Annotated in this window: 54 protein-coding genes (2 of these 54 running past the window's edge); 39 read left to right on the top strand and 15 right to left on the bottom strand. The window is 72.0% G+C overall.

Annotated elements, in window-relative coordinates; all coding sequences use genetic code 11:
- The 9 genes from dctP to ACQ5SO_RS03290 form a co-directional block, all read left to right on the top strand.
- Positions 1–496 carry the final stretch of a TRAP transporter substrate-binding protein DctP gene (gene dctP / locus ACQ5SO_RS03330; RefSeq protein ID WP_430940152.1) on the top strand. The gene continues 497 nt to the left of window position 1, outside the view, so the window shows 496 of its 993 coding nt (coding positions 498–993); its start codon lies off the left edge, out of view; it ends in the stop codon at positions 494–496.
- 132 nt (positions 497–628) lie between these two features.
- Positions 629–1,132, top strand: a complete 504-nt coding sequence (locus ACQ5SO_RS03325; protein ID WP_430940151.1) for a TRAP transporter small permease — start codon at positions 629–631, stop codon at positions 1,130–1,132.
- Complete coding sequence (locus tag ACQ5SO_RS03320) at positions 1,129–2,403, top strand: TRAP transporter large permease (protein ID WP_430940150.1); 1,275 nt, start codon at positions 1,129–1,131, stop codon at positions 2,401–2,403. Before ACQ5SO_RS03325 ends, ACQ5SO_RS03320 begins: the two co-directional genes overlap by 4 nt.
- 12 nt (positions 2,404–2,415) lie before the next feature.
- On the top strand, positions 2,416–3,288 hold the full coding sequence (locus ACQ5SO_RS03315; RefSeq protein WP_430940149.1) for an isocitrate lyase/PEP mutase family protein: 873 nt from the start codon (positions 2,416–2,418) through the stop codon (positions 3,286–3,288).
- 151 nt (positions 3,289–3,439) lie between these two features.
- Positions 3,440–5,305, top strand: a complete 1,866-nt coding sequence (ilvD, locus tag ACQ5SO_RS03310; protein WP_430940148.1) for a dihydroxy-acid dehydratase — start codon at positions 3,440–3,442, stop codon at positions 5,303–5,305.
- Positions 5,306–5,736: 431 nt separating this feature from the next.
- The gene (locus ACQ5SO_RS03305; RefSeq protein ID WP_430940147.1) at positions 5,737–6,726 is read left to right on the top strand and encodes a VOC family protein; all 990 of its coding nucleotides are present in this window, start codon (positions 5,737–5,739) and stop codon (positions 6,724–6,726) included.
- The gene (locus ACQ5SO_RS03300; RefSeq protein WP_430940146.1) at positions 6,723–8,228 is read left to right on the top strand and encodes a bifunctional 3-(3-hydroxy-phenyl)propionate/3-hydroxycinnamic acid hydroxylase; all 1,506 of its coding nucleotides are present in this window, start codon (positions 6,723–6,725) and stop codon (positions 8,226–8,228) included. The genes ACQ5SO_RS03305 and ACQ5SO_RS03300 overlap by 4 nt, the downstream gene beginning before the upstream one ends.
- Before the next feature lies 1 nt (position 8,229).
- A complete protein-coding gene (locus ACQ5SO_RS03295) occupies positions 8,230–9,072 on the top strand; it encodes a fumarylacetoacetate hydrolase family protein (protein ID WP_430940145.1) in 843 nt (280 codons plus the stop codon).
- 35 nt (positions 9,073–9,107) lie between these two features.
- Positions 9,108–9,989 carry a DNA-binding transcriptional regulator gene (locus ACQ5SO_RS03290; RefSeq protein ID WP_430940144.1) on the top strand — a complete coding sequence of 294 codons (882 nt, stop codon included), beginning with the start codon at positions 9,108–9,110 and terminating at the stop codon, positions 9,987–9,989.
- Between the two features lie 112 nt (positions 9,990–10,101).
- Here ACQ5SO_RS03290 and ACQ5SO_RS03285 read toward each other — a convergent pair whose 3' ends face one another.
- The 9 genes from ACQ5SO_RS03285 to ACQ5SO_RS03245 form a co-directional block, all read right to left on the bottom strand.
- Positions 10,102–10,485: a cupin domain-containing protein gene (locus tag ACQ5SO_RS03285; RefSeq protein ID WP_430940143.1), complete on the bottom strand. Its 384-nt coding sequence runs from the start codon at positions 10,483–10,485 to the stop codon at positions 10,102–10,104.
- Positions 10,478–11,092 (bottom strand): cysteine hydrolase family protein, encoded by a 615-nt coding sequence (locus ACQ5SO_RS03280; RefSeq protein ID WP_430940142.1) that lies wholly within the window; start codon positions 11,090–11,092, stop codon positions 10,478–10,480. The genes ACQ5SO_RS03285 and ACQ5SO_RS03280 overlap by 8 nt, the downstream gene beginning before the upstream one ends.
- Positions 11,093–11,154: 62 nt before the next feature.
- Positions 11,155–12,678: an ABC transporter ATP-binding protein gene (locus tag ACQ5SO_RS03275; protein WP_430940141.1), complete on the bottom strand. Its 1,524-nt coding sequence runs from the start codon at positions 12,676–12,678 to the stop codon at positions 11,155–11,157.
- Complete coding sequence (gene biuH / locus ACQ5SO_RS03270; protein ID WP_430940140.1) at positions 12,675–13,370, bottom strand: biuret amidohydrolase; 696 nt, start codon at positions 13,368–13,370, stop codon at positions 12,675–12,677. Before biuH ends, ACQ5SO_RS03275 begins: the two co-directional genes overlap by 4 nt.
- Complete coding sequence (locus ACQ5SO_RS03265; protein WP_430940139.1) at positions 13,367–14,383, bottom strand: formamidase; 1,017 nt, start codon at positions 14,381–14,383, stop codon at positions 13,367–13,369. The genes biuH and ACQ5SO_RS03265 overlap by 4 nt, the downstream gene beginning before the upstream one ends.
- A gap of 25 nt (positions 14,384–14,408) precedes the next feature.
- Positions 14,409–15,344 carry an ABC transporter permease gene (locus tag ACQ5SO_RS03260; RefSeq protein WP_430940138.1) on the bottom strand — a complete coding sequence of 312 codons (936 nt, stop codon included), beginning with the start codon at positions 15,342–15,344 and terminating at the stop codon, positions 14,409–14,411.
- On the bottom strand, positions 15,344–16,453 hold the full coding sequence (locus tag ACQ5SO_RS03255; RefSeq protein WP_430940137.1) for an ABC transporter permease: 1,110 nt from the start codon (positions 16,451–16,453) through the stop codon (positions 15,344–15,346). The genes ACQ5SO_RS03260 and ACQ5SO_RS03255 overlap by 1 nt, the downstream gene beginning before the upstream one ends.
- A 13-nt stretch (positions 16,454–16,466) precedes the next feature.
- Positions 16,467–17,588, bottom strand: a complete 1,122-nt coding sequence (locus ACQ5SO_RS03250) for a BMP family ABC transporter substrate-binding protein (RefSeq protein WP_430940136.1) — start codon at positions 17,586–17,588, stop codon at positions 16,467–16,469.
- Positions 17,589–17,755: 167 nt separating this feature from the next.
- Positions 17,756–18,655, bottom strand: a complete 900-nt coding sequence (locus ACQ5SO_RS03245) for a LysR family transcriptional regulator (RefSeq protein ID WP_430940135.1) — start codon at positions 18,653–18,655, stop codon at positions 17,756–17,758.
- Between the two features lie 147 nt (positions 18,656–18,802).
- On the opposite strand from ACQ5SO_RS03245, the gene ACQ5SO_RS03240 reads away from it, so the two are divergent.
- The 11 genes from ACQ5SO_RS03240 to ACQ5SO_RS03190 all read left to right on the top strand — a co-directional run bounded on the left by ACQ5SO_RS03240 (position 18,803) and on the right by ACQ5SO_RS03190 (position 31,036).
- A complete protein-coding gene (locus ACQ5SO_RS03240; RefSeq protein WP_430940134.1) occupies positions 18,803–20,419 on the top strand; it encodes an ABC transporter substrate-binding protein in 1,617 nt (538 codons plus the stop codon).
- Positions 20,419–21,438 (top strand): ABC transporter permease, encoded by a 1,020-nt coding sequence (locus ACQ5SO_RS03235; protein ID WP_430940133.1) that lies wholly within the window; start codon positions 20,419–20,421, stop codon positions 21,436–21,438. The genes ACQ5SO_RS03240 and ACQ5SO_RS03235 overlap by 1 nt, the downstream gene beginning before the upstream one ends.
- A 14-nt stretch (positions 21,439–21,452) precedes the next feature.
- The gene (locus ACQ5SO_RS03230) at positions 21,453–22,319 is read left to right on the top strand and encodes an ABC transporter permease (protein WP_430940132.1); all 867 of its coding nucleotides are present in this window, start codon (positions 21,453–21,455) and stop codon (positions 22,317–22,319) included.
- 3 nt (positions 22,320–22,322) lie between these two features.
- Positions 22,323–23,951, top strand: a complete 1,629-nt coding sequence (locus tag ACQ5SO_RS03225) for a dipeptide ABC transporter ATP-binding protein (RefSeq protein ID WP_430940131.1) — start codon at positions 22,323–22,325, stop codon at positions 23,949–23,951.
- A 20-nt stretch (positions 23,952–23,971) separates the two neighbouring features.
- A complete protein-coding gene (gene atzF, locus ACQ5SO_RS03220; RefSeq protein WP_430940130.1) occupies positions 23,972–25,777 on the top strand; it encodes an allophanate hydrolase in 1,806 nt (601 codons plus the stop codon).
- A gap of 475 nt (positions 25,778–26,252) precedes the next feature.
- On the top strand, positions 26,253–26,933 hold the full coding sequence (locus ACQ5SO_RS03215) for a DUF4178 domain-containing protein (RefSeq protein WP_430940129.1): 681 nt from the start codon (positions 26,253–26,255) through the stop codon (positions 26,931–26,933).
- Positions 26,930–28,162 (top strand): DUF4178 domain-containing protein, encoded by a 1,233-nt coding sequence (locus ACQ5SO_RS03210; protein WP_430940128.1) that lies wholly within the window; start codon positions 26,930–26,932, stop codon positions 28,160–28,162. Before ACQ5SO_RS03215 ends, ACQ5SO_RS03210 begins: the two co-directional genes overlap by 4 nt.
- Complete coding sequence (locus ACQ5SO_RS03205; RefSeq protein WP_430940127.1) at positions 28,162–28,326, top strand: hypothetical protein; 165 nt, start codon at positions 28,162–28,164, stop codon at positions 28,324–28,326. Before ACQ5SO_RS03210 ends, ACQ5SO_RS03205 begins: the two co-directional genes overlap by 1 nt.
- 180 nt (positions 28,327–28,506) lie before the next feature.
- A complete protein-coding gene (locus ACQ5SO_RS03200) occupies positions 28,507–28,731 on the top strand; it encodes a DUF350 domain-containing protein (protein WP_430940126.1) in 225 nt (74 codons plus the stop codon).
- Positions 28,728–30,380, top strand: a complete 1,653-nt coding sequence (locus tag ACQ5SO_RS03195) for a polyamine aminopropyltransferase (protein WP_430940125.1) — start codon at positions 28,728–28,730, stop codon at positions 30,378–30,380. Before ACQ5SO_RS03200 ends, ACQ5SO_RS03195 begins: the two co-directional genes overlap by 4 nt.
- Before the next feature lie 122 nt (positions 30,381–30,502).
- Positions 30,503–31,036, top strand: coding sequence for a hypothetical protein (locus tag ACQ5SO_RS03190; protein WP_430940124.1), 534 nt, complete (start codon positions 30,503–30,505; stop codon positions 31,034–31,036).
- A 91-nt stretch (positions 31,037–31,127) separates the two neighbouring features.
- On the opposite strand, the gene ACQ5SO_RS03185 is transcribed toward ACQ5SO_RS03190, so the two are convergent.
- Entirely contained in the window at positions 31,128–32,561 is a 1,434-nt protein-coding gene (locus ACQ5SO_RS03185) for an NAD-dependent succinate-semialdehyde dehydrogenase (RefSeq protein ID WP_430940123.1), read from the bottom strand.
- 523 nt (positions 32,562–33,084) lie between these two features.
- On the opposite strand from ACQ5SO_RS03185, the gene hemP reads away from it, so the two are divergent.
- The 5 genes from hemP to ACQ5SO_RS03160 all read left to right on the top strand — a co-directional run bounded on the left by hemP (position 33,085) and on the right by ACQ5SO_RS03160 (position 37,411).
- Positions 33,085–33,279, top strand: a complete 195-nt coding sequence (gene hemP, locus ACQ5SO_RS03180) for a hemin uptake protein HemP (protein WP_430940198.1) — start codon at positions 33,085–33,087, stop codon at positions 33,277–33,279.
- Positions 33,280–33,384: 105 nt separating this feature from the next.
- Positions 33,385–34,716 carry a glycosyltransferase gene (locus ACQ5SO_RS03175; RefSeq protein ID WP_430940122.1) on the top strand — a complete coding sequence of 444 codons (1,332 nt, stop codon included), beginning with the start codon at positions 33,385–33,387 and terminating at the stop codon, positions 34,714–34,716.
- A gap of 84 nt (positions 34,717–34,800) precedes the next feature.
- Positions 34,801–35,361: a sigma-70 family RNA polymerase sigma factor gene (locus tag ACQ5SO_RS03170; protein WP_430940121.1), complete on the top strand. Its 561-nt coding sequence runs from the start codon at positions 34,801–34,803 to the stop codon at positions 35,359–35,361.
- A 35-nt stretch (positions 35,362–35,396) separates the two neighbouring features.
- Positions 35,397–36,185: an anti-sigma factor gene (locus ACQ5SO_RS03165; protein WP_430940120.1), complete on the top strand. Its 789-nt coding sequence runs from the start codon at positions 35,397–35,399 to the stop codon at positions 36,183–36,185.
- Between the two features lie 254 nt (positions 36,186–36,439).
- On the top strand, positions 36,440–37,411 hold the full coding sequence (locus ACQ5SO_RS03160) for a cyclase family protein (protein WP_430940119.1): 972 nt from the start codon (positions 36,440–36,442) through the stop codon (positions 37,409–37,411).
- A gap of 104 nt (positions 37,412–37,515) precedes the next feature.
- On the opposite strand, the gene purU is transcribed toward ACQ5SO_RS03160, so the two are convergent.
- Both purU and ACQ5SO_RS03150 read right to left on the bottom strand, forming a co-directional pair.
- Positions 37,516–38,367: a formyltetrahydrofolate deformylase gene (gene purU / locus ACQ5SO_RS03155; RefSeq protein WP_430940118.1), complete on the bottom strand. Its 852-nt coding sequence runs from the start codon at positions 38,365–38,367 to the stop codon at positions 37,516–37,518.
- 232 nt (positions 38,368–38,599) lie between these two features.
- Complete coding sequence (locus tag ACQ5SO_RS03150; RefSeq protein ID WP_430940117.1) at positions 38,600–39,784, bottom strand: MFS transporter; 1,185 nt, start codon at positions 39,782–39,784, stop codon at positions 38,600–38,602.
- A 262-nt stretch (positions 39,785–40,046) separates the two neighbouring features.
- On the opposite strand from ACQ5SO_RS03150, the gene ACQ5SO_RS03145 reads away from it, so the two are divergent.
- The 14 genes from ACQ5SO_RS03145 (at position 40,047) to ACQ5SO_RS03080 (ending at position 52,517) form a co-directional block, all read left to right on the top strand.
- A complete protein-coding gene (locus tag ACQ5SO_RS03145; RefSeq protein WP_430940116.1) occupies positions 40,047–40,577 on the top strand; it encodes a MarR family winged helix-turn-helix transcriptional regulator in 531 nt (176 codons plus the stop codon).
- A 72-nt stretch (positions 40,578–40,649) separates the two neighbouring features.
- Positions 40,650–41,438: a hydroxypyruvate isomerase family protein gene (locus ACQ5SO_RS03140; RefSeq protein ID WP_430940115.1), complete on the top strand. Its 789-nt coding sequence runs from the start codon at positions 40,650–40,652 to the stop codon at positions 41,436–41,438.
- A gap of 11 nt (positions 41,439–41,449) precedes the next feature.
- Positions 41,450–41,797: an arsenate reductase (glutaredoxin) gene (arsC, locus tag ACQ5SO_RS03135; RefSeq protein WP_430940114.1), complete on the top strand. Its 348-nt coding sequence runs from the start codon at positions 41,450–41,452 to the stop codon at positions 41,795–41,797.
- A gap of 113 nt (positions 41,798–41,910) precedes the next feature.
- On the top strand, positions 41,911–42,771 hold the full coding sequence (locus ACQ5SO_RS03130; protein WP_430940113.1) for a PaaX family transcriptional regulator C-terminal domain-containing protein: 861 nt from the start codon (positions 41,911–41,913) through the stop codon (positions 42,769–42,771).
- A gap of 139 nt (positions 42,772–42,910) precedes the next feature.
- Complete coding sequence (gene paaA, locus ACQ5SO_RS03125; RefSeq protein ID WP_430940112.1) at positions 42,911–43,885, top strand: 1,2-phenylacetyl-CoA epoxidase subunit PaaA; 975 nt, start codon at positions 42,911–42,913, stop codon at positions 43,883–43,885.
- The gene (locus ACQ5SO_RS03120) at positions 43,885–44,241 is read left to right on the top strand and encodes a hypothetical protein (protein ID WP_430940111.1); all 357 of its coding nucleotides are present in this window, start codon (positions 43,885–43,887) and stop codon (positions 44,239–44,241) included. Before paaA ends, ACQ5SO_RS03120 begins: the two co-directional genes overlap by 1 nt.
- A gap of 37 nt (positions 44,242–44,278) precedes the next feature.
- Positions 44,279–44,563 carry a 1,2-phenylacetyl-CoA epoxidase subunit PaaB gene (paaB, locus tag ACQ5SO_RS03115; RefSeq protein ID WP_430940110.1) on the top strand — a complete coding sequence of 95 codons (285 nt, stop codon included), beginning with the start codon at positions 44,279–44,281 and terminating at the stop codon, positions 44,561–44,563.
- The gene (gene paaC, locus ACQ5SO_RS03110; RefSeq protein ID WP_430940109.1) at positions 44,563–45,405 is read left to right on the top strand and encodes a 1,2-phenylacetyl-CoA epoxidase subunit PaaC; all 843 of its coding nucleotides are present in this window, start codon (positions 44,563–44,565) and stop codon (positions 45,403–45,405) included. Before paaB ends, paaC begins: the two co-directional genes overlap by 1 nt.
- 5 nt (positions 45,406–45,410) lie before the next feature.
- Complete coding sequence (gene paaD, locus ACQ5SO_RS03105) at positions 45,411–45,893, top strand: 1,2-phenylacetyl-CoA epoxidase subunit PaaD (protein ID WP_430940197.1); 483 nt, start codon at positions 45,411–45,413, stop codon at positions 45,891–45,893.
- Between the two features lie 10 nt (positions 45,894–45,903).
- Positions 45,904–46,986, top strand: coding sequence for a 2Fe-2S iron-sulfur cluster-binding protein (locus tag ACQ5SO_RS03100; protein ID WP_430940108.1), 1,083 nt, complete (start codon positions 45,904–45,906; stop codon positions 46,984–46,986).
- A gap of 402 nt (positions 46,987–47,388) precedes the next feature.
- Entirely contained in the window at positions 47,389–48,399 is a 1,011-nt protein-coding gene (locus ACQ5SO_RS03095; RefSeq protein ID WP_430940107.1) for a cyclase family protein, read from the top strand.
- A gap of 16 nt (positions 48,400–48,415) precedes the next feature.
- Positions 48,416–49,117: an SDR family oxidoreductase gene (locus tag ACQ5SO_RS03090; protein ID WP_430940106.1), complete on the top strand. Its 702-nt coding sequence runs from the start codon at positions 48,416–48,418 to the stop codon at positions 49,115–49,117.
- Positions 49,118–49,340: 223 nt separating this feature from the next.
- Positions 49,341–50,117 carry an MBL fold metallo-hydrolase gene (locus ACQ5SO_RS03085; RefSeq protein ID WP_430940105.1) on the top strand — a complete coding sequence of 259 codons (777 nt, stop codon included), beginning with the start codon at positions 49,341–49,343 and terminating at the stop codon, positions 50,115–50,117.
- A gap of 405 nt (positions 50,118–50,522) precedes the next feature.
- On the top strand, positions 50,523–52,517 hold the full coding sequence (locus tag ACQ5SO_RS03080; protein WP_430940104.1) for a hypothetical protein: 1,995 nt from the start codon (positions 50,523–50,525) through the stop codon (positions 52,515–52,517).
- Between the two features lie 419 nt (positions 52,518–52,936).
- Here the strand turns inward: ACQ5SO_RS03080 and ACQ5SO_RS03075 are convergent, their stop codons facing one another.
- The 3 genes in view from ACQ5SO_RS03075 to ACQ5SO_RS03065 are tightly spaced (at most 3 nt apart) and all read right to left on the bottom strand, a layout consistent with a single transcriptional unit that may run on beyond the window.
- A complete protein-coding gene (locus ACQ5SO_RS03075; protein WP_430940103.1) occupies positions 52,937–53,665 on the bottom strand; it encodes an ABC transporter ATP-binding protein in 729 nt (242 codons plus the stop codon).
- Between the two features lie 3 nt (positions 53,666–53,668).
- Positions 53,669–54,442, bottom strand: coding sequence for an ABC transporter ATP-binding protein (locus ACQ5SO_RS03070; RefSeq protein ID WP_430940102.1), 774 nt, complete (start codon positions 54,440–54,442; stop codon positions 53,669–53,671).
- A protein-coding gene (locus ACQ5SO_RS03065; RefSeq protein WP_430940101.1) for a branched-chain amino acid ABC transporter permease crosses the window boundary here: on the bottom strand, positions 54,439–54,895 show its final stretch. The gene runs 827 nt beyond the window's last position; only the last 457 of its 1,284 coding nucleotides appear in the window; its start codon lies beyond the right edge, outside the window — the gene reads right to left on this strand; the stop codon is at positions 54,439–54,441. Before ACQ5SO_RS03065 ends, ACQ5SO_RS03070 begins: the two co-directional genes overlap by 4 nt.

The following is a 54,895-nucleotide window of genomic DNA, read 5'->3' as shown; positions in this document are numbered from 1 at the left end:
GGGCAAGAAGGTCCGCGTCTTCGGCAAGACCCTCGGCGACTTCACCGAGGCCGCCGGCGGCGCGCCCACCATCATCTCCGGCTCCGAGCAGTACCTCGCCTACCAGCGCGGCACCGTCGACATCGGCATGACCGGCGTCTCGGGCGTGCGCTCGCGCAGCCTGTGGGAGGTGATGGACACCATCACCGTCACCAACCATGCGGATATCGAGTTCATCGTGGTCGTGAACACCGACTGGTGGAACGGCCTGCCCGCCCAGCACCAGGAGTGGATCAGCGCCGCCGCCGCCAAGGCCGAGGCCTCGGTCCGCGACGAGATGGCGAGCATCGAGGCCCGCGCCTACGACGCCGCCAAGGCCGAGGGGATGAACATCTACACCCCCACCGCCGCGGAACTGGACGCCTGGAAGGCCGTCTCGCAGCCCGTCTATGACGCCTATCTCGCCAAGACCGGCGAGATGGGCGCGAAGATGATGGACGCCGCCAAGGGCTTCTGAGGCCGCTTCGCCCCCACGGGAGGCGCCCCGCGCGCCTTCCCTTTGCGCAGTCCGGCGCGGCCCCGCCTCCGGGCGGGGCCGCGCCCCGTCCGCGCCCCCTTCTCCCGTCATGACCCTTCGAAAGGGCCCGCGATGATCGCCGCGTATCTCGCCGTGGAGCGCCTGCTGGCCTGGGCCTCGGCCCTGCTGCTCGCCGCCACCGGCGTGTTCCTGAGCTGGGAGGTCGTCTCCCGCTATTTCTTCAACGCCCCCACGATCTGGGCGGCGGAGCTGAGCCAGCTCTGCCTGATCTGGGCATGCCCGATGGCGATGGGCTGGGCGCTGTCCGAGCGCCGCCACATCCGCGTCGACGCCGTGACCCGCCTCCTCGGGGACCGCGCCCGGCAGGTCGCGGAACTGGTCGCGCTGCTCGCCGTCGCCATCTTCGCCGCGGTGGTCACGGTCTATGGCTTCGACATCTTCCATGACAGTTTCGAGCGCGGGCGGACCACGGGCACCATGCTCGACCTGCCCGCCTGGATCCCCGAGGCGTCGATCCCCGCGGGGTTCGGCCTGCTCTTCATCTCCGCCCTCGTGAACATGGCCCGCACCTGGAAAGACGGCGCGCCGAAACCGGACGGGGAGATCCACGAATGACCGTCATCCTGATCCTCGCGGCCCTGTTCGGGCTGCTGCTGATCGGCGTGCCCGTGGCCTTCGCGCTGGGCGGGCTGGGGCTGGGGCTGCTGGTGACCGGCGGATTCTCGCCGCTCATGGCGCCGCAGGCCGCGCTCTCGGCGCTCGACGGGTTCATCCTGCTGGCGGTGCCGCTGTTCCTCTTGATGTCCAACATCCTGCTCAAGGGCGGCGTGGGGCGGGACCTCTTCGCCGCGGTGCAGGCCTGGGTCGGGCACCTGCCCGGGGGCGCCGCCGTCGCCACGATCCTGTCCTGCGGGATCTTCGCCGCCATCTCCGGCTCCTCCGTCGCCACCGCGGCCACCATCGGCACCGTGGCGGGGCCCGAGATGATCCGCGCCGGCTACCAGAAGCGTTTCGTCTACGGCCTGCTCGCCGCCGGGGGCACGCTCGGCATCCTGATCCCGCCCTCGATCCCGCTCATCGTCTACGGGTTCGTGACCGAGGAATCCGTCATCGCCCTGTTCATGGCAGGGATCGGCCCGGGGCTGGCGCTCGTCGGCCTGTTCATCGTCTACTCGATCCTCTCGGCCATGTTCCTGCAGGACTACACCCCCGCCCCCAAGGCGACGTGGGAGGAGCGGATGCAGGCCTCGCTCCGCGCCCTGCCGACGGCGGCGCTGGCGGCGGTGATCCTCGGCGGCATCTACACGGGCGTCTTCACCCCGACCGAGGCGGCGGCGGTGGGCTTCGCCTTCGCGCTCCTCATCACCGGGGTCATCCTGCGCTCCCTGACGCTGGCCAAGCTGTGGGAGGCGGTGAAGGAATCCATGTCCACCACCGTCGCCATCCTGCTGATCATCGCGGGGGCCAAGATCTTCGGCAAGGCGATCACCCTGTGGCGCATCCCGCAGGACATCTCGATGCTGATCGCCGAGCATGTCGCCACGCCCCTCGGCCTCATCATCGTCGTCTCGCTGGTGCTGCTGGCCATGGGCCTGGTGTTCGAGGCGCTCTCCATGGTCCTGATCATGACCCCGGTGCTGCTGCCCGCCGCCATGGCGATGCGCTTCGATCCGATCTGGTTCGGCATCTACATGGTGGTGATGGTGGAATGCGCGCTGATCACGCCGCCCGTGGGCCTCAACCTCTATGTCATCCAGTCCGTCACAAAGGCGCGGCTGGGCGAGGTCGCCCGCGGCACGCTGCCGTTCCTCGGGCTGATGCTGCTGATCGTGGCGCTTCTGTATGCCTGGCCCGACCTCGCGCTCTACATTCCCTTCAAGCTCTGAGAGGCGCTCCCCATGACCTCCGCCCCCGACGCGCTGCGCGCGCTGCTCGCCCAGCCCGGCATCCTGCCGATGCCCTGCTGCTTCGACCCGCTCTCGGCCAAGATGATCGAACAGGCGGGCTTCCCGCTGACCTTCATGTCCGGCTTCGCCGCCTCGGCCGCGCGGCTGGGGATGCCCGACACCGGCCTGATGTCCTATGCCGAGGTCGTCGACCAGGGCCGCAACATCTGCGACGCCGTCCGCTTCCCGGTGATCGGCGACGGCGACACCGGGTACGGCAACCCGATGAACGTCGCCCGCACCGTCCGCGGCTTCGCGAAGGCCGGTTTCGGCGCGGTGATGATCGAGGACCAGGTCTCCCCCAAGCGCTGCGGCCATGTCGCGGGCAAAGCCGTGGTGGGGCGCGAGGAAGCCGAGCTGCGCATCCGCGCCGCCGCCGATGCGCGCGCGGAAGAGGGCTCGGACATCCTGATCCTCGCCCGCACCGATGCGCGCCATGAGCACGGGCTGGCCGAGGCCATCCACCGCGCCCAGCGGTTCCGGGAGCTCGGGGCCGACATCCTCTTCGTCGAGGCCCCCCATTCGGTCGAGGAGATGCGCACCATCTGCGCCGAGGTGGACGGCCCGAACATGGCCAACATGGTCGAGGGCGGCGCCACCCCGGTCCTGCCCCCGGCCGAGCTCGGCGATATCGGCTACCGCATCGCCGCCTACCCGCTGACCCTGCTCGCCGCCTCGATGAAGGCCATGGCCGATACGCTCGAGGCGATGAAGACCGGGCTTCCGGCGGAAGACACGCTGATGCCCTTCGCCGACCTCAAGCGCCGCATCGGCTTCGAGGAGTATTTCGAGGCCGAGCGCAAATACGCGGTCGCGCGCGAGTAATCCCCCCGGGGGGCGGGTTTCGCCCCCCGAAAAGCCGCCCTGCGCCCGCGTTCCACGAATCGACGCGCCGCCCGCGGCTTGCTATACGCCCCCCAAAGACACGCACGCTGCGGCCCGCCCGAGTCCCGCCGCCAGCCCGAGGGAGACCCAGATGCCGTATTACCGTTCCCGCACCTCGACCCATGGCCGCAACATGGCCGGCGCCCGCGGCCTGTGGCGCGCCACCGGCATGAAGGACGATGATTTCGGCAAGCCGATCATCGCCATCGTCAACTCCTTCACCCAGTTCGTGCCCGGCCATGTCCACCTCAAGGACCTCGGCCAGATGGTGGCGCGCGAGGTCGAGAAGGCCGGCGGCGTCGCCAAGGAATTCAACACCATCGCGGTCGATGACGGCATCGCCATGGGCCATGACGGGATGCTCTACTCGCTCCCCTCGCGCGAGCTGATCGCCGACAGCACCGAGTACATGGTCAACGCCCACTGCGCCGACGCCATGGTCTGCATCTCGAACTGCGACAAGATCACCCCCGGCATGCTGATGGCCGCCATGCGCCTCAACATCCCCACCGTGTTCGTGTCCGGCGGGCCGATGGAAGCGGGCAAGGTCGTGCTCGACGGCAAGGAGGTCGCCCTCGACCTCGTCGACGCCATGGTCGCCGCCGCCGATGACAGCTACACGGACGAGCAGGTCTCGGCCATCGAGGCCGCCGCCTGCCCGACCTGCGGCTCCTGCTCGGGCATGTTCACCGCCAACTCGATGAACTGCCTGACCGAGGCGCTGGGCCTGTCGCTGCCGGGCAACGGCTCGACCCTCGCGACCCATGCCGACCGCAAGGGCCTGTTCCTGGAAGCGGGCCGCCTGATCGTCGAGATCACCCGGCGCTATTACGAGCAGGACGACGCCTCCGTCCTGCCGCGCTCCATCGCCTCCTTCGACGCGTTCGAGAACGCCATGTCCCTCGACATCGCCATGGGCGGGTCGACCAACACCGTGCTGCACCTGCTCGCCGCGGCGGTGGAGGGCGAGGTCGGCTTCACCATGGACGACATCGACCGGCTGTCCCGCAAGGTGCCCTGCCTGTGCAAGGTCGCGCCCGCCAAGAACGACGTGCACATGGAGGACGTCCACCGCGCCGGCGGCATCATGGCGATCCTCGGGGAACTCGACCGCGCGGGCCTTCTGCACCGCGACAACCCCACCGTCCATTCGCCCACCATCGGCGAGGCGATCGACCGCTGGGACATCCGCACCACCAACGCCCCCGAGGCGCGCGAGCTGTTCTCCGCCGCCCCCGGCGGCGTGCGCACGGAAGTCGCCTTCTCCCAGTCCCGCCGCTGGCAGGAATATGGCAAGGATCTGGACACCGACCGCACCTCCGGCGTGATCCGCGACAAGGAGAACGCGTTCTCCCAGGATGGCGGCCTCGCGGTCCTGTCGGGCAACATCGCCCTCGACGGCTGCATCGTGAAGACCGCGGGCGTGGATGAGAGCATCCTGGTCTTCTCCGGCCCCGCCAAGGTGTACGAGAGCCAGGACGACGCGGTCACCGCGATCCTGACCGGCAAGGTGGTCAAGGGCGACGTGGTCGTCATCCGCTACGAAGGCCCCCGCGGCGGCCCGGGGATGCAGGAGATGCTGTACCCGACGAGCTACCTGAAATCGAAGGGCCTCGGGAAGGACTGCGCGCTGATCACCGACGGGCGGTTCTCGGGCGGCACCTCGGGCCTGTCCATCGGCCATGCCTCGCCGGAAGCGGCCGAGGGCGGGACCATCGGGCTGGTGAAGGATGGCGACATGATCGACATCGACATCCCGGGCCGCACCATCAGCCTGCGCGTGTCGGAAGAGGAGCTTGCGACGCGCCGCGCGGCGGAAGAGGCCCGCGGCGCCGACGCCTGGTCCCCGGCCAAGCCGCGCAAGCGCAAGGTGTCGACGGCGCTGAAGGCCTACGCCGCCTTCGCCACCTCCGCCGCCAAGGGCGCGGTGCGCGACCTCGATGCGCTGAAGAAGTGATCTCGCGCCTTCGGGCGGCCCACGGGCGGCCCGAAGGCGGGATGATGCGGGGCGGAGGGGGAACCCTCCGCCCCGTTTGCATTTCGCGCCTCCGGGTCCCGCCGGGCGCCGCGGCGGCGCAGCCGACGCTCCGGCGGCGAACGGGGGCCTTGGCCCCCCTGAGCCGCCGGACACGCCCCCTCCCGGATCGGCGCCCCGCCCGGGTGCGGGCGGCCTCGGGGAGGGACAAGCCCCCCGCTCGCCCGCCCGCCCGCGCCCCCTCCACCGCCGCGCCCAGCGTCCCCCGCCGCGCCCGGCGCGGGGGGCTCCCCCACCCCGCGTCCGCCAGGCGGACGCCCCCGCCGCCGCGATCCCCCTCCGCCCCCGCCGCCGCTAGGGTGCCCGCGCATCCCCGGGACCGCCCCGGGACCGCAGGCAGGGAGAAACGCACCATGGCGATCACCGCGCTCGGCTATCTCGGGGTCCGCTCCGACAAGCTCTCCGACTGGACCGACTTCGCGGGCGGCCTCCTCGGGATGCAGGCCGTCGACCGCGGCGGCAAGGCCATGGCCTTCCGCATGGACGACCGGATGCAGCGCCTGCTGGTCTCGGACGAGCCCGGCGAAACCCTCGCCTTCATGGGGTGGGAGGTCGAGACCGCCGCCGACCTGCAAACCTTCGCCGCCCGCCTCTCGAACGCCGGCATCCCGGTCCACGAAGGACCCAGATCCCTCTGCGACCGCCGCTTCGTCGAGGCGCTGATCTGGTGCCACGACCCCGCCGGCAACCGGATCGAGCTGGTCCACGCCCCGATGATCGCCGCGGACCCGTTCCGCCCCGGCCGCCCCATCGGCGGCTTCAACACCGGCCCCCTCGGCATGGGCCACGCCGTGCTGCATGTCGAGGACACCGCCCCGATGCTGCCCTTCTACCGCGACCTGCTGGGCTTTCACGTCTCGGATTACGGCCTGACGCCCTATCCGCTCTGGTTCTTCCACGTCAACGGACGCCACCACTCCTTCGCCATGGTCGGCTCCGGCCAGCAGGGCTTCCACCACTTCATGGTCGAATTCTCGGGCCTCGACGATGTGGGCCAGGGCTACGACCTCGCGCTGCAGGAGGAGGGGCGCCTCGCCTACACGCTCGGCCGCCACACCAACGACTGGATGACCAGCTTCTACGCCAACTCCCCCTCCGGCTTCTTCGTCGAGAACGGCTGGGGCGGGCGCGTCATCGACCCGGCGACCTGGGAGCCGCACGAGACCCATGACGGCCCCTCCTTCTGGGGCCATGAACGCCTCTACCTGCCGGACGAGCCCGGCGGCCCGCGCGAAGCCCTGCGCGACATGCGCCTGAGCGCCGCCGCAAAGGGCATGCAGGCCCCGCCGATGGCCGAGTGCCCCTGGCTCTGGTCCGAACTCTCGAAAGGCGCCGCCCGATGAGCACCCCGGACACGCCCCTCCACGACGTCGCCATCATCGGCTACGGCCCCACCGGCGCGGCGCTGGCGCATCTGCTTTCAGCCTGCGGCCTCTCGGTCCTCGTCCTCGAACGCGAGGCCGCCGCCTGGCATCTCCCCCGCGCCGTCCATTTCGACGACGAGACCATGCGCATCCTGCAATGGTGCGGCGCGGCGGAGGAGATGGAGCCCCTCACCCACCGCTCCCCCGGCATGAAATTCGTGGACGGCGCCGGCGCGCTCCTCCTCGACTGGCCCCGCCCCGAGGGCCGCGGCCCGCTCGGCTGGCGCGCCAGCCACCGCTTCCACCAGCCGGATCTCGAGCGCGTCCTGCGCGCCGCCATGAGCGGCCGGAAGACGGTGACCCTCCGCCCCCGCTGCGACGTCTTCATGCTCGAGGACCGCGGCGACCACGTGGAATTGCGGTGGGAGGACACCTCCCGCGGCAAGATCGAGCGCGCCCGCGCCCGCTACGTGGTCGGCTGCGACGGCGCCCGCTCCCTCGTCCGCCGCTTCATCGAGACCGGGATGGAAGACCTCGGCTTCCACGAACGCTGGCTGGTGGTGGACGTGATCCTCAACGAAGACCTGCCGCGCCTCGGCGACCATTCCATCCAGCACTGCACCCCGCCGCGCCCCAGCACCTATGTGCGCTGCCCCGGCAAGCGGCGGCGGTGGGAGATCACGCTGCTCCCGGGCGAGGACCCGGCCGAGATGACCCGCCCCGAAAACGTCTGGCCGTTGATCGCCGACTGGATCACCCCCGGGGACGCCCGGATCGAGCGCGCCGCGGTCTACACCTTCCATTCGCTGGTGGCCCGGGACTGGCGCCGCGGGCGGCTGCTGCTGGCCGGGGATTCCTGCCACCAGACCCCGCCCTTCATGGGCCAGGGCCTCTGCGCCGGGATGCGCGACGCGGCGGACCTCTACTGGAAGCTCGCCACAATCTGCCGCGGCGACGCGCCCGACGCGCTGCTGGGCACCTACACCGCCGACCGGCGGCCCAACGCCGTGGCCTATGTCCAGAAGGCGGTGGACCTCGGCAAGCTCATCAACGCTTCCGACCCCGGCGCGGCCCTGCGCGGCGCCTTCCTCGGCCCGGACGGCGCCCCGAAGATGGAGAGCATCGCGCCCCCCCTCGGCCCCGGCCTTGCGAGCGGTCCCCTCTCCGGGCGCCTGTTCGGCCAGCCGCGCCTCGCCGACGGGCGGCTGATGGATGACGCCTTCGCCCATCGCTGGGTCCTCGTCGCCGATGCCGCGCTGGCGGCGGAGGCCCGCATTCCCCCGGGCCTGGCCCTGCTGACCGCGGCCGAGGCCCCGGACCTGCCCGATCACCTCTCCCGCCTCGGCGCCCGCGCGGCGCTGCTGCGCCCCGACCGCCGCGTGCTCGACACCGCGGAGGACGCTTCAGGGCTGGCGGCGCTCGCCGCCCGCGCCCTGCCTGACCCCATCGGCGCCCCGGCGCCCCTTTCGAAAGCCATCTGACATGAAGCTCTGCTCCTTCGCCCACCAGGGCCGCGCCGCCTGGGGTCTCGTGACCGACGGCGGCATCGTCGACGCCTCCGCCCGCCTGCCGCAGAAGACCCTGCGCGCGTTCCTCGAGGCCGGCGACATGTCCGCCGCCGCCGCGCTGGCCGCACAAACCCCCGACCTCGCCTTCGACGCCGCCGCGCACCTGCCGGTGATCCCCGACCCGGACAAGATCATCTGCGTCGGCCTCAACTATCACGACCACATCCAGGAGACGGGGCGCGAGGAGACGCCGAACCCCGTCCTCTTCGCCCGCTTCGCAGGCTCCCAGGTCGGCCATGGCGCGCCGCTGGTCCGCCCGCCGGAATCCGAGAAATTCGACTACGAGGGCGAGCTGGCGGTGATCATCGGCAAGGGCGGCCGCCGCATCGCCGAGGCCGACGCGCTGGGCCACGTGGCGGGCTACGCCTGCTACAATGACGGCTCGATCCGCGACTGGCAGCGGCACACCCACCAGTTCCTGCCGGGCAAGACCTTCGCCGGGACCGGCGGCTTCGGCCCCTGGATGGTGACGGCGGACGAGATCCCCGATCCCGCCGCCCTGCACCTGTCCACGCGGATCAACGGCGAGGTGGTGCAGGACGCGGACGTGTCGCTGATGATCGCCTCGGTCCCGCGGCTGATCTCCTATTGCTCGACCATCCTGCCGCTTCTGCCCGGCGACGTGATCGTGGCCGGCACCCCCGGCGGCGTCGGCGCCAAGCGCAATCCGCCGCTGTGGATGAAGGCCGGGGACGTGGCCGAGGTGGAGATTTCCGGCATCGGCGTGCTCAGGAACCCTGTGGTGGACGAGGCCTGAATGCGCCAGACTGCGCATATGAGCATGGAACGCGCATGAGCGGGGCGAAGGACGCCCCCGGGATCGCCGCGGCGATGGGACAGGGGCCGGGGCCGGACGACGCGGCCCCCGTCCACACCCCTGCGCCCGCCTCCGCATCCCGCAAACCCGGCTCGGTCCGGGCGCTGACCCGCGGCCTCGCGGTGCTGCGCCATGTCAACGGCGCCGGGGCCGCCCGGCCCGCCGACATCGCCCGCGCGCTGGGCCTGCCGCGGCCCACCGTCCACCGGCTGGTGGATACGCTGGAGGAGGAGGGCTACCTCGCCCGCTCCGCCACCGGGGCGGAAGTCCGCGTCACCCGCCGCGCCGCCGCGCTCGGCGACGGGTTCGCCCGCGACGGCGCGCTGCTGCAATCCGCCGGGCCGGTCTTCGCCCAGTGGGGCGCGCGGCTGGTCTGGCCGCTCGACCTCACGGTCTATGACGACGCGGCGATGGTGGTGCAGGAGACGACCCATGGCCGCTCGCCCCTCTCCATCGACCGGGCGATGAGCGGCTACCGCCTGCCGATGCTGCGCACCTCGGCCGGGCGGGCCTATCTCGCGTTCTGCGACGCGGCCGAGCGGGAGGCGATCCTCGCGCACCTGCGGCGGCTGGGCGACCCGGCGGACGCGCCGTTCCTGGACCCGGCCTGGCTGTCGCGGCTGCTGGCGGACACGCGGGCGCGGGGCCTCGCGCTGCGCGACGCGGGCGAGTTCCGGCCGCAGACGGCCTCCATCGCCGCGCCGGTCCTCTCGCCCCGCGGGGTGCTGGGCTGCGTGTCGATGATCTGGATCCGCCGGGCGATGACGGGGCCGGAGGCGGTGGACCGCCACGGCGCGCAGCTTCGCGACGTCGCCGCGGCGCTGGCGGCGGCGGCCGAGGCGGCGCAGGACGGGTAGGGCGGGCGCCTTCGCCCGCCAGTCTGCGCGGGGGGGCGGCCGTCGTCGGGGGGCCAGGGCCCCCGCTCCTCCGCCCGCGCCACGCGGGGCGTGGCGGGCGCCCGGCCCGCGATCAGAGAAACCGCACCGGCTTCTCCCACTGTATCAGCACCACGCAGCCCGGGTCGGACCACACCGAATGCACCGTCCCGGCGGGGTTCAGCACCAGCGCCCCGGTCTCATAGGTCCCGTTCTCATCCGACTGGGCGCCCGAGAGCACCAGGATCGTCTCCAGCCCCTCGTGCACATGCTTCGGCGCCGCCGCGCCGGGCGCGTAGCGCAAGAGCGCCACGGCGGGGTCGGCGGCGCGGATGCGGTGGATCTCGATCCCCGGCTTGAACGGCTCGAACGGCAGGGCGTCCCAGCCCCCGGCCAGGAGGGCGGGAAGCGCCAGCGGCGCGGTCTCCGCCCCGCCGGGTCCGGCGGCGGCGGGCGCGTCGGTTTCGGGATCAGCCATCGAGGGCCTCCTCGAACTGCGCCGCCGTCGCCGTCCAGCCGACGATCCCGCCCTGGGCGCGGATCATCGCCAGCGCGGCGGCCTTGAACTCGGGGAAATAGCTTTCGGTCGCGTCCTCGATCAGCACGCAGTCGAAGCCGCGGTCATTCGCCTCGCGCATCGTGGTCTGCACGCAGACCTCGGTCGTGACCCCCGCGAACACGAGGAACCGGATGCCGAGCGCATCCAGCACCCCCGCCAGGTCCGTGCCGTAGAACGCGCCCTTGCCCGGCTTGTCGATCACCGTCTCGCCGGGCAGGGGGGCGAGGGCGGGGATGATCTCGGCCCCCGGTTCCCCCGCCACCAGGATGCGCCCCATCGGCCCGGGATCGCCGATCCGAAGGGCGGGCGCCCCGCGATCCCGCTTGGCCGAGGGCAGGTCCGACAGGTCCGGGCGGTGGCATTCGCGGGTGTGGATCACCGGCAGCCCCGCCCTGCGCGCCGCCGCCAGCAGCCGGGCGCAGGGGGCCACGGCGGCCTGCAGCAGCGAGACGTCGTTGCCCAGCGTCTCGCCGAAGCCGCCCGGCTCGATGAAATCGCGCTGCATGTCGATGACGATGACCGCCATGCGCGCCGGATCGAAGGGAAAGGCGAACGGGAGAGCGCCGGGGATTTCCCGCGAGGGCGCCATCACGCGTGACCCCCCATGTGCCGCCCGATCTCGGCCCGGTCGGTCTCCGCCGCGGCGGCCTCGTGCACGATCCGCCCCTCGGACATCACCAGCACCCGGTCGGCCAGCTCCATGATCTCGTCGAGGTCTTCCGACATCAGCAGCACCGCCGCCCCGTCATTGCGCGCCGCCATGATCCGCGCCCGGATCTCGGCCACCGCGGTGAAATCCAGCCCGAAACAGGGGTTCGAGACCACCAGCAGGTCCACGTCCCCCGTCAGCTCCCGCGCCAGCACCGCGCGCTGGACATTGCCCCCCGACAGCGCCGCGATGGGGGTGGAGAGGCTGGCCGTCTTCACCTTGAACGCGGCCACCAGCTCCGCCGCCTTGCCGCGCATCTCCCGCCCCGACAGCCAGAACCGGGTCCCGGCGCCGTTCAGATCGAAGCTGCGGAAGGCGATGTTCTCGGTCACGCTCATCTTCGGGGCGCAGGCGTTTTTCAAAGGCTCTTCAGGCAGGTAGCGGACCTTCAGGTCCCGCGCCTCGGCCCGCTTCGCCCCGTAGGGCGCGCCCTTCACCCGCATCTCCCCGGTCTCCAGCGGGCGCTGACCGGTGAGCATCTCCATCAACTCCATCTGCCCGTTGCCGGAGATCCCCGCGATGCCGACGATCTCCCCCGCCTTCACCTCCAGCGCGTCGATGGAAATGTCCTTGAGGCCCGAGCGATCCCGCGCCCGCGCCCCGGACAGGGACAGCACCGCGGGGCCGGGCACGCCGCTGCGGGGGGCAGGGGCGGCGAGCTCCGCGTCCCCCATCATCATCCGCGCCATGTCCTCGTGGGACAGCTCCGCGACCCGCCCGGTCCCGGCCAGCTTCCCCCGCCGCAGGACCGAGACGTCGTCGGCATAGGCCGTCACCTCGCGGAACTTGTGGGTGATCATCAGCACCGTGATCCGCCCCGCCTTGCACAGCGCCGAGACATGGCCCAGCACCTCGTCCGCCTCGTCCGGGGTCAGCACCGAGGTCGGCTCGTCCAGGATCAGGAACCGGCGGCCAAGATAGAGCTGCTTGAGGATCTCGAGCTTCTGCTTCTCGCCCGCCGCCAGCTGCGCCACGGGGCGATCCAGCGGCACGGCGAAGGGCATCCGGGCCATGAATTCGGCCAGCGCGGCCCGTTCGCGGCGCCAGTCGATGACCTTCGGCGCATCCTCGCGGCTGATCACCAGGTTCTCGGCCGCGGTCAGCGACGGGACCAGGGTGAAATGCTGGTAGACCATCCCGAGGCCGAGCGCATGGGCCGCCCGCGGGTCCGGCACATGCGCCTCCTTCCCGCCGACCAGAAGGTCGCCCTCGGTCGCGTGATAAAAGCCCATCATGCATTTCACGAGGGTCGATTTCCCGGCCCCGTTCTCGCCCAGCAGGGCGTGGAAGCTGCCGGGGCGCACCATGATCGACACGTCGTCGAGGGCGGTGAAGCCGCCGAACCGCATGGTCATGCCCGCGGTTTCGACCCCCAGCGCGCCGGTGGGCAGGGCGCCCTTCATTCCGCCGCCTCGGCGGCCGAGACCGCGGCGATCAGCATGGCGCTGTCGCCCACGGCGCCGAACACGCCCCCTTGCATGGTCACCATCTTCAGCGCCGCGTCGTGGTTGCCCTTGTCGGTCGCCCCGCAGCAATCCTCCAGCACCACGCATTCGAAGCCGCGGTCATTCGCCTCGCGCATCGTGGTCGACACGCACACATCCGTGGTGATGCCGCAGATGGCCAGGTTCTCGATCCCCTTCGTGCGCAGGATCATCTCGAGGTCCGTGGCGCAGAAGCTGCCCTTGCCGGGCTTGTCGATGATGATCTCGCCGGGCTCGGGATAAAGCTCCTCGATGATGTCCCAGCCGGGCTCGCCACGCACCAGGATCTTGCCGCAGGGGCCGGGGTCGCCGATCCCCGCGCCGATCTGGCGGGACCGCCAGCGCTTGTTGGCGGGCAGGTCCGACAGGTCCGGGCGGTGGCCCTCGCGGGTGTGGATGATCGTGGCGCCCCAGGCGCGCATGGCGGCCAGCGTGGCCTTGATCGGCTCGATCGGCGCGCGGGTGAGGCTCAGGTCATAGCCCATCGCGTCCACGTAGCCGCCCTTGCCGCAAAAATCCGTCTGCATGTCGATGACGATCAGCGCGGTGTTTTCCGGGCGCAGGTCGCCGTTCCAGGGCCAGGGATAGGGATTGGAGGGCAGGGTGGTCATTCCGCCGCCTCCTGCGATTTCTCGCCGAACAGGCGCGTGGGGGCCGGGAAGCCCTCGCCCGTGCCGTCGGTGATCTTGACCGTATCCTCCCAGGGCAGGCGGTATTTCCCGGCGGCGAGGTCGGTCATGTAGGTATAGGGGCAGTCCTGCGCGCCGCCCTTCACGGCGACATAGCCGCGGTGGCCGAACTGGTAGGGGTTGTTCTCCACGCCCCAGTTGGCCCGCGCCTCGCGCACCAGGTCGGGGCGGACCTCGGCGGTGATGATCTCGTCGACCCGGCCCGAGGTTCCGTGCGCGATGATCGTGCCGTCGAAATTGACGATCATCCCCTCGCCCATCGAATCGAAGGTGCCGTCCGAGCCGCACATGCACACGTTCGCCGTGACCATCAGGTTGCAGAAGCTGTTGGACTGGTTGGTGAACTGCCAGCTCTGCCGGATCGGCGCGGTGTAGCCCGCGGTGCGGATCATGATCTCGGCGCCCTTGTAGGCCGCCTCGCGCGCCATTTCGGGGAACATGCCGTCATGGCAGATGATCAGCCCCAGCTTGCAGCCGTTCGGGCCGTCGCAGACGGGGATGCCCTGGTCGCCCGGCTCCCACGGCTCCACCGGCACCCAGGGGTGCATCTTGCGGTAATAGAGCTGGATCTCCCCCGCATCGTCGATGATCAGGCCCGAGTTATAGGGCATCCCGCCGGGGTTCAGCTCCATGATGCTGAAACAGCCCCAGATCCTGTTGTCCACGCAGGCCTGCTTGAAGGCCGCGACCTCGGGGCCGTCCAGCGTGCACATGATCTCGGGGTTGGTGTCCATCGACAGCCCGTGCAGCGCGTATTCGGGGAAGACCACCAGGTCCATCGTCCCGAGATTGCGGCGCGCCTTGCCGACCAGCTCCACGATCCGCGCCGTCTGCGCCGCGAGGTCGGCCTTGGTCTTCACGTCGGGAAGCTGCAGCTGCACGCAGCCGATCACCACGCCGTTTTCGGATTTGTTGAGACCGCCCAAACCGTTCATTGGATCACTCCGTTCATCAGATGGCTCACTTGGTGATGGAAAGCTCGCCCGGCGCGCCGGTCATGGCGCGGGTCGGCGAGGAGGTTGCGATCAGCACGCCCAGCGTCAGCACGTAGGGCGCGGCGTAAAACAGGTAGTAGCCCTCGGACACGCCCACCGATTGCAGCGCGGGGCCGAGCGCCCCGGCGCCGCCGAACAGGATCGCCGCGCCGAAGCAGGCGATGGGGTTCCAGCGGGCGAAGATCACGAGGGCGACGGCCATCAGGCCCTGGCCGGAGGAGATGCCCTCGTTCCACGAGCCGGGGTAGTAGAGCGACAGGTACGCCCCCCCGACCCCGGCGAAGGCCCCGCCCGCGGCGGTGGCCAGCGTGCGGATCACGGCCGGGCGCAGGCCCATGGCGCGGGCCGCGTCGGTGGAATCGCCCGCCACCCGGATGGTCAGGCCCACCCTCGTGCTGCGGAACATCCACCACAGCGCCGCCGCCAGCGCGGCGCCGACAAGGAACAGCACGTTGACCCGCAGCGCCGCCTGCACCTGCGGCAGCTCGGACCACCAACCCAGCGGAATCGCCGGAAGATCCGGCGCCACCGGCTGGATGTACGGTTTGCCGAAGAAGAACGCCAAGCCCATCCCCAGCAGCATCAGCGCGATGCCGATGGCGATGTCGTTGACCTTGGGGATCGAACAGATCGCCCCGTGCAGCAGCCCGAACAGTGATCCGGCGATCGCCGCAGCCAGCACGCCGAGCCACGGAGACCCGGTCTCCACCGCCAGCGCGTAGCCGGCCATGGCGCCGAACACCAGCGTGCCCTCGAGGCCCAGATTGATCCGCCCCGAGCGTTCCGTCAGCACCTCGCCCAATGACACGAACAGGAACGGCGTCGACACCCGGATCGCGCCGCCGAGGATGGCGATGGGAATGGCCCAGAGGCCCAGGTCCTGGCCGAGTTCGCTTTCCATCATTTCCCCCAGCGTTCAGGCGCGAAGATCTTGAAGCGGCCGTAAGCCGTGTCGGCGATCAGGATCGCCACGAAGACGAAGCCCTGCAGGACCAGCACCGTCGCGTCCGGCAGGTCCATGCGCCGCTGCACCAGCCCGGAAGAGGCCTCGAACCCCGCCAGCAGGATCGCCACCGGGATGATCGCCAGCGGGTTATGCCGCGCCAGGAACGCGATCAGGATGCCGGTATAGCCATAGCCCGAGGCCAGCGAGCCATTGGCCGAGCCATGCACCGCCGCCACCTCGAACGCCCCCGCAAGACCCGCGAAAGCCCCCCCGAGCGCGCAGAACCCGACGATCAGCCGCCCCACCGGCAGCCCCTGCACCTGCGCCGCGCGCACGTTGCCGCCCGCGACCCGCGCCGCGAAGCCCCAGGTGGTCCGGTCGATCAGAACCCAGGCCAGCACGCAGCCGACCACGCCCGCCGCCAGCCCCCAATGCACGTCCATCCCCGGCAGCGCGCCGATCTTCAGCTGATCCGCCAGCGGCGCGGTGGAGGGCTTGTTGAGGCTCGCGGGGTCGCGCAGCGGCCCCTCGACCAGGTGGTTCATCAAGGCGATGGCGATATAGGCCATCAGCAGGCTCGCGATGGTCTCGTTCACGCCGCGATAGTGGCGCAGCGCGCCCACGGCGCCGATCCAGGCGCCCCCGGCCAGCGCCGCGCCGATCATCATCAGCGGAATGCCCACCGCCCCCGGCGCCCCGGCCAGCGGCCCGGCCAGCGCGCCCGCGGCCACGCCGCCCAGCACGATGGCGCCCTCGCCGCCGATCACCGTCAGCCCCAGCCGCGCCGGCAGCGCGACGCAGAGCGCGGCCAGCAGCAGCGGCGCCGCCCGGCTCAGCGTGTTCTGCCAGCTGAACGCCGTGCCGAACCCCGCCTTGTAGACCAGCGCGTAGAAATCCACCGGGGATTTCCCCAGCGCCAGCAGGAACAGCGAGAACGCCGCCAGCCCCGCCAGCAGCGCGCAAAGCGGGATGACCAGCGCCTCGGACCGGCGGGCGAAGGCGGCGAGAACGCCGTCCTCCGCCGCCAGCCCGCGCGGGGCCCCCGCGGTATCGACCGAGGTCATCCCGCAGCCCCGATCAGGAGGTCGAGCCGATCACGCCCTCGACCAGGTAATCCATGGACTCGAGCGCGATGTCGCTCTCCACGAACTCCTGCCCCGCGGTCGCGATGACATTGCCCTTGTTGTCGTTGAGCGGCCCCTTGATGACCGAGAAGCCGCCCTTCTCGATCACCGCCTTGGCGTCCATGAACTGGGCGCGGGCGGCGCCCGAGACGGCGGGGCCCAGCGGCGACATCTTGATGAACCCGTCGGCGAGACCGCCGCGCACGAAGTTCGGGATCGTCCCGCCCTCCTGCACCGTCTTGACCATGCCGGTATAGACGCCCGCCCAGTTCCACTCGGCGCCCGTCAGGTATTTCTCCGGCGCCAGCGGCGACTGGTTGGCGTGGTAGCCGCAGATGAAGCAGTCGCGGCCCGCCGCCGTCTCCATCACCACCTTCGGGCCGTCCACGTGGCAGGTGATCACGTCGCAGCCCGCATCGGCCAGCGCGTTGGTGGCCTCGGCCTCCTTCACCGCCAGCGACCATTCGCCGGTGAAGATCACCTGGCAGGTGATCTCCGGGTCCACCGCCCGGGCGCCCAGCAGGAACGAGTTGATGTTCAGCAGCACCTGCGGGATCGGCTTGGCCGCGACGAAGCCGATCTTCTTGGTCTTCGTGGCGTGACCCGCGGTGATGCCGTTCAGGTACTGGCCCATGCCGATATACCCGAAGTAGGAGCCGACATTCATCGGGTGCTTGTCCGCCGACCACAGGCCCGCGGCGTGCTGGAAGCGCACGTCGGGGTATTTCGGCGCGACGGTCAGGATATGCGGGTCGAAATAGCCGAACGAGGTCGGGAACAGCAGCTGCGCGCCGTCGAAGTTGATCATCGATTCCATGGACTTCTGCACGTCCACGGTCTCGGCCACGTTCTCTTCCTCGACCACCGTCACGCCCGGCAGCGCCTTCACCGCCGCGGCGCCCTCGGCATGGGCCTGGTTGTAGCCGAAGTCGTCCTTCGGCCCGACATAGATGAAGCCGACGGTCAGGTCCCCGGCGGCCGAAGCGCGGCGGGTCGAGAGGCCGGTGGCGGAGGCGGCGGCAAGGGCGGCGCCGCCCATCAGGACGCCACGGCGGGACAGGGAGGGAAGTTTCATCACGGGTCTCCTCGGCTCGGGCGCCTGCGTGCTGCGGCGCAACCAAAATCGCGAGGAAAAGCGTGGGGGAGCGGAGCGCTATTGTCTTCTGCTCAGTTTTCAGCGGAGCGGTGCATTTTTTGCAACGCTCGCGCCCGGGCCGCCCGGACGGGCCGGGCGCCGCCGCGTCAGCCGCGCAGCCCGGACAGCGCCGCCGCCACCTGCCGCGCAAAGCGGATCGACGCGACCGGCAGCGCCCGGCCGCGCAGCTGCCCCAGCAGCAATTCGCCCTTGGCCACGTCCTTTTCCGACAGCGGCGCGAAGGCGATGTCCGGCTGGCGGGAGATGTCGAGGCCGATGGGGATCTGGAACCCCACCCCCTGCCCGAAAGCGGCGTGATAGCGGATCATCTCGAAGCTCTCGGTCTCCACCGCCGGTTCCAGCACCCGCCCGATCCGCTTGGCCGCGCGGTCCAGCAGGAACCGCACGCCATAGCGCGCCCCCGGCAGGATCAGGTCGTAATCGAGGCAGTCGCGCAGGCGCAGCTCGCGCCGCCCCGCCAGCGGATGCGCCGCCGACATCACCGCGCAGACCGGCTGCGCGGCGGCGTGGATCACCTCGAAATCCACCATGTGCGCCGGTTCGAACACCAGCGCGAGGTCGCTCTCGAAATTCACCAGGTCCTGTTCGGCCTGCACCCGGTCGCGCACCCGCACGTCGAAGGTCACGCCGGGGTGGTCGCGCCGGTAGATCGCGATCTGGCGCGGCAGGAAATAGGGCAGCAGCGCCTGGCTGCACGCGATCGACACGTGCCCCCGCCGCACCCCCGACAGGTCCGCCACCTGGCTGCGCACCCGCGCCATGTCGCTGCGCTGGGCGCGGATATGGTGCAGCAGAAGCTCCCCCGCCGGGTTCAGCCGCATCCCGCGCGGCAGCCGCTCGAAGATCTCGGTCCCGAACTCCTCCTCGAAGCCCTGGATCCGGCGGTTGAGGGCCGAGGCCGTCATGTTGATGTCCTCGGCCGCCTTGCGGATCGAGCCCGCCCGGGTGACCGCCTCGATCATGTCGTAGATCTTCAGGTGTCGCATCTCCGCCCCCGACCGTTCGAATTTTTGCATCGGTTCTGTGAAATCATAGCACTGGATGCGAACGCAAGTCCCGGTCCACGCTCTGCCTCGACCGTTTCGCCCGCCGTCCCGTGCCCGGCAGGCCCCCGCGACAGGAGAGAGACCGCCATGACCCGCCCCACCCGCCGAGACTTCCTGAAAACCGCCGCGGGCGCCGCCGCGGCGCTGCCGTTCCTCAAGGTCCTGCCCGCCGCCGCCGCCTCGGGCGACGTGCTGGTGGTGGTGTCGGGCCAGACCATCAACAGCCTCGACCTGCACCGCACCGGCACCAACCGCCCCTCCTACCAGGTCTCGGTCAACTGCTATGACCGGCTGGTCAGCTTCGGCGCCAAGGAAGCGCCGGGCGGCGGCTTCTCCTACGATTATTCCGAGATCGTCCCCGAGCTGGCCGAAAGCTGGTCCGTCTCCGATGACGGCCTCGTCATCACCTTCAAGCTCAAGCCGGGCGCCACCTTCTGGGACGGCAAGAAGGTGACGGCCGAGGACGTGAAATGGTCCTTCGACCGCGCCGTCTCGGTCGGCGGCTTCCCCACCGTGCAGATGAAGGCGGGCGGGCTGATCCGCCCCGACCAGTTCGCCGCGGTGGACGAGGAGACCTTCACCGTCACCCTCGACAAGCCCTCCAAGCTGTCGATCCCCGACCTCGCCGTCCCCGTCCCCTTCATCATCAACTCCGCCGTCGCCAAGGCCAACGCCACCGCCGAGGATCCCTGGGCGATGGAGTACCTGCACAAGACCCCCGCGGGCTCCGGCGCCTACAAGGTGCTGCGCTGGGACCAGGGCCAGCAGCTGGTCTATGAGCGCAACGATTCCTGGGTCGGCGGCCCCCTCCCGGCCTACAAGCGCGTGGTGGTGCGCGAGGCGCCGTCCCCCGCCACCCGCCGCGCGCTGATCGAGCGCGGCGACGTGCAGATGTCCTTCAACATCCCCAACAAGGACGCGGCCGAGCTCGACGCCAACCCGAAGGTCGACGTCTACTCGACGCCGATCGAGAACTGCATCCACTGCCTCTGCCCGAACTTCAGCTTCGAGCCGTTCCAGGACGCCAATGTCCGCAAGGCGCTGGCCTATGCCATCCCCTACGAGGCGATCTTCCAGACCGCCGCTTACGGCCGCGGCGCCCCGATGTGGGGCCCGGCCGAGGGCTATGACGAGCTGGCCTGGCCGCGCCCCTCGGGCTATGCCGAGGACCTGGAAAAGGCCAAGGAATTCATGGCCATGTCCGGGTACAAGGACGGGTTCGAAGTCCCGCTCTCGATCTCCCTCGGCCTCGCCGACTGGATGGAGCCGACCGCGCTGCTGTGCCAGGAGGCCTTCGCGAAGATCGGCATCAAGACCACCATCGAGAAGATCCCCGGCGCCAACTGGCGCACCGCCGCGCTGGTGGAAAAGCGCCTGCCGCTGCATCTCGAGAATTTCGGCGGCTGGCTGAACACCCCCGATTACTATTTCTTCTGGGCCTACAAGAAGGGGCACCTGTTCAACTCCTCGAACTACTCGGTGCCGGAGATGGAGCAGCTCGTCGACGACACGCTCCACATCCCGATGGACGACCCGGCCTACGCGCCGAACATCAAGCGCATGTTCCAGATGGCGTTCGAGGACCTGCCGCGCATCCCGCTCTGGCAGCCCGCGCTGAACGTCGCCATGACCGGCGCCGAGGGCTACGAGTTCTGGTTCCACCGCCAGCTCGACGTGCGCCCGATCCGGCCGGTGTCGGCCTGATGCCGACGCGCCTGAAACTGGTCCTGGGCCGCCTGGCCCAGGCCGTGCCGGTCGCCTTCGGCGTGGTGCTGATCAGCTTTTTGCTGACCCGCGCCCTGCCGGGCGATCCGGCGGCCTATTTCGCCGGTCCCGCGGCGGATGAGGCCTCCATCGCCGAGATCCGCGCCGCCCTCGGCCTCGACCAGCCGCTGCCGGTGCAGTTCCTGTCCTACCTGTCGGACCTCGCGCGCGGGGACCTCGGGCAATCGCTGTCGACCGGCCAGCCGGTGGCGCAGGACCTCGCCGCGCGCCTGCCCGCGTCGCTGGAACTGACGCTCTGCGCGCTGCTGCTCTCCTGCCTCGTGGCGCTGCCGCTGGGCGTGGCGGCGGCGACGCGGCCGGGCAGCTGGATCGACCATGCCTGCCGGGTGCTGGTGACGGCGGGCGTGTCGCTGCCGACCTTCTTCACCGGGATCGTGCTGGTCTACGTGTTCTACTACCTGCTGGGGATCGCGCCCTCGCCGCTCGGGCGGCTCGACTTCATGCACCTGCCCCCCGATCCGGTCACGGGCTTCTACCTTATCGACGCCGCCGTCGCGGGCGATTGGGCGGCCTGGCGCGGCGCGCTGGCGCAGCTGGCGCTGCCCGCGATCACCCTGGCGCTGTTCACCCTGGCGCCCATCGCGCGGATGACCCGGGCGGCGATGCTCTCGGCCCTGTCATCGGACTTCATCCGCACCGCGCGGGCCGCGGGCCTGACCCGGCGCAAGGTCCTCTGGGGCTACGGGCTGCGCAACGCGCTGCTGCCGGTGGTGACCACGCTGGGCATGGTGTTTTCGTTCAGCCTCGGCGCCAACGTGCTGGTCGAAAAGGTGTTTTCCTGGCCCGGCATCGGCTCTTACGCGGTCGAGGCGCTGGTGGTCTCGGACTACGCCGCCGTGCAGGGCTTCGTGCTGGCGATGGCGCTTCTCTTCGTGGCGCTGAACCTGGTGGTGGATCTCGCCTATGCGCTGATCGACCCGCGGATCGGGCTGAACTGATGGCGGAGATCGCGATGAAACAGACCGCCTCCCCCCGCTCCGGCGCGCTGGCCCACGTGGGTTACGTGCTGCGCTCCAACCCCGTGACGGCGCTGGCCTTCGCGATGCTGGCCTTCTTCCTCGGCTGCGCGATCTTCGGCCCGGCGCTGGCGCCTTACGACCCGCTGGAATCCAACTCCGCGCAGGCGCTCCAGCCCCCCTCGGCCGCCCACTGGTTCGGCACCGACGCGCTGGGGCGGGACGTGTTCTCCCGCGTCCTCGTGGCCACGCGGCTCGACCTGACCATCTCGGTCGCCGCCGTCGCCCTGTCCTTCGTCGCGGGCTCGATCCTCGGCGCCTGGGCGGGCTGGCGCGGGGGCTGGGTGGACGCCGCGCTCAACCGCGTGCTCGACACCATCATGGCCTTCCCGCTCTTCGTCCTCGCCATGGGCATCGTCGCCGCGCTGGGCAACACGGTCGAGAACATCGTCTACGCCACCGCGGTCATCAACACGCCCTTCTACGCCCGCCTGGTGCGGGCCGAGGTGAACATCCGCCGCGACGCGGGCTTCGCCCGGGCGGCGCGGCTGGCGGGGAACTCGGAACTTCGGACGCTGGCCGTCCACGTCTTCCCCAACGCCCTGCCGCCGATGATGGTGCAGGTCTCGCTCAATCTCGGCTGGGCGATCCTCAACGCCGCGGGCCTGTCGTTCATCGGCCTCGGCGTGCGCCCGCCCACCCCCGAATGGGGGATCATGGTGGCCGAGGGCGCCAACTACATCGTCTCGGGCGAATGGTGGCTCGCGCTGTTCCCGGGCCTGTGGCTGATGCTCGCCGTCTTCACCTTCAACCTGCTGGGCGACGGTCTGCGCGACATGGTCGACCCGCGCCGGAGGACCTGAGCCATGCTGAAGATCGAAGGGCTGAGGGTCGCCTTCCAGACCCGCAAGGGCGGGGTCGAGGCGCTGCGGGGCGTCGACCTCTCGGTCGGCGCGGGAGAGATCCTGGGCGTCGTCGGGGAAAGCGGCTCGGGCAAGTCCGTGACCTCCTACGCCCTGATGCGGATCCTCGACGCCGGCGGCAAGATCACCGCCGGAGAGGTGGAATACCGCGGCGTCGACCTGCGCCGGGCGTCCGAGAAGGACATGCAGGCGCTGCGGGGGCGCGAGATCTCGATGATCTTCCAGAACCCCCGCGCCGCGCTCAACCCCATCCGCAAGGTCGGCAAGCAGATCGAGGACGTCCTGCTGCGCCATTCCCGCGCCGACCGCCAGGACGCGAAGCAGAAGGCCATCGAGGCGCTGGAAGCGGTGAAGATCAACGACCCCGAGGCGCGCTATCACGCCTATCCGTTCGAGCTTTCGGGCGGCATGTGCCAGCGCATCGTCATCGCCATAGCCCTCGCCTGCGATCCGCGCCTGCTGATCGCGGATGAGCCGACCACCGGCCTCGACATCACCACCCAGAAGGCGGTGATGGACCTGGTGCGCGACCTGGTCCGCGCGCGCGAGATGTCCTCGATGCTCATCACCCATGACCTCGGGCTGGCCGCCGAATATTGCGACCGGATCGTGGTGATGAAGGACGGCGCGGTGGTGGAGACCGGCGACCCGGCGGCCATCTTCGCTGATCCCCAGCACCCCTATACGCGCCGCCTCGCCGACGCGACCCCGCGCATCGGCGGCGGCCTGCGCGAACTCCTCCCCGCCGAGACCCGCCCCCCGGAAGCCCCGCGCCCGCCGCTTTCGGACGAGGTTCTGCTGAAGGTCGAGGACCTGCGGATGACTTTCCAGGGCAAGTCCGGCCCGGTCCATGCCGTGAAGGGCGTCAGCTTCGACATCAAGGCCGGGGCCTCGGTCGGGCTGGTCGGGGAAAGCGGCTCGGGCAAGTCCACCACCTCCGAGGCCATCGTGCGCCTGACCGACCCGACCGGGGGCCGGATCCTGTTCGGGGGCGAGGACCTCACCGCCACCCCCGCCGCCCGTTTCGCCCGCCACCCGGCCCGCGGCGCCATCCAGATGGTGTTCCAGGATGCGACCGACAGCCTCAACCCCCGCCATTCCGCCGCGCAGTCGATCGCCGAGCCGCTGGCCCGCCTCGGCGGCCTTTCCGGCAAGGCCCGCGCCGCCCGCGTCGAAGAACTGGCGGACCTGGTGGGCCTGCCGCGCCCGCTGCTGACCCGCTTCCCGCACCAGCTCTCGGGCGGCCAGAAGGCCCGCGTCGGCATCGCCCGCGCCGTGGCGCTGGAACCCAAACTGCTGGTGCTGGACGAGCCGACCGCCGCGCTCGACGTCTCGATCCAGGCGGTGGTGCTGAACCTGCTGGCGGACCTGCGCGCGCGGCTTGGCCTGTCGCTCCTGTTCGTGTCCCATGACCTCAATGTCGTCCGGCTTCTGTGCGACGAGGTGCTGGTGATGAAGGGCGGCGAGATCATCGAGCGGGGCCCGGCGGCGCAGGTGATGTCCGCCCCGGCCCATGACTATACCCGCGCGCTTCTCGCCGCGGCCCCCCAGCCGCCTGCAAGAGCGGCCTGAATAGACCGGAGACGACCCCGATGCTTTCACCCGAAGCGATTTGCGAGCTGCCCTTCACCCTTCCGGCCCTGCGCGCGGCCTATGCCGCGGGCGCGACCCCGGCGCAGGTGGTGGAGGAGGTCTACCGGCGCATCGAGGCGGTCGGCGATCCGTGCATTTTCATCCACCTGCGCCCCATCGCGGACGTGCTGGCCGAGGCCGAGGCGCTGGGGCCGTATGACCCGTCCATGCCGCTCTGGGGCGCGCCCTTCGCGGCCAAGGACAATATCGACGCGGCGGGCATTCCCACCACCGCGGCCTGCCCGGCCTGGGAATACATGCCCGAGAAGGACGCTTTCGTGGTGGGCAAGCTGCGCGCGGCGGGGGCGCTGCTGATCGGCAAGACCAATCTCGACCAGTTCGCCACCGGGCTGGTGGGCGTGCGCACGCCTTACGGCGCCCCGAAGAACGCGCTGGACCCCGAGATCGTGCCGGGCGGGTCCTCGGGCGGCTCCGGTGTCGCGGTGGGGCACGGGCTGGTGACGTTCTCGCTCGGGACCGACACGGCGGGCTCGGGGCGGGTTCCGGCGGCGCTGAACGGGATCGTGGGGCTGAAGCCGACGCTGGGGACGCTCTCGGCCTCCGGCATGATCCCCGCCTGCCGGACGCTGGATACCATCTCGATCTTCGCGCTGACGGTGGCCGACGCCTGGGACGCCTATGCGGCGGCCGAGGGCTATGACCCGGCGGATGCGTTCTCGCGCGACATCCCCGTCGCGCCCGCCGCGCTGCCGCCGAAGCTGCGGATCGGCGTGCCGGATGCGGCCACGGCGGAGTTCTTCGGCGATGCGGTGCAGGAAGCGGCGTTCGAGGCGGCGAAGGAGATGCTGGCGGGGCTGGGGGCCGAGATCGTGCCGCTCGATTTCCGCCCGCTCTATGACGTGGCGCACATGCTCTATGAAGGCGCCTGGGTGGCCGAGCGGCACGTGCAGATCGGGGAGTTGATGGCGAAGGACCCCGAGGCGGTGCATCCCACCACCCGCGCGGTGGTCGGAAAGGCCATCGGGCTGACCGCCGACGACGCCTTCCGCGGCATCTACCGGCTGCGCGAGCTGGGGCGCGTGGCGGAGGAGGCGATGGCCGGGCTGGATGCGCTCTGCGTGCCGACCATTCCGACCTTCTACACGGTGGCGGATCTCGAGGCCGACCCGATCACGCCGAACTCCAATCTCGGGACCTACACGAATTTCGTGAACCTGCTGGACATGTGCGGGATCGCGGGGCCGGCGCCGGCGCGCTCGGACGGGCGGCCCGGGTCGGTGACCTTCCTCGGGCGCAAGGGGACCGACGGGCTGTGCGCCGCGCTGGCGCAGGCGATGGAGAGTGCGGCGGGGCGGCCCGCGGGGGCGACGGGGCATGTGCCGCCCGCGCCCGCGGCGGTGGAGCCCGCGGCCGGGGTGGACGAGATCGAGCTGGTGGTCTGCGGCGCGCACATGTCGGGCCTGCCGCTGAATCACGAGCTGACGGATCGCGGCGCGCGGTTCCTGAAGGCGGCGCGGACGGCGCCCTGCTACCGGCTCTATGCGCTGCCGGGCGGCCCGCCCAAGCGCCCGGGGCTTCTGCGGATCGAGCGGGGCGGCGAGATCGAGGTGGAGGTCTGGGCCATGCCGCTGGCCGAGATGGGCGGCTTCATGAAGGGCATTCCCGCGCCCCTGACCATCGGCGCGGTGGCGCTGGAGGGGGGCGGATCGGCGAAGGGCTTCCTGGTGGAGGCCTCGGGCGTCCAGGGGGCCGAGGACGTCACCCGCCATGGCGGCTGGCGCGGATACCTCGCCGCGGCGGAGTGATCCGCGCAGGGCGGGCAGGAGCCGCCCTGCGAAAGGGGGGACGGCGGCGGGCCTTGGGGGCGCGCCGCCGTTTCTTTTCCAGGGGGGCGGTCCGGGCCTGGCCCGGCGGCGTTCCGCCGCCTGCGGCCGCGAACGGGGGGCTTGTCCCCCCCTGAGCGGGCGCATCCCGCCGGGCGCCTGCGCGGCGGGGGAGCGGCCGGACCGCGCCGCGCGGCGCTTCGCGCGCGCAGCGGCGGCCCGCCCGCCCGGGCGCGAAAGCGCCCTTCCCCCCAGCCCTTGGCGCGTACGCGCCCTTCCCCCAGCCCTTGGCGCGTCCACGCGCCCTTCCCCCGCCCCCACCGCGCCCCCGCGCCGCCCCTGCGGGGCGTCCCGCCCCCCTTCCCCGCGCGCTTGCACCCGGCCCGTCCCTCGCGCTACGTTCCGCCGCCGGCCCGATACGGGCCGCGCGCGGATTTCAGCACGGCGCGATATTTCCATGACGGACGCCCATTCCTGCCCCAATTGCGGCGCCTCGGTCAGCCCGCGCCTCGCGACCTCCAAGGTCGTGACCTGCGACTACTGCAAATCCACCATCTTCCTCGACGACATGTCCTTCCGCGACCCCGGCGCGGCGGGAGAGATCCACGACCCCTCGCCCCTCCTCTCCATCGACCGGCGGTTCCGCATCGGGCGGCGCGTGTTCCACCCGCTCGGCGTCGTGCGCTACTCCTACGGCCGCGGGACCTGGGACGAGTTCTGGTGCGAGATCGAGGGCCAGCACGCCATGGGCCGCGCCCCCGAGGGCCCGTGGGAGCAGGGGACCGGCGTCACCGGGGCCTGGGTCTCGGTCGACGAGGGCGACGTGGCGGTGCAGACCCCCGTGCCCCCCGTCGACGCCCCCCTGCGCCGCGCCGACGTCGCCATCGGCGACCGGGTCGAGCATGACGGGCTCATGTACCGCGCGCAGGAGGTGGAGACCGCCGAATGCATCGGTTTCGCCGGAGAGCTCCCCGAGAAGCCCCGCATCGGCGAGACCCATCGTTACGTGAATTTCGAAGGCCCCGACGGGCGCATCCTCTCGGCCGAGACGGGCGAGGATTTCAACGCCTGGTTCGAGGGCCGCTGGGTCGATCCCTGGGACGTCCAGCGGCTCGATGATTTCGGGGACGGCAGATGACCCGCGCCGCGGAGATCCGCTCGCTCGACTGTCCCAATTGCGGGACCGGCCTGGGCCTGCATGGCGGCGGGCGGGTGCTGGCCATGGTCTGCCCCTCCTGCGGCTCCACCCTTTCGGCGCTGGAGGACTTCCAGGCCGTGGGCAGGTTCCTCTCGGCCGAGCGCCCCGAGACCCCGTTCGAGATCGGCATGGCGGGCGAGATCGACGGGGTTCTCTTCACCATCATCGGCATCCTTGGAATGGTGGAGCGCGAGGATGGCGAGGAATGGCGGTGGGTCGACCACCAGCTCTACTCCCCCACCCATGGCTACGCCTGGCTGACGGTCGAGGGCGCGAAGATCCAGTTCACCCGCCGCACCCGCCGCGGCGCCGACCCGGCCTGGATGCCGCCCGGCGCCCCGGAGCGGTCGGTGCGCTATCGCGGGCAGCAGATGATGCTGGACGAAAGCGCGGTCTGGGAGGTGGACTACGCCGCGGGCGAGTTCAGCTGGATCCCCAAGCGCGGAGAGCTGTCCCGCGTCGTTTCCTATTTCCGCGGCGGCAAGGTGCTGACCTTCTCGGAAAGCGCGTCCGGGGAGCGGGAGGTGGAGCTGACCACCCCCCTCGACGCCGCCGAGACCTGCGCCGCCTTCGGGGTCGAACCCGCGAAGGCCCCGCGCAAGCCGCGCAAACCGCGCAGCCTCGGGCGTTTCATCGGCAACACGGCGGGGATCTCGATGGCCCTCTGCGCCTTCGCCGCCATCGTGATGTCGGGGGGCGAGCGGGATCTCGGGCGGGTCGTCGACCAGTCCCCGCCCTTCAGCTTCCAGCTCGACGTGCCGGCGGCGGGAGAGCTGGTGCGGCTCGACCTGACCAGCAACGTGCGCAATTCCTGGGCCGCGATGGGGATCGAGGTCACGGATGACGAGGACGAGGTGGTGTTCGAGGTCGAGCGCGGGATGGAGTTCTACGAGGGGCGGGATTCGGAAGGGTCCTGGACCGAGGGCTCGCGCAGCGCGTCGGTGACCTTCCGCGCGCCCGCCGCCGGGCCGCACACCGTCTCGATCGGCGATTTCGAAAGCCAGGTGGACTGGAGCGGCGGGACCCCGGCGAACCGGGTCTGGGTCCATGCCTGGGGCGACGTGAAGGCGGTGGGCTGGCTCTGGGCCGCGGCGGCGGTCAGCCTGCTGGTGTTCCTGGCGCGCAACTGGTTCCTCGTGGCCTGGATGTTCCGGGGGGATGACGACTGATGGGCGTGGTGGCGCGGATCCTGGTCGTGGCGGTGTTCGCGCTGATGGTCGGCATGGCCTGGCGGCTGGCCGATGCGGGCGTGTGGGGCGAGGACTCGGACGTCACGCAATCGGTCCGCTCCGGCTCGGGCGGCGGCGGCTACCTGGCGGGGCGGGTGAAATAGGCGCCGCCGCGGCCCTCCTCCCCCTGCAGGGGGCGGGAGGGCGCGGGGCGGCGCGGAGGAGGACGCGGCGCGCGCCGGGGCCCGGGGGACGGGCGGGCGCGGGCCGGGCATGTCGGCGCGGCGCGGGCCGCGCGGGCGAACGGACACGCCGCCGCGGCGGCGCAGGAAAGGAACGGGCGCATGGATATTCTCGCTCAGGTGACCGCCTCGGGCCTCTTCGGCACGGTGATCTACACGGTGGTCGGCGTGGGGCTGCTGGCGGCCTGCTGGTACATTCTCGACCTTCTGACGCCCTATTCGCTGCACAAGGAGATCGAGGAGGACCAGAACGTCGCGCTGGCCATCGTCATCGCCGGGCTGTTCCTGTCGGTCGCGATCATCATCGCCGCCGTGATCCTGTCATGACCGGCGGCCCCGCGGGGGCCGCAGGCGGGCCGGGCGCGGACGGGCCGGGGCAGGGCGCGGACGGGCCGGGGCAGGGCGGAGACGCGGCGCGCGGCGCGGCGGAGGGGACCGGCGCCCCCACGCCCGGCGCGCCGAAGGCGGCCGAGCTCTGGCTGCTCGCCGCCGCCTTCTTCATCGCCGCGGCGGGCCTGACCTATGAGCTGATCGCCGCCGCCAGCGCCTCCTACCTGATCGGCGACAGCATCGCGCAGTTCAGCCTGGTCATCGGCGTGTTCCTGTCCTCCATGGGCCTCGGGGCCTGGGCGTCGCGGCACGTGTCGGACCCGGCGCGGGGCTTCGTGTCGGCGCAGCTGGCGCTGGGAGTGCTGGGGGGCTTCTCGGCCCCGGCCCTGTTCTTCTCCTACGCCTATCTCGACGCGGTGCGCCCGGTGCTGTTCACCGCGCTGATCGCCATCGGCGCGCTGGCGGGGGCCGAGATCCCGCTGATCGCGCGGCTGCTGGAGAAATCGGGCGCCAGGCACCGGTTCGAGAACGTGCTGACCTTCGACTATGCCGGGGCGCTGGCCGCCTCGGTGCTGTTCCCGCTCGCCGTAGTGCCGATGCTGGGGCTGATGGCGGCGTCGCTGGCCTTCGGGCTGATGAACGTCGCCGTCGGGGCCGCCTCCATCGTCGCGCTGCGCCCGCGCGGGACGCGGGGGCTGGCGGTCGGGGCCGCGGTCTCGGCCGCGCTGCTGGTCGGGGGGCTGGGGCTGTCGGACCGCTTCGTCTCGGCGCTCGACGCGCAGATGTTCGAGGACGAGGTGATCCTGGCCGAGGACACCGCCCACCAGCGCGTCGTCGTCACCCGGTTCCGGGACCGCACGCGGCTGTTCCTCAACGGCTCGATCCAGTTCGACAGCCTGGACGAGCATCGCTACCACGAGGCGCTGGTGCATCCGGCGATGTCCCGGGCGGCGTCGCGCAAGCGGGTGCTGATCCTCGGGGGCGGCGACGGGATGGCGGCGCGCGAGGTGCTGCGCTGGCCCGAGGTCGAGGCGGTGGTGCTGGTCGATCTCGACCCGCGGGTGACCGAGATCTTCGCGGCGCGCGACGACCTCGCGGCCCTGAACGGCGGCAGCTTGCGCAACCCCAGGTTGACAGTTGTCAACCAGGACGCCTGGGCCTTCGCGCAGGAGAGCGGCGAGGGCTTCGACGTGATCATCGGCGACCTGCCGGACCCGCGCACGCATATCCTCTCCAAGCTCTACAGCCTTGAATTCTATGCCATCCTGATGGAGCGCCTGCGCCCCGGCGGGGTCTTCACCACCCAGGCCGGAAGCCCGGTCTTCGCGCGCGAGGCGTTCTGGTGCGTGGCCGAGACGCTGGCGCAGACCCGCAACCCGTATGCGCCCGAGGGGGCGCTCTCGGTCCTGCCCTACCACGTCTACACCCCGAGCTTCGGCGACTGGGGCTTCGTGATGGCCAGCCCCCGCGCGCGCCCGCCGCTCGGGGCGCTGCCCGACGGCCTCAAGTTCCTGACGCCCGGGGTATGGGCGGGCGCGGCGGCCTTCGGCAAGGATGCCGGGCCGGTCGAGGTTCCCGCGAACTCGATCAAGGACCACCCGCTGGTGCGCTACTACGAGAACGGCTGGGACCGCTGGTTCCGCTAGCGGGCGCCGTTTCGCCGCAAGCCTGCGCGGCGCGTTTCAAATCCGCTCATCCCGCCCTGGATATTCAGAAACCCCGGCCGGTCCGCCGGGGTTTTTCTGCATTTCATCCAAGGAGATCCTCCATGCGCATTCCCCTTCTCGCGGCCCTGGCGCTGGCCGCCGGAACCGCCGCCGCCGCGGCCGCCCCGGTGACCTTCGACGTCCAGGTCGCCGGGTCCTTCGGCGCCGGGTCCGGCACGTTCACCATCGACAGCGCGCTGATCGCGCCCGCGGCCGCGGTCGCCTTCTCGGACATCCTCGTGGATCTCGACTACACCAGCGTGGCGGGCGGGACGGCGCATTTCTCGGCCGCGCTGGGCCCGGCGACGGATGCGGCGATCTTCGACCCGCTGGGCGAGGAGATCGCGGCGCTCGCGTCCTCGGCCGGGCCGCTGGTGGGCTTCCTGTCCGATGACGGGCTGACCACGCTGGGGATCACCACGGGAGCGGCGCCGTTCTTCCTCGCGCTGTCCTCGGCGGCGGCGGACATCGTGGCGGATGACGGGAGCGTCGTCATCACCCGGGTTCCGTCCGACGTGCCGCTGCCCGCCGCCGCGCCGGCGCTGCTGGCGGGGCTGGCCGCGCTGGGCTTCGCCGGGCGCCGCCGCGCGGGCTGAACCGCGTCGCCCGCCATGCGAAGGGCCCGCCGGATCGCTCCGGCGGGCCCTTTCTGCGTCCGTCTGCGCGGGCCCCCAAGGGGGGCGGCGATCAGTAGGCGACGGTGGTGAACTTGGTCACCAGGTAGGCGTCGATGGCTTCCGAGCCGCCCTCGGTGCCGATGCCCGAATCCTTGATGCCGCCGAAGGGCACCTCGGGCAGGGCGAGGCCGTTGTGGTTGATCGTCAGCATCCCGGCCTCCACCTCGCGGGTCAGGCGCGCGATGGTCCCGCCGTCGCGGGCGAAGGCGTAGGAGGCGAGGCCGAATTCGAGCCGGTTCGCCTCGACGATCGCGTCGTCGAGGGTGCTGAACGGGTTGACGATGGCGACGGGGCCGAAGGGCTCCTCGTTCATGATACGCGCCTCGGTCGGCACGTTGGCGAGGACGGTGGGCTGGAAGAACTGGCCCTTGTTGCCGATCCGCTCGCCGCCGGTCTTCAGGGTCGCGCCGCGCTCGACCGCATCCGCGATCAGCTCCTGCAGGGCGGGGATGCGGCGCTCGTTGGCGAGGGGGCCCATCTGCGCGCCCTCCTCGGTCCCGGCGGCGACCTTGATCCCCTCGGCCAGCTTCACGAAGCCGTCGAGGAACTCGTCATAGACGTTTTCCTCGACCATAAAGCGGGTGGGGGAGACGCAGACCTGGCCCGCGTTGCGCCACTTGGACAGGCCCATGACCTTCACGGCCGCCTTGATGTCGGCGTCGCCCGCGATGATCACCGGGGCGTGGCCGCCGAGCTCCATGGTCGACTTCTTCATGTGGGCGCCGGCGAGGGCGTGCAGGTGCTTGCCCACGGGGGTGGAGCCGGTGAAGGAGATCTTCTTGATGACCGGATGCGGGATCAGGTACTCGGAAATCTCGGCCGGGACGCCGTAGACGAGGTTGATGACGCCCGCGGGCACGCCCGCTTCGACGAAGCAGTCCATCATCGCGGCCGGGGAGGCGGGGGTTTCCTCGGGGCCCTTGACGATGATCGAGCAGCCCGCGGCGAGGGCGGCGGACAGCTTGCGCACGACCTGGTTGAGCGGGAAGTTCCACGGCGTGAAGGCGGCGACGGGGCCGACGGGCATCTTGATCGCCTGCTGCATGACGTTGGGCATGCGCGAGGGGATGATCTGGCCGTAGGCGCGGCGGGCTTCCTCGGCGAACCAGTCGATGGTGTCGGCGGCGCCGAGGGTTTCGCCCTTGGCCTCGGCCAGCGGCTTGCCCTGCTCGGCGGTCATGATCGCGGCGATCTCGCCGGCGCGGGCGCGCAGGTTGTCGGCGGCCTTGCGCATGATCTTCGCGCGCTGGTAGGCGCCGGTGGCGGCCCATTCCTTGAAGCCCTTGTCGGCGGCGGCGAGCGCGGCGTCGAGATCGGCGGTCGAGGCATGGGCGACCGTGCCGATCTGCTCGTCCGTGGCGGGGTTGATGACGGGGATCGAGCGGCCGCCCTCGGCCGCGCGCCAGGCGCCGTCGATCAGCAGAAGGGTGTCGGGATAGGACATGGGGGTCTCCTTGGGTCGGTCGGCGCGGCGCGGGAGGATCCCGGCGCGGCGCGGCGGCGGCGGCGCGGCCCTCTCCCCGGGGCGCCGCTGCGAAACTGGGGTTCATACGTGCCCCTTACGATCCATCGGCGCAAGGGGGCGCGTGGGCCGTGTTCGCCTGGCGGCGCCGGGGGGAGAGATTATCTCCGAGTGAAACAATCGGGTTTGACTTATCCGACTGAAACGGTCAGAAATGGAGTCGCCGGCCAGCCATCCGCGCCTTTCCTTTCGTGCGCCGACAGCCCCGCCGATCCCGCCCGCACCCCTTGCGATGCGCGCCGTCTCCGCCCGGTTTCCGGGCGGCCGGGCGATGCGCGCCGCGTTTCCCGGAGGCCGTCCGATGCAGCGACCCGCCGCGCCTGCGCCCAAGAGGGCGCGCGAAGACTTTCCCGACACCGTGCTTCTCGGGCCCTGGCGGTTGGAGCGGCTGTTGGACGCGTTCGATCCGGCGTCCCCCTCGACGATCCGAAAGGAAGCCTGAATGATGCCCTATATCGCCCAGAACCCCTCCGCCTCGCGCGCCGGTCCGTCCCTGCCGCTCGAGGACCAGATCGAGGACATCCCCGTCTATGACGCCCGGCTGCTGACCAGCGCGGCGGGGACGGCGCGGATCGTGCTGGACGGCGCGGTCTATGCGCTGCGGATCACGCGGCAGGGCAAGTTGATCCTGACCAAGTGAGGCTGGCTCAGGTGAGGCCGGCCAGGTGAGGCTGGCAAAGTGAGGCCGGCCAGGCGCGGACCCTGACGGCCCGGTTAACCCCGGGGCAAGGCGCGCTGCGCCACCATGGCGCCCATGTCGCGGGCGGAGAAGATCGTGGTCGGCGTCCGCCCCGGGGACCGGGCGCGGGGTCGGGACCGGGCGGAGCGGGGCGGGTGCGCCCTCGCGCCCGCGGGGTTCGACTTGTGCCTGCAGACCATCCCGCTCGGCGATCCGCCCCCGGCGGCGGCGCCCTGGCCGCACGCGGCGCCGCCCGGTTTCGACGCCCCGCCCCCGGGGCCGAGCCGGGCGGCGGGCGCGATCTTCGACCTGACGCGCCTGCTGGGCGCGGCGGGGCGGCCCTTCGCCACCGGCATCGACCGCTTCGACATCGCGCTGGCGAAACAGCTTTACGCGCGGCTCGGCGACGGGCTGCATTTCGCGGCGCTGCGGGGCGAGGCGGCGCGGGCGGTCCCGTGGACCGGCGCGGTGCGGTTCCTCGATGCGCTGGACCGGCGCTGGCGGGGGCTGCGGCTGAGCCCCGGGCAGCGGCTGGCGCTGGCCCGCGCGCCGATCCTGCGGCGGGGGCGGGCGCCGGACCTGCTGCGCCGCCGGGCCGCGGGGGGCGCGATCTACGTCAATGGCGGCCATGGCGGGCTGCTGCGCAGTTCCGCGGCGATGGCGATGCTGGACCCGGACGGGCGGATGCCGCGCCGGGTGATCCTGCATGACCTGATCCCCCTGACCCATCCGAAGGCCCAGACGCCGGAGGGGCGGGCCCGGTTCGCCCGCTTCCTTGCGGGGGTCGAGGCCGCGCCGGGGCGCACGCTGGTGCTGGCCAATTCCGCGGCCACGGCGGCGGAATGGGACGCCCGCGGCGGCCCGGGGGCGCAGGTGCTGCGGGTGGCGCTGGCCCCCCGCGCCGCCGTGCCCGCGCCCGGGCTGGTGCGCGACCTGCTGGCCCCGCGGCTGACCGCGGCGCCGGGGCCGCTCTTCGTCTGTCTCGGGACGGTGGAGCCGCGCAAGGGCCACGCGATGCTGCTCGACATCTGGGAGGAGTTCGCCCGCTTCGGGCGCGCCGCCCCGGCCCCGCGCCTGGCGGTGGTGGGGCGGCGCGGCTGGGCCGAGCGGGGGCTGGTGCAGCGGCTGCTCGATCCGCCGCCGGGGGTGGTCTGGCTCGACGGCGCGACGGATGCCGAGGCGACGGCGCTGCTGGCGCATTCGGACGGGCTGCTGATGCCCTCGGGCGCCGAGGGGCTGGGCCTTCCGGCGATGGAGGCGGCGGCGCTGGGGGTTCCGGCGCTGCTGTCGGACCTTCCGGCGCTGCGCGAGGCGGGGGGGCCGTCGGCGCGGTTCCTGCCGCCGGGGGACCACGCCGCCTGGGCGGCGGCGATACATGAACTTTGCATGCACGCTTGAAACTTCCTCGCGTCCGGTCACGTTGTTCGAGGGGTGTGCGGGATGACGCCGCCCCGACGACCGTGAGGGGAAGGGGCGCGCCGCATGACCACAGACCTGGACAGGGCCCGCGTGGCGGAATTGATCGGCGAGGTGGCGCGGCGTGACCGCGGGGCCTTCGCCGAGCTTTACGACCGCACGTCGGCCAAGCTTTTCGGCGTGCTCTTGCGCATGCTGCAGGACCGGGCCGAGGCGGAGGACGCGTTGCAGGAAGTCTTCATCAAGGTCTGGCGCGGCGCCCCGCGCTTCGCCGCCGGCAAGGCCAGCCCGATGTCCTGGCTGATCGCCATCGCGCGCAACCATGCCGTCGACCGGCTGCGGGCGCGCAACGCCGCGCTGGCGCGGGATGAGCGCGAGGAGGCGGCCGAGCAGGTCCCCCATCGCGGCCCGACGCCCGAGGATCTGTCCGTGGGCCGGTCGGAATCCGCGCGCATCGCCGAATGCCTCGCCCGGCTGGACGCCGCGCGGGCGAAGGCGGTGAAGGGCGCGTATCTCGACGGATTGTCGTACAAGGAGCTGGCGGCGGCCTTCGAGGTGCCGCTGAACACGATGCGCACCTGGCTGCGGCGCAGCCTGATCTCGTTGCGGGAGTGCATGGCCGAATGAGCGGGCAGGACGATACCCCCGGGATTCCCCCCGACATGCCCGGCGTGCCGGAGGACGAGCTGCTGGCCGCCGAGCTGGCGCTGGGCGTGCTGGAGTTCGACGCGCGCGCCCGGGCGAAGGCCCGCGCGGCCTGGGACCCGGGTTTCGCCGCGCTGGTCGCGGCCTGGGAGGAGCGGCTGTCGGGCATGGCCGAGGACGTCCCCGCCGTGCCGCCGCCGCCCTCGGCCCGCCGCCGGATCCTGCGCGAGCTGTTCGGCGAGGGGCCGGAGGTGGTGGAGGCCCCCGCCGCCGCCGCCGACGCCGCGCCCGCCGCCCCGGCGCCCGAACCGGCCCCGGCCCCCGCCGCCCCGACGCCGATCCGTCCTTCCCGCCGCCGCGAGGTCTTCGCCTGGCGCGCGCTGGCCGCGGCCTGCGTGCTGGTCGGCGCCGTCTCGGTCATCCGCCCGGACATCGCGCCGGTGCATTTCGGCCCGGTCGAGCCCGCCCAGGTCCGCTATGTCGCCCTGATCCAGGGCGAGGCGGGCGGCCCCGGCTTCTTCGCCGTCCTCGACGAGGTGACGGGCGAGACGCTGGTGCGCCAGGTCTCGGGGCCCGAGCCCGCGGACGGGGTCTACCAGATGTGGATGGCGAACGAGGGCGCGCCGGTGTCGATGGGCCTGCTCGAGGGCGGATCGCAGGCGCTGCGGATGCCGGCCGAGCTTCTGGCCCCCGGCGGCGGCTTCCTGCCGGGCGCGCATTTCGGCGTGTCGCTGGAGCCCCCGGGCGGCTCGCCCACCGGGGCGCCGACGGACGTGGTCGCGACGGGCGACCCGGAACGGTTCTGAGGCCGCGCGTCCGGCGGATGAATTCGGACCCTTGCCGCGGGCGCGCGGCGCGGAAGGGGGCGCCGCCGGGCGCCCCCTTTTCGATGTTTGCTGCGCCGCGTCCGAATTGCGCTGCGCCGCGGAAGAATTCGCTTTTCATTCATCTGTGGAATTCCTTTTCACAAAAAATGTTGACGGCGCGTGATTCCGCCCGTCACCTTTCTCCTGCTGAACAACAGCGGGCGAAAAAGCCCGCGTCAGGGAGGAGAACTGGAATGTTCAACACGCCGTTTACGGCGCGCAGCGTGCTGCGCGTCGCCGGGGCCGCCGCGCTGGGCCTCGGCCTCGCCGCCCCGGCCCTCGCGCAGGATTGCCAGCCGTCCAAGTGGGGCGCCGACGACCAGCTCGGCGCGGCCAACATGCTCAGCCCCGAGCGGACGCTCGAGGCCGCCAAGCTGATCAAGCAGGGCAAGTCGCAGCCGCTGGGGATCACCATCGGCCCGGACACGCCCGCCTTCGCGCCGCGCTCGCTGTCGATGCAGGTGATCCAGCCGAACCAGACGCGGGGCAAGGATGCGCTCGGCTATGGCGGGGGCGGCGTCTACAATGACGACGTGATCCAGATGTGGTTCGGCATCGGGTCGCAGATCGACGGACTGGGGCACCTCGGGGATCACGGGCGCTACTACAACTGCAACAAGGCCGAGGACATCTCGGCCACCACGGGCCTGACCAGGCTGGGGGTCCACCAGATCCCGCCGCTGGTGACCCGCGGCGTGGTCGTGGACATGGCGAGCCATTTCGGCATGGACGTTCTGCCCGCCGGCCACGTGATCGACGAGGCGGCGTTCAAGGCGGCGGCCGAGGCGCAGGGCGTGGAGATCCGGGAAGGCGACGTGGTGCTGATGCACACCGGCTGGACCGAGGGCAAGCTGGAGAGCGCGCCGCAGGAATGGGTGTCGGGCGAGCCGGGGATCACGCAGGACGTGGCGGAGTACCTGGCCTCGATGAACGTGATGGCCGTGGGGGCCGACACCTGGGGCGTGGACGTGGTGCCGCCGCCCGCGGGGCAGAAGGTGTTCTATTCCCACGTCGTGCTGCTGCGGGACAACGGGATCTACATCCTCGAGACGATGAACACCGGCCCGCTGGTGCGCGACGGGGTGAAGGAGTTCATGTTCGTGCTGGGCCAGGCCCGGGTGAAGGGCTCGGTGCAGATGGTGATCAACCCGGTGGCGCTGTACTGATCCGCCGGGGATGAGAATGCGAAAGGCCCGCCGGGGAACCGGCGGGCCTTTCTTGCGTCTTTTGCGTCCGGGGGCCGCGGCCAGCGCGGCCGGGAGCGGCGGCGTCAGGCGAAGACGACGGTGCGCATGCCGTTGAGCATCACGCGGCTTTCGAGGTGCAGCTTGACGGCGCGCGAGAGGGCCTTGTTCTCCACGTCGCGGCCGACGGCCACGAGGTCCTTGGCGGACATGGCGTGGGTCACGCGCTCGACCTCCTGCTCGATGATCGGGCCCTCGTCGAGATCGGGGGTGACGTAGTGGGCGGTGGCGCCGATCAGCTTGACGCCGCGCTCATGCGCCCGGCGATAGGGGTTGGCGCCCTTGAAGGCGGGCAGGAAGGCGTGGTGGATGTTGATGACCTTGCCGAACAGGCGGTTCGAGAGGTTGTCGGACAGCACCTGCATGTAGCGGGCGAGGACGACGAGATCGGCGTTGGTCTCGTTCACCAGCGAGAGCAGCTTGGCCTCCTGCTCGGCCTTGGTCTCGGGGGTCACGGCCCAGTGGTAATAGGGCACGCCCTCGTCATCGGCGAATTTCTTGGCGTCGGGGTGGTTGGAGACGATGGCCACCACCTCGGCGTCCAGCTGGCCGACGCGGACCTGGTAGAGCAGGTGCAGCAGGGCGTGGTCGAATTTGGACACCATCAGGATCATCTTCGGCTTGCGGGCCATGTCCTGCAGGCGGGACTTCATGCTGAAGCGGTCGAAGGCCGGGGCCATCAGCTTCTCGATGTCGTTCCCTTCCTTGCCGTCCGGGGCGTCGAAGGCGACGCGCATGAAGAAGCGGTTGCTCTCGCGGTCCCAGAACTGGTTGGACTCGGTGATGTTGGAGCCCATGGCCGCCAGCTCGGTGGTGATGGCGGCGACGATGCCGGGACGGTCCTCGCAGGAGAGGGTCAGAACGAAGGGATTGGTCATCTGGGCAAGGGCTCCGACGTCCGGGGCGCGGCCTGTGGTCCGCGCCGAAATTCAACTGACGACTGTCATAGGCAAGGGCGCGGGGGCGCGTCCACCTGCGCGCGACACACCAAGGGCGAAAGGCGGCGCCCCGGATGGCGCAAACGGGCTGCGCGGGGCGGAAAAGGGGGCGGGCGGGGAATCGGCGGATTCGGCGCCCGGGGTGGGGCGGGGCGAGGGGCGGGGCGCTGCGTCAGCGGAGGATCGGCCCCATGGCGCGCAGCCGCAGCATCGCGGCGATCCCGGCGACGGGCCCGAGGCCCATGGCCGCCAGGGTCCAGCTCCAGCCGACCGCCGCCGCCATCACCGGAGCGGCCTGCACCGTCCCGGCGGTCAGCGCGAAGCCGAGCGCGGTCTGCAGGGTCATCAGCGACCCGGCCCGCTCGGGCGGCGCCGCGTCGGCCACGAGGGCCGAGAACTGGGCGCTGTCGGGGATCACCGTCACCCCCCAGGCCAGCGCGCAGGCGAAGAACAGCCAGGGCGGTCCGCCGAAGGCGAGGGCGGTGAAGATGGCGCAGGCCATGCTGAGGACCATCGCGCCCGCCGCGACCTCGGCCTTGCCGAGCCGGTCCGCGGCGCGGCCCGCCAGCACGCAGGCCGGGGCCCCGGCGGCGATGGCGCAGAAGGCGGTGAGGGGGCCGAACCAGTCGCCGCCATCCCAGTTGGAGGCTGCGGCGGAGGCGCCTGCCGCCACGCCGATCCAGGCCCAGAAGGAATAAAGCTCCCACATGTGGCCAAGGTAGCCGGCGATGGCGAGGCGCACGCGGCGGTTGGTCCAGGCCTCGGTCATCGCGCGGAGCGACAGGGTCGCGGCGCGGGCGTGGTGCGGCCCGAGGCGGGCGGCGAAGATGAGGGCGCCCGCCGCCGCGGCGAGGGCCGAGGCGGCGAGGAGCCCGGCGCGCCAGTCGGCCCCCCCGGCCAGGCGCACGGCGTGGGGCAGGGCGGAGCCGAGGGTCAGCGCCCCCACCAGCGCGCCGACGATGAAGCCGCGGTCCTTCACGCTCCAGCCCACGGCGATCTTCATGCCGACGGGATAGACCCCGGCCAGCAGCGCCCCGACGGCGACCCTGAGCGCGATGGCGACGTCGGATCCGGGCGCGGCCCACAGCAGCCCGGCATTGGCGACCGCCGCGGACCAGGCGCAGGCGGCGAAGACCCGGCGCGGGTCGTAGCGGTCCGCCAGCCCCAGCGCAGCCGAGGCGAGGGCGCCGATGACGAAGCCGAGCTGGACGCCTGCGCTGAGCGCCGCCTGCCGGGCCGGGGACATCGGCGCCTCGCGCAGCATGTCCGGCAGCACGGCGGCGGCGGCGAACCAGAGGGCCATGGCCGCGATCTCGGCGGTGAAGAGGACGGCGAGGGCGCGGGCCTTGGGGGTCATGGGGCGGGCTTTCGGGCGTGGGGGCGGTGCAGGCAAGGTGAGGGCCGGGGCGCCAGAATGCACGGCGGGGGCGATCACGTCTGCCCACGCTTTCGTCGCCAATGCGCGAGGGGGGCGAGGGGGGGAGTGCGAGGAGGTGCGAGGGGGGGAGTGCGAGGAGGTGCGAGGGGGGAGCGCGGGGAGGTGCGAGGGGGAGGCGTGTGGACCTGGCAACAAAAGCGTGGCCCCGGCCCCGCGGCTGCGGTACTTCCGAAGCATGAATGTGAAAGCGAAACCTGGCGCGCTGGACGACGCGCTGTTCCTTGTCGACGCGCCCGATCCCGAGGGGGAGGCGGGGGCGGCGCGAAGGACGCTCTCGCTCACCGAGGCGCCCTCGGTGCTGCTGGTCTTCGCCGCAAACCGCTATACCCGCACCATCTCGCGCATCTACCAGGCCCGCTACGGGATCGGGGCGATGGACTGGCGGATGCTGGTGACGCTGACCCGGACGCCGGACAGCTCGGTCTCGCAGGCCGCGGACCTGATCGGGATCGACAAGGCGGCGGTGTCGCGCGCCATCGCCCGGCTCGAGGCCCGCGGGCTGGTGCAGTCGCGCACCCCCGGCCCCGATGCGCGGCGGCGGCTGTTCCGCCTGACGGCGGAGGGCGCGGCCCTGCATGATGAGGTGCTGGTGGACGCGCTGCGCCTGCAGCGGGAGATGCTGGACGGGTTCTCGGAGGAGGAGGCCGCGACGCTGGCGGGCCTGCTGCGGCGGTTCATCGACAACCTGGACGATGCGGGCGATGCGGGCTGAGCCGGGCCTGCGGGGCCAGGAGGGCCGAAGGGGCCGGGAGGGCCCAAGGGGCCGGGGGAGAAGGACCGCCCGATGACCGTGATCGCCGCCAACCTGGGCCTGATGTACCGGGACCGCCCGCTGACGGACGCCATCGCCGCCGCCGCGGCGGACGGGTTCGACGCGGTGGAGTTCCAGTTCCCCTATGACACGCCCGCCGAGGAGACCGCCGCCGCCCTGCGCGCCGCCGGGATCCCGGCGCTGGGGCTGAACACGCCGCTGGGGACCGGGCCCTGCGCGCTCGGCTTCGCCGCCGTGCCGGGCTACGGCGCCGAGGCGCGCGCGGCCATCGACCGCGCCTTCGCCTATGCCGAGGCCATCGGCGCCCGCGCCGTCCACGTCATGGCCGGAGAGACCGATGGCGGCCCGGCGGCGGATGCGGCCTATCGCGACGCGCTCTCCCACGCCTGCGACCGGGCGGCCGAGGGCGGGCGGATGGTGCTGATCGAGCCGCTGAACCCGCGGCAGGCCCCGCGCTATCACCTGGGCAGCGCCGAGCAGGGCGCCGAGGTGATCGAGGCGCTGGCCCGGCCCGAGCTGAAGCTGATGTACGACCTTTATCACCAGCAGATCCTGCAGGGAGACCTGGTGGAGCGGTTCAAGGCGCTGGCCCCGCTCGTGGGCCATGTGCAGTTCGCCGCCGTGCCGGACCGCGGCGCGCCCGCCGCCGACCTCTCGGGCGGCGAGATCCATGTCGGCGCCGTGCTGCGCGCGATCCGCGATGCGGGCTATGGCGGCGCGGCGGCGGCGGAATACATCCCCGGCGCGCCGGGGGCGGGGGCGTTGGACTGGCTCCCCGCCCTGCGCGCCGCATTGGCTTGAAGGAGAGACCCATGGACGTGGTGATCTGGCACAACCCGCGCTGCTCGAAATCGCGCGAGACGCTGGCCTTGCTGGAGGCGCGGGGGATCGCGCCGGTGGTGCGCAAGTATCTCGAGGATGCGCCCTCGGCGGCGGAGATCACGGCGGCGGCCGAGGCGGCGGGGCTGAGCCTGCGCGACATGGCCCGCCGGAAAGAGGCGGAGTGGAAGGCGCAGGGGCTCGATGACGTGGACGGGCCCGCGCTGGCCGAAGCCATGTCCGCGACGCCGAAGCTGATCGAGCGGCCGGTGGTCTTCGCCAATGGCCGCGCCGCGCTGGGCCGCCCGCCCGAGGCCGTGCTGGCGCTGCTGGAGGGCTGAGGCGGGGCGGCGCCGCGGGGCGGGACCGGCGCTGCGCCGGGTCCGGCCGCGGCGGCGCCCACCCCCCCCCGCCCGGCCCTCTCCTCCCCCGTTCCTGACCGAAGGCTGATCCGATGCAAGCCGCCCTCGCCGAGAAGCTGCTGAGCGCCTGGCCCATCCGGGCCGGGGCCTTCGTGGTGACGCTTTACGGCGACGTCGCCGCCCCGCGCGGCGGGCGGCTGTGGATGGGCGAGATCGTCGAGGCCTGCGCCCCGCTGGGCCTGTCCGACAGCCGGGTGCGCACGGCGGTGTCGCGCCTCGTGTCCTCGGGGCGGATCGAGGGGGAGAAGATCGGGCGCCGGTCGATGTACCGCCTGACCCGCTCGGGCGAGGCGGAGTTCGCCCGCGCCACCCGCCTGATCTACGCCCCCGCCGATCCGCCGCCGATGAAGGGCTGGCTGCTGGTCCCGCTGCCCCAGGGCGCGGGGCGCGAGGCGCTGGCCGCGAAGCTGCAGCGGCGGCGCTTCGGCATCCCGCGCCCGCATCTCGCCCTCGCGCCCGACCGCGGGGGACCGGCGCCCGACGTCGCGCCGCTGTTCCGGGCCGAATGCACCGACGACCTGGCGGAGCTGGCCGCCGCGGCCTGGCCGCTGGAGGAGCTTTCGGCGGCGATGACGCGGTTCCTCGAAGCCTTCGCGCCGCTGGAGGACCGGCTGGCGGCGCGGCCGATGCCGGGGCGCGACGCGCTCGCGCTGCGGCTGCTGCTGGTCCACGCCTGGCGCGAGATCGCGCTGGCCGACCCGGTGCTGCCGCTGGGCCTGCTGCCCGCAGGCTGGCCGGGGCCGGAGGCGCGGCGGCTGTTCGCGCGGCTCTACCTGGCGCTGACGCCCTCGGCCGAGGCCGAGGCGGCGCGGCGGTTCACGGGCGAGGATGGCCGCCCGCTGCGCCCCGACCCCGCGGAAATGGACGCCCGCCTCGCCCCGTTGCGGGGCTGAGCGCGGCCCGAAGCGGGAGCGCGCAGGTCTTAACGTGTCACAGAAATATTGATGCATCCCGAAATCTGTGACATATAACGCTGCAACGGCACGCAGCCCCGATTCCGTGGGCCCGATTCCTTTGGGAGGGACTCGAGACATGTACGCACAGTTGGTTGAGACCGGCGCCGCCGAGGGCGGGCCCGAGGAGCAGGCCTTCCAGGAGCGGATCGACCGCAACGTGCAGATCGAGCCGCGCGACTGGATGCCCGCCGGGTATCGCAAGACGCTGGTGCGCCAGATCTCCCAGCACGCGCATTCGGAAGTCGTCGGGCAGGCGCCCGAGGGCAACTGGATCACCCGCGCGCCGTCCTTGCAGCGCAAGGCGATCCTGCTGGCCAAGGTGCAGGACGAGGCGGGGCATGGCCTTTACCTCTATTGCGCCGCCGAGACGCTGGGGATTTCCCGCGACCAGCTGACCGAGCAGCTGCTGACCGGCAAGGCCAAGTACTCCTCGATCTTCAACGAGCCGACGCTGACCTGGGCCGACGTGGGCGCCATCGGCTGGCTGGTCGACGGCGCGGCGATCATGAACCAGGTGCCGCTGCAGCGCTGCTCCTACGGCCCCTATGGGCGGGCCATGGTGCGGATTTGCAAGGAGGAGAGCTTCCACCAGCGCCAGGGCTTCGACATCATGCGCGCCCTCGCCCACGGGACCGAGAAGCAGAAGGCCATGGCGCAGGACGCGCTGAACCGCTGGTGGTGGCCGTCGCTGATGATGTTCGGCCCCTCGGACAAGGACAGCACCCATTCGGCGCAGTCGATGCGCTGGGGCATCAAGCAGAACTCGAATGACGAGCTGCGGCAGAAATTCGTCGACCAGACCGCGCCGCAGGCGGCGTGGCTGGGGCTGACCGTCCCGGACCCGGAGCTGGCCTGGAACGAGGAGAAGGGCTGCTTCGACTTCGGCGAGCCGGACTGGGACGCCTTCATGGCGATCCTGAAGGGCAACGGCACCATGAACCGCGAGCGTCTCAACGCCCGCAACAAGGCCTGGGACGACGGCGACTGGTACCGCGAGGGGCTGATGGCCCATGCCGCGAAGCACGAGGCCGCGAAGACGGCGGCGGAGTGATGCGGGCGCTCGCCCTCGTCGCCATCCTGGCGGCGGGGCCGGCCGCGGGCCAGTACGTTTCGCAGAACCACGCCTGGGAGGCGGTTTGCAACCCGTCGGGATACGCGCTGACCAGCCGCGACCGGGTGGTGCGCTTCTTCGAAGGGGGCGCGAACAGCCGGGTCACGGATGGGCGCGAGACGCTCTATCTCGGCAAATCCTGCGACGCGTACCACGCTGAATTCGGCGAGGGCCGCTGGTGCTGGGCCAATGGCGGCTTCCGGGCGGAATTCGCCGACACGATCTTCGGGTTCCCGCGGCAGGAAATCTCCTGCCCCGACGGGGATATCGACCTTGGACTGCATTGCAGCTGCTGACCTGCGCGGCTGACCGAACAAAGACTGGGAGGACGACATGAGCCAGGAATGGCCCCTCTGGGAAATCTTCATCCGCGGCCGCCACGGCCTGTCGCATCGCCATGTCGGCTCTCTGCACGCGCCCGACGCGGCGCTGGCGCTGAAGGCGGCGCGGGACGTCTATACCCGCCGCAACGAGGGCGTGAGCATCTGGGCCGTCCCCGCCGCGCAGATCGCGGCGACCGAGCCCGACAAGGCCGAGGAGCTGTTCGAGCCGTCGGAGAGCAAGATCTATCGCCACCCGACCTTCTTCGACATCCCCGAAGACGTGGGGGCGATGTGATGAGCGCCCCTGCGCCCTCCGCCGAGAAGAAGCGCCCGCTGGTCCCCGGGACCACCGCCCGCGACGCGCGCGCCGATTTCACCGGGCCGCCCGCCGACCCGTTCCTCGCCTTCTGCCTGCGCATGGGCGACAACGCCCTGATCCTGGCGCAGCGGACGGGCGAGTGGTGCGGGCGCGCGCCGGTGCTGGAAGAGGACATCGCCTTCGCGAACATGGGCCTCGACCTGATCGGGCAGACCCAGCTGTGGTTCGAGCTGTTCGCGAAGACCGAGGGCAAGGGCCGCACGCAGGACGAGATCGCCTTCCTGCGCGAGGAGCGGGAATACCTGAACTCGCTCCTGGTCGAGCAGCCCAACGCCGATTTCGCCCATGCCCTGATGCGCCAGTACCTGTTCGACGCCTGGCACCTGCCGATGCAGGAGGGGCTGGAGCAGAGCGCGAACGAGGACGTCGCCGCCATCGCCGCCAAGACGGTGAAGGAAGTGCGCTACCATATCGACCGCTCGCGCGACCTGGTGATCCGCCTCGGCGACGGGTCGGAGAAGAGCAAGGCGAAGATGCAGGCCGCGCTCGACTGGCTCTGGCCCTTCACCGCGGATCTGGTGGCGTCGGATGCGCTGGACGATGCGCTGGCCGCGGAGGGGATCATCCCGGACCCCGAACAGACCCGCGCGCGGTTCGAGGCCGAGACCGAGGCGAGCCTGACCGAGGCGGGGCTGGTGATCCCCGAAGGCCCGCTGCGGCGGGTCGGCGGGCGCAATGGCCTGCATTCCGAGGCGATGGGCTATATCCTCTCGGAAATGCAGTCCCTGCCGCGCGCCCATCCCGGCGCGAGCTGGTGAGCGTCATGCGCCCGGACATGGACATCGTGAACGGCTGGATCGCCGAGGTCCCGGACCCCGAGATCCCGGCGGTCTCCCTCGTCGATCTCGGCATCGTGCGGGGCGCGGACTGGGACGGCGACACGCTGGTGGTCGACGTCACGCCGACCTATTCCGGGTGCCCGGCCACCGCCATCATCGAGATGGAGCTGGAGACGCACCTGCGCGGGAAGGGCCTGTCGGACGTGCGCATCAACCGGCGCATGTCCCCGCCCTGGACCACCGACTGGATCACGCCCAAGGGGCGCGAGGACCTGCGCGCATACGGCATCGCCCCCCCCGTGGGCGGCGCCGCGATGTGCGCCGGGTCGCTGACCGCGCAGGCGCCGGCCTGCCCCCGCTGCGGCGGGGCGGGAGAGCTGATCTCGGCCCGCGGGTCGACCCCGTGCAAGGCGCAGTTCCGCTGCCGGGACTGCCTGGAACCTTACGACTATTTCAAAGCCATCTGAGGGACGCGCCATGCAGGACTTCATTCCGCTGACCGTGACCGCGATCGACCGCGACACCGCCGACAGCGTGGCCGTCACCCTGGCCCCGCCCGCCGGAGAGGAGGGGCGCTTCGCCTTCCTGCCCGGCCAGCACCTGACCTTCCGCCGCGATTTCGACGGCGAGGAGCTGCGCCGCTCCTATTCCATCTGCGCCGGGCCGGGCGAGGGGCTGAAGATCGGCGTCAAGCGGGTGACGGGGGGCGCGTTCTCCTCGCTCATCAACGGTGATCTGAAGGTCGGCGACGTGCTCGAGGCCGGCGTGCCCGAGGGGCGCTTCCACGCGCCCGAGGCGCCGGCGGGCGGGTCCTGGCTCGGCTTCGCGGCCGGGTCCGGGATCACCCCGATCCTCGCCATCGCCAAGGCGATCCTGGCCGGGGACCCGGAGGCGCGGTTCACGCTGGTCTATGGCAACCGGGCGCAGGCCTCGGTGATGTTCCGCAGCGAACTCGGGGCGCTGAAGGACCGCTACATGGCGCGGCTGTCGGTGATCCACGTGTTCTCGGGCGAGGGGCAGGAGATCGACCTGTTCTCGGGCCGCATCGACGCGGAGAAATGCCGGGCGCTGTTCGGGGCGTGGGTGGACGTGGAGCACGCCGCGGGCGCCTTCATCTGCGGGCCGGAAGGCATGATGAAAGAGGTCCGCGGGGCGCTGGAAGGCGCCGGGATGGCGAAGGACGCGATCCACATGGAGATGTTCGGCGCCCCGCAGCAGGGCCGCGCCGCGAAGGCCGCCGCCGCCGCCGCCGCGGAAGCGGCCCGGGCCGCGGGCGACATGGCCGAGGTGGTGGTCCGCGCCGATGGGGCCGAGACCCGGTTCCGGATGCCGCGCCAGGGCGCCAACGTGCTGGACAGCGCGCGCGAGGCGGGCGTGGACGCGCCCTGGTCGTGCAAGGCGGGCGTCTGCGCCACCTGCGTGGCCCGCGTGGTCGAGGGCGAGGCCGAGATGGCGCAGAACTGGGCGCTCGAGGATCACGAGGTCCGCGACGGGCTGGTGCTGACCTGCCAGTGCCGCCCGGTCTCGGACCGGCTGGTGCTGGAATTCGACGCGCACTGACCCCGCGCCGGGCGCGCCCGCCGCGCGCCTGACGAGACAAGACACGGCCGCGCGCCCCGGGGCGCGGTCGCTGATACGGCGGGGGCGGGGCTTCCCTCGGCCCCATACCCCCCCATCGCAGGCGGCGGGGCGTCTCCCTTCCCGGGGCGCCCCGCCGCCGCGCGTCCGGCCCTTCCCTCGCGGCCCGGCGCGCATGCGGCCTCCCCCGCCGTCGCCCCGCGGAGCGCGCCCTCACGCGCCCGCGGGGCCCCGGGGCCTCTCCCTCCGCTTCACAGGTTCTGCACCGCCGCCCGCGCGCGGCGGTGGATTTCCGCGCGCGCCCGGGCGAGATTGGCGGGCAAGATTGTCAGACGAAGCAGGCGGGCGTCCAAGACCCGCCGCATCCTGGGAGGGAGAAAGACGATGACCAGGCGATGGACGCGCCGCCCCGAGGAGTCGACCTGGGGCGACTGGGGCGAGGATGACCAGCTCGGGCGCCTCAACCTGATCGACGACGCCAAGCGCCGGCAGGCGGCGGCCGAGGTGCAAGCGGGCAAGGCGTTCTGCCTGTCGCTGCCGCTCGACAAGCCGGGGGGGAACCTTTTGAACAAGCGCCGCCACCCGCCGGTGCTGAAGCCGACCTCGCTGGACGACCGGCCCTTCTTCAACGCCCATTTCGCCGAGCCGGGCGAGGGGCCGACCGATGTCGTGTGCGACGACCTCGCGATCCTGCACCTGCAGTATTCGACCCAGTGGGACGCGCTGGCCCATGTCGGGTCCTGGTTCGACGCGGACGAGGATGGGACGCCGGAGAAGCGGTATTACAACGGCTTCACCGAGGCGGACATGCAGGTCTCGGCCGACGGCGCCTCGCGCGCGACGCGCCTCGGGATCGAGGGCATGGCCGCGCATGGCGTGCAGGGCCGCGGCGTGATGGCCGATTTGCGCGCGCATCTCGGGGATGCCCAGCAGGCGGTGGGCTATGACGCGCTGATGCGGGTGCTGGAGGCGGACGGCGCCGAGGTCGAGCCGGGCGACATCCTGTGCCTGCACACGGGCTTCGCCGACCGGGTGATGGCGCACCAGGGCGAGGTGACGAAGGAGCTTCTGCACGGGACCTGTTCTGCGCTCGACGGGCGGGACGAGAAGCTGCAGCGCTGGGTGATCGACAGCGGCGTGGCGGCGCTGGCGGCGGACAATTACGCGGTCGAGGCCTATCCCGCCCGCCCGGGCGAGGACGCCTGCTGCGCGGCGCTGCCGCTGCACGAGCTGTGCCTGTTCAAGCTGGGCGTGCACCTCGGCGAGCTGTGGTGGATGACCGAGCTGGCCGGGTGGCTGCGCGCGAACAAGCGCACGCGGTTCATGCTGACGGCGCCGCCGCTGCGGCTGCCGGGGGCCGTGGGCTCGCCCCTCTCGCCCATCGCGACGGTGTAAGGGGATGGCCAAGGGGATGGAACGGGTTCTTGTGACCGGCGGCGCGGCGGGGATCGGCGCCGCGATCGCGGATATGTGCCGGGACGCAGGCTGGGAGGCGGTGGTGATCGACGCCGCTCCTTGCCCCGGGGGGATCGTGGCGGATCTCTCGGACCCCGGCGCGGCGGCGGCGGCGCTGGAGGAGGCGCTGTCGGGCGGGCCGATCACCCGGCTGGTGAACAATGTCGGGCTGGTGGCCCCGGCGGCGCTGGCCGACCAGACGCTGGCCGAGTTCGACCGGGCGGCGGCGCTGAACCTGCGCTGCGCGATGCAATGCGCGCAGGCGGTGCTGCCGGGGATGCGGGCGGCGGGGTTCGGGCGGATCGTCAACATCGCCTCGCGCGCGGCCCTGGGGAAGGAGGGGCGGACGGCCTATTCCGCGACCAAGGCGGGGCTGATCGGCATGGCCAAGACCTGGGCGCTGGAGCTGGGCGCGGACGGGATCACCGCCAACGCCATCGGCCCCGGCCCGATCGCGACCGAGCTGTTCGACAGGGCCAATCCCCCCGGCGCGCCGCGCACGCAAGCGATCATCGACGCGGTGCCGGTGAAGCGGGTGGGCACGCCCGCCGACGTGGCCCATGCCGCGCGGTACCTGTTGTCGGCGGAGGCGGGGTTCGTGACCGGGCAGTGTCTTTACGTCTGCGGCGGGATGACGGTGGGGGCCGCGGGGGCGTAGCGGCGGGGGCGCGGGCGCGCGCCCCGGGGGCCATGCCCCCCCGGTCGCCCCCCGGTCGCGCCTCGTTCGCGCCCACGCCCCCCGCCCGGCGTTCACGCAAATGCGATCCCGGCCCGGCTGGGCGGGTTTCCGGTCCGGGCTATTTCGCGGCCGAAGGGACCCGCGAAGCGGCCCCGGAGCGGCGCGGCCCCGCGCTGCAGCTCTGAAACAGGGAGAAGACGAGATGCAGATGAACCGACGCGACGCCCTCAAGATCACCGCCGCCTGGGCGGCCGCCGCCACCTTCATGCCCTTCGCCGCCCGCGCCGGCGGGCATGGCGACATGTACGAGGCCGAGGGCGGCGAGATCGGGATTCACCCGGTCGACCACGCCTCGTTCGTGATGACCACGCCGCTGGGGACCATCTACAACGACCCGGTCGGCGGGGCGGAGAAATACGCGGACATGCCCGCCGCGGATCTCGTGCTGATCACGCATGAGCATGGCGACCACTTCAACCTCGACACCCTGAACGGCGTGGTGGGCGAGGGCACGATGCTGCTGACCAACCCCTCGGTCTACGAGAAGCTGCCCGAGGCGCTGAAGGCGAAGGCGCAGATGATCGGCAATGGCGAGACGACCGAGATGATGGGCGTCGGCATCGAGGCGATCCCGGCCTACAACCTGACCGAGGAGCGCAAGAAGTTCCATCCCAAGGGCCGCGACAACGGCTATGTGCTGACCCTGGCGGGGATGCGCATCTACATCGCCGGCGACACCGAGGACATCCCCGAGATGCGCGCCCTGAAGGACATCGACATGGCCTTCGTGCCGATGAACCTGCCCTACACGATGGACCCGATCGCCGCCGCCGGGGGCGTGGCCGCCTTCGCGCCGAAGGTGGTGTACCCCTATCACTACCGCGACCAGGACCCGAAGGAATTCGCGGCGAAGCTGGCCGAGCTCGGGGCCGGGTCCGAGGTGAAATACGGCGCCTGGTACGGCGAGCAGCACGCCTGATCGGCGGCGCGGACGCGCAGAAGAGAAGGGGCGGCCCGGCAGCGGGCCGCCCGTTTGCGTTCCGGGGGGGGCGGTTGCGGCGGCGCCGGTCCCGCCGCTTGGGCCGCGAGGCGTTGCGCCTCCCGGCGGGCGGCCCGCCCGGGCGGGACAGCGATGAGGTGGGCGGCGGCGAGCGGCGGGTCTGGGCCGGGCGGTGCGCGTCGCCGGTCCTCCCCCGCCCCGGGGTCCCGCCGCGCCGGGCGGTCCGGTTGACAGCCGCGGCCATGCCGCCCGATGCTGCCTTCCGCGTAAAACCCCGGAGCGTGTCGCCGCCATGCAGTCCCCCCTGACCCCGCCGCGCCGCGCCCGTCCGGCGCGCGCCGTCCTGCCCCCGCGCCCCTGCGCCGTCGCGGCGGAGATCGGGGCATGAGCGCCCCGGCCCCCGCCCCGGCCCCCGCTTCGGCCGCCACCCCGGCCCCCGCCCGCCGCGAGATCGGCCCGCCGCCGCCCGCGACCGGGCGGGCGCGGCAGGCGCTCTGGGCCCTCGCGGCGCTGCCGCTGCTGCTGTGGCTGGTCGCGGTTCCGGGCCTCTTCAACGTGGACGAGGCGCTCTATTTCCTCTCGGCCGACGCGATGGCGCGGCACGGGTCCTTCACGGTTCAGAACGGCTGGGAGCAATACCCGGTCGCGGCGATGAAGCTGTGGTTCCTGGTGGAGGGGACCGGGGGGCTGACCTCGCAATACCCGCCCGGGCCGGCGCTGCTGGGGGCGGGGCCGGTCTCGGCCCTCGGGATCCGGGGGCTGACGCTGCTGAACGCGCTGGCGGCGGCGGGGACGGTGTTCGCGGTGCGGGCGCTGGCCTGGCGGATGTTCGGCGACGCGCGGGTGGCGCTGGGGGCGGCGGCGATCTTCATGCTCTCGAGCTTCTGGCTGGAATTCTCGGTCGGGGTCTGGCCGCACGCGATCACGGTCTGCCTGACCACGGTCGCGCTGGCGCTGGGCCTGGGCGCGGCGGATGCGCAGGCGCGCGGCGCGGCGCTGGGGCGCGCGGCGGCGGCGGGGGCGGCGCTGGGCGCGGCCTGCCTGTTCCGGCTCGACGCCATCCTCGTGCTGCCCGCCATCGGGGCCTTCGCGGTGCTGTTCGCGGCGCGCCCCTGGGCGATGATCGCGGGCGGGGCGGCGGGGCTGGCGGGGCCGCTGCTGGCGCTGGCGGCGCTGAACCAGGCGAAGTTCGGCGCGCTGAACCCGTTCAGCTACGGGCGCGACGACGGGCTGACCACGCTGTCGGGCCACGCGCCGCTGCTGGGCGCGGCGGCGGCGGGGCTGGGGCTGCTGGTCCTGTTCCGGGCGCTGCCCCGCCGGCAGGGCGCGGCGCTGGCCGGGGGGCTGGCGCTGGCGGCCGCAATCGGCGCGGCGCTGGTTCCCGCGGTGGGCGCGGCGCTGGGCCGGGTGGGGTTCGGCGCCTGGGGGCTCCTGGTGGATGCGCGGGCGCTGATCGACCTGCACCCGCACCTGATCCCGGGGCCGGGGGGGACGATGCTCAATCTCGGCCTCGCCAAGAAGGCGCTGGGGCAGAGCCTGCCCTGGGCGGGGCTGCTGCTGGCGGCGCCCTTCCTGCGCTGGGACGGACGGGGGCGGCGCGGGGCGCTGCTCTGCGCCATCGCCGCGGCGCCCTACGCGGCGGCCTTCCTGCCGAGCGCGTGGTTCGGCGGGCTGGGGGGCAACATGCGGTATTTCATGCCGCTTCTGCCGCTGCTGGCGGCGCTGGGCGCGGCGGTGCTGGCGCGGCTGATCGCGGCGGCGGGCGGCGGCGCGGCGGTCGGGGCGGCGCTGCGGCTCGGCGGGCTGGGCGGCGGCGCGGCGGCGGTGGGCTGGCTGCTGGCCGGGCCCGGCGGCGCGCCGGGGGCGCAGCAGGTCCTGGCGCTCTGGCTGCTGGCCGCGGTCGCGGCGGCGTCGCTGGCCGCGGGGCTCGCCGCGGCGGCCCCGGGGGCGCCCGGCGGGCTGCGCCGCGGCACGGCGCGGGCGGCGGTCGCGCTGGGGGCGGCGGGCTTCGCGGGGGGGCTGTTCGCGGGGGGGATGGACCTTGCGTTCTCGCAGCACCGGCGGGCGGTCTCGGCGCTGACGGCCGAGGCGCTGGCGGGGATCGAGGCGCCCAGCATGATGTTCGGCCCGCCCGAGCTGCTGGCCAACCAGGTCGGCCGGGACGACGCGCTGATCGCGATGGTGAGCAATCGCGGCTATCACGTCGACGCGGAGCTGCTGCGCCGGGCCCTGGCCGACGGGCGCGCGGTGGCGGTGCACACGCCGCTGATGCCCGAGGCGCTGGCGCTGATCCCGGGGCTGGAGGCGCGCGAGGTGATCGAGACGCCCTCGGGCGACTGGGTGCTGGTCGGCCTGCCGGGGGGCGACCCGGCGCGATAGGCCGGGGCAGGGCGCGCCCCCGCCGAAGGGCCGCGCGGCCGTGAGGCCGCGGCGGGCCGGAGGCTCCCCCGCCCGACGCCGCGCGCCCCGCGGGGATCGGCGCCCCCCCGCCGAAGGGCCGCGCGGCCGCAAGGCCGCGGCGGGCCGGAGGCCCCCCGCCCGACGCCGCGCGCCGCGCCCGGATCGGCGCGCCCCCCGCCGGAGGGCCGCGCGGCCGCGAGGCCGCGGCGGGCCGGAGGCCGCGACCCGCCCACGGGGAACACGCCCGGGGGAACCCGCCCACGGGGGACACGCCCGGGTGTGCCCTCCCGTGAAGATCCGGCCCATGAAGACCCGGCCATGCAGGCCCGGCCCATGAAAAAACGCCGCCGGGGCGCGATCCCCGGCGGCGTCTGCGCGCGCGGCATGGGCGGGAGGCGTCAGACCTCCAGCCACTCCTTGCGCACGTCCTCGCGGTCCTTCAGGCCCTGCGGCGTGCCCTCGTAGACCATCTCGCCATGGCCCATCACGTAGACCCGGTCGGCGATGTCCATTGCGATGGAGAGCTTCTGCTCCACCAGCATGATCGCGATGCCGCGCCGCGCGATCTCGCGCAGCAGGTCCGCGACCTTGAGGACCATCTGCGGCGACAGCCCCTCGGTCGGCTCGTCCACCATGATCAGGTCCGGGTCGCCCATCAGCGTCCGGCACATGGTCAGCATCTGCTGCTCGCCGCCCGAAAGCACGCTCGCCTCGGTGTCCGCGCGCCGCTGCAGGTTCTCGAACATGTCGAACATGTCCTGCATCTTCCAGCGCCCGTCGCCGTCCTTGATCCCGGGCTTCATCCCGAGGACCAGGTTCTGGCGCGTGGTCATGCCCGGGAAGATGTCCCGGTTCTCCGGCACGTAGCCGACCCCGAGGCGCGAGACCTCGAACGCCTTCTTGCCCGCGATCTGCTGGCCCTTGAACATGACCGAGCCCTTCGGCTCGACCTCGCCCATGATCGCCTTGCAGGTCGTGGAGCGCCCCGCGCCGTTGCGGCCGAGGAGGGCGACGATCTCGCCCGCCCGGACCTCCATGTTGACGCCGTGCAGGATGTGGGACTTGCCGTAATAGGCGTGCATGTCCCGGACCTCGAGCATCACCTCGCCATGTTGCATCTGCGTCATTCCTCAGTGCCCCGCCGCTTCTTCGGCCTCGAGCGCCGCGCCCAGGTAGGCTTCCTGCACCTTCGGGTCCGCGCGCACCGCCTCCGGCTCGCCGGTCGCGACGATCTCGCCATAGACCAGCACCGAGATCCTGTCGGCGAGGCCGAAGACGACGGGCATGTCATGCTCCACCATCATCAGCGTCTTGCCCTCGGTCACCTTGCCGATCAGCTCGACGATGTAGTCGGTCTCGGACCGGCTCATGCCCGCGGTGGGCTCGTCGAGCATGATGACGTCGGCGCCGCCGCCCACGGTGATGCCGATCTCCAGCGCGCGCTGCTCGGAGTAGGAGAGCAGGCCCGCGGGGATGTCGCGCCGGTGCAGCAGGTTGATGCTGTCGAGGATCGCGTCCGCGTCCTCGGTCAGGTGCCGCTGCTTGTTGACCATGGACCACCAGTTGTAGCGGTAGCCCTCGGGCCACAGCAGGGCGCAGCGCACGTTCTCGAACACCGTCATCTTGGGGAAGATGTTGGTGATCTGGAACGAGCGGGAGAGCCCGCGGCGGTTGATGTTGAAGGGCTCCATCCCCGAGATGTCCTCGCCGTGCAGCCGCACGGCGCCGGAGGTGGGGGCGAAGCGCCCGGAGATCAGGTTGAACAGCGTGGACTTGCCGGCGCCGTTCGGGCCGATCACCGCGTGGCGTTCGCCCTTGGCGACCGAGAGGTTCACGCCGCGGATGATCTCGGCCTTGCCGAAGGACTTCTGCAGGTTGTCCAGCTGAACTGCGGGAACGCTCATGCTCCGCCTCCCAGTTTGCTGTCGGGCAGGGTGTTGGCCTGGTGCCAGGCGTGGACCAGGTCGGGCGCGCCGCGGCGGGCCAGCCAGACGCAGGCCGCGAACACGGCGCCGAAGACGGCCCAGGACACGACCGAGAAGGCGTTCCACTCGACCCCGTAGATGCCGATCATCGGGTGATCCGCGCTGGCGTGCTCGACATGGAACAGCAGCTCGATCAGCCCGCAGCCGGCCAGCACCGCGATGATGCCGGGCAGCACCGTGGTGATGTAGGGCTTCACCAGCAGGTTCATCTTGCCCAGCTTCCACGGCAGCGAATGCATGGCGATGATGCCGGTCAGGCCCTGCGGCGCGAACATGACGACGGCCACGAACAGCGCGCCCAGGTACAGCGCCCAGACCTCGGTGTGCAGCGACATCACGGTCTGCAGCAGGGTGAACAGGATCGCGCCCACG

Origin of the sequence: Rhodovulum sp. DZ06, assembly GCF_050586345.1 — a bacterium.
In the GTDB taxonomy this organism is placed as follows: domain Bacteria; phylum Pseudomonadota; class Alphaproteobacteria; order Rhodobacterales; family Rhodobacteraceae; genus JBOCEF01.
The sequence above is the reverse complement of the archived record's forward strand: the minus strand, read 5'-3'. Positions and strand labels throughout refer to the sequence as shown.

Bases quoted from the DNA above. Each gene is read 5' to 3' on its own strand.
- ACQ5SO_RS03080 (WP_430940104.1), top strand. From the start codon at position 50,523: ATGAGCGCCCCGGCCCCCGCCCCGGCCCCCGCTTCGGCCGCCACCCCG.
- atzF (WP_430940130.1), top strand. From the start codon at position 23,972: ATGCTTTCACCCGAAGCGATTTGCGAGCTGCCCTTCACCCTTCCGGCC.
- ACQ5SO_RS03300 (WP_430940146.1), top strand. From the start codon at position 6,723: ATGAGCACCCCGGACACGCCCCTCCACGACGTCGCCATCATCGGCTAC.
- ACQ5SO_RS03165 (WP_430940120.1), top strand. From the start codon at position 35,397: ATGCCCGGCGTGCCGGAGGACGAGCTGCTGGCCGCCGAGCTGGCGCTG.
- ACQ5SO_RS03275 (WP_430940141.1), bottom strand. From the start codon at position 12,678: ATGAAGGGCGCCCTGCCCACCGGCGCGCTGGGGGTCGAAACCGCGGGC.
- paaA (WP_430940112.1), top strand. From the start codon at position 42,911: ATGTACGCACAGTTGGTTGAGACCGGCGCCGCCGAGGGCGGGCCCGAG.
- ACQ5SO_RS03085 (WP_430940105.1), top strand. From the start codon at position 49,341: ATGCAGATGAACCGACGCGACGCCCTCAAGATCACCGCCGCCTGGGCG.
- ilvD (WP_430940148.1), top strand. From the start codon at position 3,440: ATGCCGTATTACCGTTCCCGCACCTCGACCCATGGCCGCAACATGGCC.
- ACQ5SO_RS03250 (WP_430940136.1), bottom strand. From the start codon at position 17,588: ATGAAACTTCCCTCCCTGTCCCGCCGTGGCGTCCTGATGGGCGGCGCC.
- ACQ5SO_RS03265 (WP_430940139.1), bottom strand. From the start codon at position 14,383: ATGAACGGTTTGGGCGGTCTCAACAAATCCGAAAACGGCGTGGTGATC.
- arsC (WP_430940114.1), top strand. From the start codon at position 41,450: ATGGACGTGGTGATCTGGCACAACCCGCGCTGCTCGAAATCGCGCGAG.
- ACQ5SO_RS03140 (WP_430940115.1), top strand. From the start codon at position 40,650: ATGACCGTGATCGCCGCCAACCTGGGCCTGATGTACCGGGACCGCCCG.
- biuH (WP_430940140.1), bottom strand. From the start codon at position 13,370: ATGACCACCCTGCCCTCCAATCCCTATCCCTGGCCCTGGAACGGCGAC.
- ACQ5SO_RS03095 (WP_430940107.1), top strand. From the start codon at position 47,389: ATGACCAGGCGATGGACGCGCCGCCCCGAGGAGTCGACCTGGGGCGAC.
- ACQ5SO_RS03210 (WP_430940128.1), top strand. From the start codon at position 26,930: ATGACCCGCGCCGCGGAGATCCGCTCGCTCGACTGTCCCAATTGCGGG.
- ACQ5SO_RS03160 (WP_430940119.1), top strand. From the start codon at position 36,440: ATGTTCAACACGCCGTTTACGGCGCGCAGCGTGCTGCGCGTCGCCGGG.
- paaC (WP_430940109.1), top strand. From the start codon at position 44,563: ATGAGCGCCCCTGCGCCCTCCGCCGAGAAGAAGCGCCCGCTGGTCCCC.
- ACQ5SO_RS03295 (WP_430940145.1), top strand. From the start codon at position 8,230: ATGAAGCTCTGCTCCTTCGCCCACCAGGGCCGCGCCGCCTGGGGTCTC.
- ACQ5SO_RS03235 (WP_430940133.1), top strand. From the start codon at position 20,419: ATGCCGACGCGCCTGAAACTGGTCCTGGGCCGCCTGGCCCAGGCCGTG.
- ACQ5SO_RS03305 (WP_430940147.1), top strand. From the start codon at position 5,737: ATGGCGATCACCGCGCTCGGCTATCTCGGGGTCCGCTCCGACAAGCTC.
- ACQ5SO_RS03195 (WP_430940125.1), top strand. From the start codon at position 28,728: ATGACCGGCGGCCCCGCGGGGGCCGCAGGCGGGCCGGGCGCGGACGGG.
- ACQ5SO_RS03100 (WP_430940108.1), top strand. From the start codon at position 45,904: ATGCAGGACTTCATTCCGCTGACCGTGACCGCGATCGACCGCGACACC.
- ACQ5SO_RS03130 (WP_430940113.1), top strand. From the start codon at position 41,911: ATGCAAGCCGCCCTCGCCGAGAAGCTGCTGAGCGCCTGGCCCATCCGG.
- ACQ5SO_RS03175 (WP_430940122.1), top strand. From the start codon at position 33,385: ATGGCGCCCATGTCGCGGGCGGAGAAGATCGTGGTCGGCGTCCGCCCC.
- ACQ5SO_RS03290 (WP_430940144.1), top strand. From the start codon at position 9,108: ATGAGCGGGGCGAAGGACGCCCCCGGGATCGCCGCGGCGATGGGACAG.
- ACQ5SO_RS03225 (WP_430940131.1), top strand. From the start codon at position 22,323: ATGCTGAAGATCGAAGGGCTGAGGGTCGCCTTCCAGACCCGCAAGGGC.
- ACQ5SO_RS03120 (WP_430940111.1), top strand. From the start codon at position 43,885: ATGCGGGCGCTCGCCCTCGTCGCCATCCTGGCGGCGGGGCCGGCCGCG.
- ACQ5SO_RS03255 (WP_430940137.1), bottom strand. From the start codon at position 16,453: ATGACCTCGGTCGATACCGCGGGGGCCCCGCGCGGGCTGGCGGCGGAG.
- ACQ5SO_RS03170 (WP_430940121.1), top strand. From the start codon at position 34,801: ATGACCACAGACCTGGACAGGGCCCGCGTGGCGGAATTGATCGGCGAG.
- ACQ5SO_RS03075 (WP_430940103.1), bottom strand. From the start codon at position 53,665: ATGACGCAGATGCAACATGGCGAGGTGATGCTCGAGGTCCGGGACATG.
- ACQ5SO_RS03245 (WP_430940135.1), bottom strand. From the start codon at position 18,655: ATGCGACACCTGAAGATCTACGACATGATCGAGGCGGTCACCCGGGCG.
- ACQ5SO_RS03230 (WP_430940132.1), top strand. From the start codon at position 21,453: ATGAAACAGACCGCCTCCCCCCGCTCCGGCGCGCTGGCCCACGTGGGT.
- ACQ5SO_RS03205 (WP_430940127.1), top strand. From the start codon at position 28,162: ATGGGCGTGGTGGCGCGGATCCTGGTCGTGGCGGTGTTCGCGCTGATG.
- hemP (WP_430940198.1), top strand. From the start codon at position 33,085: ATGCCCTATATCGCCCAGAACCCCTCCGCCTCGCGCGCCGGTCCGTCC.
- ACQ5SO_RS03285 (WP_430940143.1), bottom strand. From the start codon at position 10,485: ATGGCTGATCCCGAAACCGACGCGCCCGCCGCCGCCGGACCCGGCGGG.
- purU (WP_430940118.1), bottom strand. From the start codon at position 38,367: ATGACCAATCCCTTCGTTCTGACCCTCTCCTGCGAGGACCGTCCCGGC.
- paaB (WP_430940110.1), top strand. From the start codon at position 44,279: ATGAGCCAGGAATGGCCCCTCTGGGAAATCTTCATCCGCGGCCGCCAC.
- ACQ5SO_RS03315 (WP_430940149.1), top strand. From the start codon at position 2,416: ATGACCTCCGCCCCCGACGCGCTGCGCGCGCTGCTCGCCCAGCCCGGC.
- ACQ5SO_RS03215 (WP_430940129.1), top strand. From the start codon at position 26,253: ATGACGGACGCCCATTCCTGCCCCAATTGCGGCGCCTCGGTCAGCCCG.
- ACQ5SO_RS03200 (WP_430940126.1), top strand. From the start codon at position 28,507: ATGGATATTCTCGCTCAGGTGACCGCCTCGGGCCTCTTCGGCACGGTG.
- ACQ5SO_RS03260 (WP_430940138.1), bottom strand. From the start codon at position 15,344: ATGGAAAGCGAACTCGGCCAGGACCTGGGCCTCTGGGCCATTCCCATC.
- ACQ5SO_RS03280 (WP_430940142.1), bottom strand. From the start codon at position 11,092: ATGGCGGTCATCGTCATCGACATGCAGCGCGATTTCATCGAGCCGGGC.
- ACQ5SO_RS03190 (WP_430940124.1), top strand. From the start codon at position 30,503: ATGCGCATTCCCCTTCTCGCGGCCCTGGCGCTGGCCGCCGGAACCGCC.
- ACQ5SO_RS03185 (WP_430940123.1), bottom strand. From the start codon at position 32,561: ATGTCCTATCCCGACACCCTTCTGCTGATCGACGGCGCCTGGCGCGCG.
- ACQ5SO_RS03240 (WP_430940134.1), top strand. From the start codon at position 18,803: ATGACCCGCCCCACCCGCCGAGACTTCCTGAAAACCGCCGCGGGCGCC.
- ACQ5SO_RS03090 (WP_430940106.1), top strand. From the start codon at position 48,416: ATGGAACGGGTTCTTGTGACCGGCGGCGCGGCGGGGATCGGCGCCGCG.
- paaD (WP_430940197.1), top strand. From the start codon at position 45,411: ATGCGCCCGGACATGGACATCGTGAACGGCTGGATCGCCGAGGTCCCG.
- ACQ5SO_RS03070 (WP_430940102.1), bottom strand. From the start codon at position 54,442: ATGAGCGTTCCCGCAGTTCAGCTGGACAACCTGCAGAAGTCCTTCGGC.
- ACQ5SO_RS03325 (WP_430940151.1), top strand. From the start codon at position 629: ATGATCGCCGCGTATCTCGCCGTGGAGCGCCTGCTGGCCTGGGCCTCG.
- ACQ5SO_RS03320 (WP_430940150.1), top strand. From the start codon at position 1,129: ATGACCGTCATCCTGATCCTCGCGGCCCTGTTCGGGCTGCTGCTGATC.
- ACQ5SO_RS03150 (WP_430940117.1), bottom strand. From the start codon at position 39,784: ATGACCCCCAAGGCCCGCGCCCTCGCCGTCCTCTTCACCGCCGAGATC.